The sequence below is a fragment of the Methylobacterium sp. Leaf85 genome, assembly GCF_001422125.1.
Taxonomy (GTDB): Bacteria; Pseudomonadota; Alphaproteobacteria; order Rhizobiales; family Beijerinckiaceae; genus Methylobacterium; species Methylobacterium bullatum.
Genome location: NZ_LMME01000001.1, coordinates 170,305 through 225,637, shown reverse-complemented (window position 1 = coordinate 225,637; position 55,333 = coordinate 170,305). Strand labels below are relative to the sequence as shown.

The window sequence follows — 55,333 nt, the reverse complement described above, 5'->3', positions numbered from 1 at the left end:
ATGTATTCGGACACGCCCTGGGTCCAGTTCTGCATGGCCTGGACGATCTCGTCGAGCACCTGCGGCTGGGTCTCGACGTAGCGCTTGCCCGCTGCCGAATGGAAGAAGGCGACGATCTCGGTGAGCTCGGCCTCGGACAGGCGGCTCGCGTAGATCTTGGCGGCCGTCTCGATCATCATCTGCTTCTGCAGTTCCATCTCCGGCGCCAGAGAGGTGAGAACCTCATCGAGGTCCTTGGTCAAGTCCGGACGGGTGATGGCCGCCTGCTTGATCTGCTGGCCGAAGGCCGGAAGAATCGAATCGAACGATCGGGCGATACCGGAGCTGAGGGTGACCTCACGCGCCAGCGCCAGATGGTTCGGCGTGTAGGTCGGCTGCTGGGCGGCGGGCGTCGACGGCGCGGCGGGCTTGGCGCCGGGCTTGGCCGGCGCGGTAGGCTTCTGCGCCTGGGCGTGCACGATCGTCGGAACCGAGGCGGCGAGCAGTGCGGCGAGAATGGAGCCGGTCAGGACGGAAGAGAGGCGGCGGGACATGGCGAACGCTCCGGAAAGGCGTGTCGATCAGGATATCGAAGGAGGGTGGAGGCGCGTCAGACCGCGCCGAGACAGGTGACGTGCGCCTGCCCGTCACGGGCCTCCGCCAGGACAGCGCCGGTGGCGAGGCCGAGGAACAGACCGTGCTCGACCACGCCGGGCACCGCCCAGAGCGCGGCGGACAGGCGTTCGGGATCGGCGATGGCCTTCAGATGGGCGTCGAGGATGAGATGGCCGCCATCGGTCACGAAGGGCGTGCCGCCGGGGCCGGCACGCAGGACGAGGTCGCCCGCGCAACCGGCGCTCTCGATGGCCTGGGCCACGGCGATGCGGGTGGCGCCGAGCCCGAACGGATTGACCTCCACCGGCAGCGGAAACGCGCCGAGGGTCGTCACCGATTTCGCCGCGTCGGCGATCACCACCATGCGGCGGCTGGCGAAAGCCACGATCTTCTCGCGCAGGAGCGCACCGCCGCCGCCTTTCACCAAGCGCATCCGTGCATCGATCTCGTCGGCACCGTCGATGGTGAGGTCGAGTTCGGGCAGGTCTTCGAGCGTGGCCAGGGGGATGCCGACGCGCTCGGCGGCGATGCGCGTCGCCTCCGAAGTCGGGACGCCCGTGACCCTGAGCCCGTCACGCACCCGCGCGCCGAGCAACTCCACGAACACGTTGGCGGTGCTGCCGGTCCCGATGCCGAGCCGCATTCCGTCCTCGACGAGATCGAGGGCGCGGTCGGCGGCGGCGCGACGCAGGTCGGGACCGCTCACGAGGAAGCCCCGTTGATCGGGAGGGAGGGGGCGAGATGCATGGGCGGGCTCTCGGGCTACGGGCTGGGCCGCTGAAAGTCCGGTGGCCCTAGCACGGCTGGCAACGCCGTCCAACGCGGCTGTCGCCGAACATGCGCGCCGATCGCCGTCAGGGGCGGGTGTTCTGGGGCGGCGTGGCACTCGGCCCGGCGCGGCCGGGCGCCTGTCCCGTGGCCACGGCTTCCTCGGGACCGCTGGCGGCCGGGTTCGCCTGGGCCGTACACACCACCGCCTCCTTCTGAAGCTGGACGTAGCAGATGCTCATCTCGCCGGTGCGGTAGTTCACGCGGAACACCCCGGCCTCGCGGGTGTGGCGGGAGGCAACGAGGCCGTATTCGGACGGGGCCTGGGCGCTGGCGCCCTCGCCGGAGCCGTAGCAGACGGTGAGGCCGACACTGCCTACAGCGCCTTCGCGCAGCCCGTACTGGCAGGACGTGACCTCGCCCGTGACCTTGTCGACGCGGTAGACCCGGTTGAGGTCGATCTGCGGCGCGGGGACGAATTCGAAGGAGGCGGCGCGGGCACCCGCGGCCGTAGAGGCGAGAAGGGCCAGCGCGATCCCTGCCCGGCATCCCATGGCTCGCCACGAATGGGTGGAGGCGGCTGGAACGGCGGATATGAACGCACGGTCGGTCGGCAGTGTCGAACGCATGGTCGCCTTCATGTCCTGATGCAGACAGATGAATCTTGCAGGGAAATCTCGCGGCCGCCTCCCTACAGCGGCCTTGCGGCGCAACCGTGACCCGCTCGCGGCGGCCTTGATCGCATCATGGCCGGATTCTACAGCATCGTGGCACGGAAAGCAGCCCGACCTGTGCGTTAAGCCTTTGCGTGTGCATCGGATTTTTCTCGGCCTGCGGCGTCCGTGCGCCCGCCCACCGTCACGCCATCATCCAGCCCGAGATCACCCGTCGCCACTCCACCAACCTTGAGAGTCCCCATGCCAAGCCTGCCGCCCATCGTCGTGTTCGACCTCGACGGAACCCTCGCCGAGACCGCGGGCGATCTCGTCGGGACCCTCAACGCGATCCTCGCCCGCGACGGACTGCCGACTCTCCCCCTCGACCGGGCCCGCGACATGATCGGCGCCGGGGCGAAAGCACTGATCCAGCGCGGCTTCGAGGCCGCAGGCGAACCCATCGACGACGCCCGCCTGCAGACGCTCTTCGTCGATTTCCTCGACCATTACGGCCGGCATCTCAGCGAGCATTCCTACCTGTTCCCCGGTGTCGAGGCGGCGCTCGATACGCTGAGCGCACGTGGCTTCCTGCTGGCGGTCTGCACCAACAAGGTCGAGGCCCATGCCAAGCAGCTTCTGCAGGAGCTCGGCGTCGCCGGACGCTTCGCCGCCATCTGCGGCCGCGACACCTTCCCGGTCTACAAGCCGAACCCGGCCCATATCACTCTGACCGTCGAGCAGGCCAAGGGCGACGTCTCGCGCGCCGTCATGGTGGGAGATTCACGCGCGGATATCGACGCGGCCAAGGCGGCGGGGATTCCGGTCATCGCCGTGCCGTTCGGCTATACCGACCTGCCGGTGGAGCAACTCGGCCCCACGCGGGTGATCCAGCATTTCGATGAGTTGGTGGGGGCGGTGGATGCCCTTGTGCCGGCTATCGCTGCGGCTTGAGGGAATGGTGGGCGCGACAGGGATCGAACCTGTGACCCTTCGCGTGTGAAGCGAATGCTCTCCCGCTGAGCTACGCACCCGGACCGAGGGCCTTCTAGGGCGAGGCCCACGCGCCCGTCAAGGGCCTCTGTCGCCTTCTCGCTAAGCCGGCATCAGAGGGGGGGGGTCGGCAGCTCGCCACCGGAGACGGTCCTCGCCCCCCTCCGACGGGATGCGGTCCGGGACGTTATCCGCCCCTCGGGGCGTTGTCCGCCGAGCCCAGGCGCATGAGCAACGCCACCGGGATCAGGCCGACGACCACGATGAGCAGGGCGGCGACCGCGCCGTCCTCGTAGGTGCCCCGCACCGCCTCCCCGTAGAGGTGTGTCGCCAGGGTCTCCACGTTGAGCGGGCGCAGGAGCAAGGTCGCCGGCAGTTCCTTGACGCAGTCGACGAAGACGAGGAGCGCGCCGCTGAGCACGGCCGGCCATGTCATCGGCAGGTGCACGCGCATCAGCGTGCCGACGGGGCCCCGGCCGAGCATGCGCCCGGCTTCCCCGAGGGAGCTCGGCACCTTCGCCAGGCCTGCTTCGCAGGCTCCGACACCGACCGCGAGGAAGCGCACAAGATAGGCGATGACGAGAGCGCCACCCGCACCGACGCCGATGAGCGCCGGAGCGACGCCGAACAGCGCCGTCGTGATGCGGGACAGGGAGGCATCGGCGAGCGCCAGCGGGCCGAGCAGCCCGATCGCCAGGATCGCCCCGGGGAGCGCGTAGCCGAGGGCGGCGATGCGGATCAGCCCCTGCCCGAAGCGCCGCGCGACGAGGCGGGGGCCGGCGGCGGCGAGGAACCCGCAGGCTGCCGCGAGCAGAGTAGCGAGGCCGGCATAGAGCAGAGTGTTTCCCGCCTCGGCGATGACGCCTCGGGGAAATCCGAGCCGGGTGACGCGGGCGATGGCGGAATGGACGAGATAGGCCGCCGGGATCAGGAAGCCGATGGCGATGGGGAAGAGGCCGAGGCACAAGGCGGCCGCGGCGGAAGCACCGGACAGGCGATGGCGGGCCATGCCGCGCTGGCGCTGGGCCGTGCCGGCATAGCCGCGCCCGCGCCGGCCCCAGCGCTCGGCCGCCAGCAACAGGAGCACCATCGCCAGCATGACCAGGGCGATCTGCGCCGCGCCGGGCAGGTCGGACCGGTTGATCCAGGTGGCGTAGACCTGCACCGTCAGTGTCCGCACGCCCAGGAATTCGGCGGCGCCGATATCGTTGAGCGTCTCCATCAGGGCGAGACTGGTGCCGAGGGCGATGGCGGGGCGCGCCAACGGCAGGGCGACGTGGACGAAGACCGCCGTCGGCGAACGCCCGAGGATGCGCGCCGCCTCGATGAGAGTGCCCGCCTGCATCACGAAAAGCGCCCGCGTCGGCAGATAGACGTAAGGGTAGAGCACGAAGCCGAGGAGCAGGATGCAGCCCGGCAGGGACCGGACCTCCGGCAGCAGCAGATCCTTCGGCCGTGCCACGCCGAGAAGCTCGCGCAGGGTGCTCTGGACCGGGCCGATGGGATGGAGCAGGTCGAGATAGGCGAAGGCGACGATGTAGGTCGGCACCGCCAGGGGCAGCAGCAGCCCGATTTCCAGGAAGCGGCGGCCTCGGAACTCATAGGCCGAGACGAGCCAGGCCGAGCCGACCCCGAGCATGACGACGAGGAGCCCGACGCCGCCCAGGAGCAGTGCCGTGGTGATCGTCGCCTGAGGCAGGACATGCGCCAGGAGATGCGGCCAGACCTCGCTCGACCCTCCCGCCGCGGTGAGCGCCAGGGACGCCACCGGGCTGAGGATCAGGGCGGCGAGCGCGAGGGCTCCCGCCGCCCAGGCCATGGGGGCGATGCGCAAGCGCGGCGCCGCACTCGGAGCGGCCTCGGAGCCGATCGCGGGCTGCGATCGGGCCAGTTCGACGGCGGCCGACATCGGCCGGGGCTTCAGTTGTCGAAGCCCACCGTATCCACCAGCAGGCTCGCCGCCTTGCGGTTACGGGCGATCTCGGCGAGCGGCACGGTATCGATGGTCAATGGGCCGAGCGCCGTGAGCTGGGGGTCGATCGGCGCACCCGCCTTCACCGGATACTCGAAATTGGCCTTCGCATAGAGGCCCTGGCCTTCGTCGGAGACGAGGTATTCGAGAAGCTTGACCGCCTCGTCGCGGTTCGGCGCGCTCTTGGCGACAACCGCACCGGAGACATTCACATGAGTGCCGCCGCTGGTGAAGACCGGCAGCACGACCTTAATCCCGTCGCCCCATTTCTGCTGGTCCGGGCCACCCTTGCCCGAGCGCATCAGCCCGACATAGTAGGAGTTGCCGAGACCGACGGCGCAGGTTCCGGCCAGGATGTCGCGGGCTACGTCACGGTCGCCGCCGGCCGGCTTGCGCGCGAGGTTGGCCTTCACGCCGGTCAGCCATTCCTTCGCCTTATCCGGCCCGTGCTTGACGATGTAATGGGCGATGAGCGCGGTGTTGTAGGGGTGCTGGCCCGAACGCAGGCAGAGCTTGCCCTTCCATTTCGGGTCGGCGAGATCCTCGTAGGTCAGGGCCTTCTCCGCGAGGTCCTTGTCGGCATAGGCGACGCGGGCGCGCATGGAGAGGGCGTACCAGAGGCCGCCGGCATCGCGCAGGGGCGCCGGAACGGCGGCTTCCAGGGTCTCCGTGCGAACCGGCTGGGCGAGGCCGCGATCCACGAGCTCGATGAGATTGCCGATATCGACGGTCATCAGCACGTCGGCCTTGGACCGCTCGCCCTCTGAGGCCACACGCTCGGCAAGGCCCTTCTCGACGAAGACGGTGTTGACGGTGACGCCGCTCTTGGCGGTGTAGGCATCGAGCAGAGGCTTGATCAGGCCAGGCTCACGGGTGGTGTAGATGTTGACCTCGGCGGCGGTCGCTCCGGCGATCCAGGCGAAGGCGGTCGCACCGCCGATCAGACATTTCGAGACCCAACCGACCATGACGTCCATCCCTCTTCTCTCAATGACCGGTTCTGGGCCGCATCTTCGAGAGAAAAGCAAGACTTATGTCCTCAGTTTATCATCGTTAAAAACTATACTTCTGGATATTACCGGGCACGAACAGCAAGGCTCGGTTAATCCAGTCCGGCGGCAAAAACCAGCCCCGCTCCCTTCGCAACGGTCAGGCCCACACGATCGCCCTCCCCCGCCGATGTCTCTTGGGAGACCGTGAGTCGGAACGGTTCGGGAAATCCATCCGCCGCCAGGGTCAACTCCACGACGGGCCCGAGGAAACGCCGCCGGATCACCCGCGCCGGATGACCGGATTCTGCGTGCCCCAGCCCGATCGCCTCGGGCCTGACGCAGGCGGTGACCGGCGCACCGTCCTCGATCCCCGGCGCCGGAAACGCGCCGAAAGGCGTCACCGCAGCGCCGTCGATGCAGCGCGTGGGGAAAGCGATGAGATCGCCGAAGAAATTCGCGGCGAACCACGAGACGGGGCGGCGATAGAGATCCGCGCCGGTGCCGATCTGGACGATGCGCCCGCCCCGCATCAGGACGATGCGGTCGCTCACTAGCAAGGCCTCCTCCGGATCGTGTGTCACCAGGAGCGCGGTGGCGCCGGTGACGCGCAGGACCGAGAGCGTATCGGCCCGCACCCTGTCGCGGTTGCGCCGGTCGAGATTCGAAAATGGCTCGTCGAGAAGCAGCACGCGCGGCCCCGGCGCCAGGGCACGGGCGAGTGCCACGCGCTGGCTCTCCCCGCCCGAGAGCGAGCCGGGATAGCTCGCGGCCCGGTCGGCGAGGCCGACCAGCTCAAGCCGCGCCTTCGCGACGGCATCGGCTTCATCGGCGCGCAGCCGGTGAAGACCGAAGCGGACGTTCTGCAGGACGGTGAGATGGGGGAACAGGGCGTAATCCTGGAACATCAGGCCGACGCCGCGCTCCTCCGGCGGCACCCGAGCGCTCATCGCTTGACCATCGAGCAGGACCAGCCCGCCGCTCGGCTGTTCGAGGCCCGCCACCGCTCGCAACAGGGTGCTCTTGCCGCAACCGGAATCACCGAGAAGCGCGATGACTTCTCCAGCCCGGACCGCGAGGGACACGTCGTCGAGGGCGTGTTTGCGGCCGAACTCGACGCTGAGCCCGCGCGTCTCGAGGCGCGGCGGCACCTCGCCTGGGCGGCGTCCCTCGGTCGGATCGGTCGCGGCCATGACCTGCCTCTCGCTACTCGGCTCGTGCTGAAATACGCGCTTCTCGCCCGATCCCGCCGCAGGTCAAGGGGAAGCTTGGCCAGCGGGCGGCGCGGCCGGGGGTGGACGAGGGATTACGCCTTCGCCGTCACGGAGGAGCCGCGTCCCGGCCGGCTCTTTCGCAGTGCGCGCGGGACGCCCCCGACGGTTTGCCGGTGGAAAGTCCCCCCCTCCTTCCGGGTGCTCTTGCATCCGTGTCGAGGCGTCCTGTACGGTTCCGGTCGTCGTCGTAAGGGTGCCCTGCGCGACCACCATCCGTATGGCAACGGACGGAGTGGCCATGCGAGGTGTCGCAGGGATCGTCCCGTGTCGGTCGGGGGAATCGAGCGGATGTCGGAGGGGGCGATGACGGATACCGGTGCTGGCTGGACGGATGAGCGTGTCGAGGTACTGCGGCGCCTCTGGGACGAGGGACTGAGCGCGAGCCAGATCGCCGCGCAGCTCGGTGGCGTCACCCGCAACGCCGTCATCGGCAAGGTCCACCGGCTGGGTCTGTCGGGCCGCGTGAAAGCGGCGGATTCGCCCGGCAACGGCCGTAAGAAGCCGGCAATCCGCGAAGCCGAAGCCGACAACGTCGTGGAACTCGCGGCCGAGCCCGTCGCCGCGCCGAGCCTGCTGTTTCCCGAGACGAATGCGGTGGTCGCCGCCCAGAGCATGCCGCTCGCCGTGTCCAAGCGTGTGACCATCATGGATCTGCGCGAGTCCATGTGCCGCTGGCCGCTAGGCGATCCGACATCGCCGGAATTCCACTATTGCGGCGACCGCTCGATCACCGGCCTGCCCTATTGCACCCACCACGCCGAGATCGCGTATCAGCCCGCCGCCGAGCGCAAGCGCGACCGCAGGGTCGGCGGCTTCCGCTGAGGCCATAGGGGGTCTCGGCTTCCTTGTCGCCGCCGCCTCGGGGCGGTTACGTCTCCGGCCCTGTCGCAGGCCGGGAGAGCCCCCTTCACCACCCGATCCCACGAACGTTCAGACCGTCCGCCAATATGGGGTGGAGGGTCACGGCCTGTCATATCTGCGACGAATGAGCGGGATGGGGCGGCCCCGGTGAATTCCCCGCCTTAGGCAGATGCTTCGATGCGCGTCCCGGGCAGCTCCCCCCGCCCGGGCGCGGTGCGGAGGGATGCGCCGCAAGTGGCGGCCTGCGTCAGGCCGCCTTCTCGGTCTCGAGTCCGGCGAGGAGGATGCAGAGGGCGATTCCCTCCGCCGCCGCCTTAACGTCCGAGAGCGTGGGGAAGGTCGGCGCAAGACGCAGGGTGCGGTCATGCGGGTCGCGTCCGTAAGGAGAGGTCGCGCCGGCGGGCGTCAGAGCGATGCCGGCCTCCTTGGCCAAAGCCACGGTCCGCTGCGCCGCACCGTCCACCGTATCGACGGTGATGAAGTAGCCACCTTCGGGCGTCGTCCAGGTCGCCGCGCCGGTTCCGCCGAGGCGGGCCTCCAGAGCATCGAGGACGGCCTGGAATTTCGGCGCGATGAGCGCGCGCTGCTTCTCCATATGCGCCTCGATGCCGGCCATGTCCTTCAGGAAGCGGACGTGGCGCAGCTGGTTGAGCTTGTCCGGCCCGATGGTGCGGAAGAAAGAGCGGCCGAGGAACCAGCGTACGTTCTCCGGGGAGGAAGCGAACATGGCGATGCCCGCTCCCGCCAGGGTCACCTTGGAGGTCGAGGCGAAGATGAAGGGCCGGTCGGGATGGCCAGCCTCTTCGCAGAGGGCGAGGATGTCGGCGAGGGGGTGGCGCGTCGCGGTGAGGTGGTGGACGGTGTAGGCGTTGTCCCAGAACAGGCGGAAGTCGGGGGCGCCGGTCTCCATGGAAGCGAGGCGCCGGACAGTCTCGTCGGAATAGGTCTCGCCGCTCGGATTGGCGTATTTCGGCACGCACCACATGCCCTTCACGGCCGGATCGGCGGCCAGTTTCTCGACGACGTCCATGTCCGGCCCCTGGCCGGTCATGGGGACGGGCAGCATGCGGATGCCCAGGGCCTCGCAGATGGCGAAGTGGCGGTCGTAGCCGGGAACGGGACAGAGGAAGACCGGCTCCTCCTCCTTCGACCAGGGCTTCACCGAGCCGGGCACGCCCTTCAGCAGGGCCCAGGCGATACAATCGTGCATGAGCGCGAGGCTCGAATTGTCGCCGATGACGATCTGGGCCGGCGGCGCCTGCACCATTGGCGCGAAGAGGGCACGCGCCTCGGGCAGACCCTGGAGGCCGCCATAATTGCGCGCATCGTCACCCGCCTCGGCGAAATGATCGCCGTTGCCGGGCAACGACATCATCGCGCTGGACAGGTCGAGCTGCTCCGGCGCCGGCTTGCCACGGGTCATGTCGAGCTTGAGGCCGCGACTCTTGAAAGCCTCGTAGGCCTCGCGGGTCTTCGCGTGAAGCGCGTCGCGGGCGGCGGGATCGAGGGAAGCCAGACTCGTCATGGGAATACGCTCACGTCGTTGTGTGATTGTCCCCGTCCATACCGGCTGCGGGGCGCGATGGGGAGAGGCTCAGGCGGGGATGCCCCATAACCAGGCTGCACCCCGCACACCGGATGCGTCGCCGTGGTGGCTCACCCGGATCGGTGTTCTGCACTCATCCGAGAAGACGTGCGGAAGAAGAAGCGCGTCGAGATCGGCGGTCAGTTCCGGCACCGTCGACAAGCCTCCGCCGAGGACCACCATGTCGGGGTCGAGGATGTTGATGACGCCGGCGATGCTGCGGGCGAGACGCTCCCGATAGCGGGTGATGCTCCCGGATGCGATGGCATCACCGGCGCGCGCAGCGGCGATCACCGCCTCACCGGTCACCGCCGGAGCACCGACACGGCGGGCATGATCGGCGGCGAGGCCGGGGCCAGAAAGCCAGGTCTCGATACAGCCTTGCCGCCCGCAATAGCAGGACGGGCCGGGCCGTTCGTCGTCGCGCGGCGCGGGAAGCGGGTTGTGGCCCCATTCACCGGCAATGCGGTTGGCACCCGATAGGGCCACCCCGTCGATGGCGATGCCGGAGCCGACGCCGGTCCCGAGGATGATCGCCCAGACGACCCGTGCCCCGGCGCCCGCGCCATCCACCGCCTCGGAGACCGCAAGGCAATTGGCATCGTTCTCCGCCCGGACCGGTCGGCCGAGCCGTGCCTCGATATCGATGACGAAGGGCCTGCCGTTCAGCCAGACCGAGTTGGCGTTCTTCACGAGGCCGCTACCGGGGGTGATGGCCCCCGGCATGCCGATACCGACGCTGCCGACGCCTCCGGCGTCCCGCTCCAGGCGCCGGACCAGCGCCACGATCGCGTCGAGGGTAGCGTCGTAATCGTTTCGCGGGGTCGGGATCCTCGCCTCGGCGCGCACGGCTCCGCCGGCATCGAGGGCGATGCCGGCGATCTTGGTGCCGCCGAGGTCTATCCCAATGCGCAGGCGCGCAGGATCCACGATGCGGAGCTACTGTGCGGCGACGGCCGGACGGGGAGCGGACTCCTGGTCCATGTTGGGCGCATGATCCGAGATGTCGGTGCCGATGGAGAAGGGATGCGCCATGACCTGGTTCAGCTTCTCCTGGTCGAGTTCACCCTCCCAGCGGCTGACCACCACCGTGGCGACGCCGTTGCCGATGAGGTTGGTGATGGCCCGGCACTCCGACATGAACTTATCGACACCCAGGATCAGGGTCATGGCGGCCACCGGCACCGGATTGTTGGGGATGGCGCTGAGCGTGGCCGCGAGGGTGATGAAGCCGGCCCCCGTGACGCCGGAGGCCCCTTTCGAGGTCAGCATCGCGACCAGGATGATGGTGGCGTACTGGGCGAAGGACAGGTCAGCGCCCACGGCCTGGGCCAGGAACAGCGTCGCCAGGGTCATGTAGATGTTGGTGCCGTCGAGGTTGAACGAGTAGCCCGTGGGGATCACCAGGCCCACGACGGAATCCGAGGCGCCGAGGCGGCGCATCTTCGTCATCATGTGCGGCAGCACCGTCTCGGAGGACGAGGTGCCGAGCACGATGAGGAGTTCGTCCTTGATGTAGGCCAGGAACTTGAAGATCGAGAAGCCGGCCACCCGGGCGATGCCGCCCAGGACCAGGACCACGAACAGGAAGGCCGTGACGTAGAAGGTGCCAACCAGCCAGGCGAGATCGATCACCTTGCCGATGCCGTACTGACCGATGGTGAAGGCCATGGCGCCGAAGGCACCGATGGGGGCGAGCTTCACCACGAGGCCGATGATGCGGAAGAAGACTTGGCCCGCCGTGTCGATGGCGTGCGTGATGGCCTCGCCGCGCTTGCCCATGCCGGTCACCACGACGCCGGTGAGGATTGAGATCAGCAGGACCTGAAGCAGGTCGCCTGTGGCGAAAGCGTCGAAGAAGCTTTTCGGGATCAGAGCCATGATGTGGCCGGTAACGGAATCGTCGGCGGCGATCTTGGCGTATTTCTCGACTGATTTACCGTCGAGCTTAGTCACATCGGCATTGAAACCGGCTCCCGGCTTCACCACTTCACCGACGAGGATACCGATGAGAAGCGCAATGGTGGAGACAACCTCGAAATAGACCAGCGCCTTCAAGCCAACGCGGCCGACCTTTTTCAAGTCGCCGATGGAGGCGATGCCGTGAACGATGGTACAGAAGATGATCGGCGCGATCATCATCTTGATCAGGGCGATGAAGGCGTCGCCCAACCACTTGACGGACTTGCCCCATTCGGGGTGCAGATATCCGAGCAGGATGCCGAGTGCGATGGCGATCAGCACCTGGATGTAGAGGACCTTGTACCAAGGTTCGTGAGGTGTCGGTGCTGCCGGCGCGCTGCCTCCGGCATGGACGGTGGTCTGAACCATGTTCCCTCACAGGCGCCTCGTTGGGCGCACGCTCGTCTGTCTTGCCGAGACGCTAGCGAGTTTAATCCCTCGCCTCAACGCGGCTATGAGAGATTATCTTTGTTTCCCGCCGAAACCGTGAGGATGGGCTGCTTCTGTAACGCGACGGGCTTCTGCCGCGCTATTGCATACAATCGTTGGTGATCGACTTGTCCGAATATGCCCGGTGCCGCCGGGTCCTCGCGAAGAGCCCGGAGATGGGCATGCCCCACCTCCGGTCCCAAGGGTTCAGGTCTGCGGAGTACGGCGGGGACGTACGGTCCAGCGCTCGAATTCGGCGGCCGGATCGTCGTCGCGTGCAGGAGCGCGGGACGGCTGAGAGGCACCCAGAGCCTGAGACAGGCTCTCGATAACGTCGTCGATGCGGGCATCGGTGCGGATCGGAGTGTCCGTGGCGGTCTCCTCCGCGGCGGCGGGCTCTTCCCGACGCTGCTCGCTCCGTTCCTCAAGGACGGGTTGGGGCGCGGGCTCTTCCACCGGGAGGGCCGCGGGAGCAGCGGCCTTGGCAGCCAGAGCGGCTGCACGGCGGTTCGCCCGAAGGGTCGCCTCGTCCTCGCCGGCCTTCGGCGGTGGGGCATTGAAGCGGCCGAAACCGAAGCGCGGCTCGAGCAAATCGAGGATCGCTTCGAGGGCGGCGTTGTTCAGGGGAACCTCGCCGGTCTGAGGCACACCCTGGATCGCCACGGTATGGCGGTCATAGGCGGAATTTTCGGAGACGTCCTCGCCGAACCAGGCTGGGGGTACGAAAGCGGCGGCCTGGGCGGTGTCGTCGAACACGACGCTGAGCAAGTCGAGGGCTCCCGGTGTCGCGTAGCGGTCGACGAGCGCCTCGCGGCCATTGCCGAGCGCGAGCACGGCGCGGTCGTAGATCGCCTTGCCTGAGCAGACATCCAGAAGGGCATCGCCATGGGCGCGGGGAACGTCGGTCCGCTCCTCGCTCGACGTTCCATCCGGCGCCGTCGTGACGAGAACGAGATGGCAGTTCTGGCCATCGACGCGGACATAGGACGTGCGACCGGCCTGGGGAGCGAAATAGCCCTCGGTGATCTTCGAACCGCCGCGCTCCTTGCGGATCAGGCGGACGAGCGAAGGTGCGACCAGAAACCGACGAACGACACTCATGTATTCTCTCCCCCCGGATCGGCTCATCATGGCAGGCCCTCCTCCGGAGCGCCGCGCCATGGGCGCAACGTCGGCGCCGTTCGAAGCCATACCCTGTTTCGGCAGCGACGGAATGCCCGGCCTGTGGAAACCGGCCGGCACGAACCGTCCGAATTCGATCGTTTTCCCGCCTCGCACCGCCGACGGCACACAAATGGGAAGACCTCTTCCCTTCGACTAAGAAAAAATGGGACTAAATCAAGGCCGGCCTCGTAAGCCCGGCCCCGATTTTTATCCTTTTATACCAATGAGCTCACGCATTCGGCTCGAAACGCAGTGAAATGCCGTTCATGCAATAGCGCAGCCCCGTCGGCGCCGGGCCATCATCGAAGACGTGGCCGAGATGACCTTTGCAGTGGGCGCAGTGCACTTCGGTCCTCACCATCCAGTGGCTCCGGTCGGTCGTCGTCTCCACCGCGCCGTCGATGGGATCGAAGAAGCTCGGCCAACCGGTGCCGGATTCGAATTTCGTGGTGTTCTCGAATAACGGGGCATCGCAGCCGGCGCAGTGGAACGTGCCGGGGCGCTTCTCGGCATTGAGGCAGCTCGTGCCCGCCCGCTCCGTGCCGTGCTCGCGCAGGACACGGTACTGGTCCGGCGTCAGGATCTCGCGCCACTCGTCCTCGCTGCGCTGGACGGTGCCTGCCTGGGTCTCGCTCATGATGGCCTCCGGTTCATCGGGATATGCTGGAGAAATAGGACTCCCGAGGCCGTCCCGCACCCTGTCACGCGGCCGCGCCGATCGTGTCCGCCATCCGTGCCTCGCGGTCGCCCATGGGCTTCTCCGGCCCCGTCGTCGTGTCCCGAGCCGTCTGATGCTCCATCTCGGCATTGATCTCGGCACCGAGGAGCACGATCGTCGTCGAGATCCAGATCCAGGTCATGAAGCCGATGGCGGCGCCGAGCGAACCGTAGGTCTCGTTGTAATTGCCAAAGCTGCCGACATACCACGAGAACAGGATCGAGGCGGCGAGCCAGAGGATGCCCGCCACAGCGCCGCCGGTGCCGACCCAGCGCCAGCGCGGCCGCTCGCGGCTCGGGCCATAGCGGTAGAGCAGCGAGAGGCCGCCGAGCAGGACGACAAGGAGGAAGGGCCAGCGCAGCAGGGCGATGAGCCTCGCCCCCTGCCCGAACCCGAAGAAGTTGAAGATCACCGGCAGTACGACGATGCTGGTGAGCGCGAGGATGGTGAAGAGGAGCGCCCCGACGGTGAAGGTCAGGGAGCGCAGGTTCAACATCACGAAGGAGCGCTTCTCGTCTTCCTCGTAGACCACGTTCAGAGCATCGAACATCGCCTTCATGGCGGCGTTCGCACTCCAGAGCGACAGGACGAGGCTGGAGAAGAACGTCAGGCCCAGCGTGCCGTTGTCCTTGGCGGCGATCCGCTTCACCTGCTCGCCGATGATGTCGATGGCGCTGGAGGGCAGCACGCCCTGCATGCTGGAGAGGTGCTCGTTGATGGCGCCGACATCGGCAACGAGGCCGTAGCAGGAGACCAAGGCGGCGATGGCGGGAAACAGCGACAGCAGGGTGAAGAACGTCACCCCGGCGGCCACCGCGAGCACGCGGTCCTTGTTGAATTCCAGGTAGACGCGGACGGCGATGTCCTTCCAGCCGGCGCGAGTGATCTCGGTCGGGCTGTCTGCGGCACGGCCGCGATGGACCTGTGTCGCCGCGACCCATTCGGCGCTGCGTCCACTATGCGAGCGGGCGCCTTCGTCGCGTCGCGGCTGAGGCGGTTCAGCCTGACGTCTGGCGCGGCGCGACCGCGGCCCAAGCGACAGGGCTACGAGCGCCGCCCCCATCGCCAGAGTCCAGACCACGGAATGGGTGGAGCCCGGCCCCGTGGGCTCGGGACAGTGAGGCTGAGACGAGGGCATGACGGCAACCGGTACGGAGACGGCGCGAGCTTGGCCGTTCGATGACGAGAACCGCCGGCCCGCCAAAGCGTTCCGCCGTCTTGCCCCTCAGCGGCGATAGAGATCCGCATGCGCCTCGCGCAGCAGGTTCTTCTGCACTTTGCCCATGGCATTGCGCGGCAATTCGTCGGCGAAGAGGACGCGCTTGGGGCATTTGAACCGCGCGAGGCGCCCTTCGAGGATGCGGAGGATCTCCTGCTCCCCCGGCGAGTCTGGACGCGCGACGACGATGGCCGTGACGCCCTCGCCGAAATCCGCATGGGCGAGGCCGATCACGGCGGATTCGACGACGCCCGGAAGCGCGTCGATCTCGTTCTCGACCTCCTTCGGATAGACGTTGTAGCCGCCGGTGATGATGAGGTCCTTGCCGCGTCCGACGATGTGGACGTAGCCGCGCTCGTCGACCTTGCCGAGATCGCCGGTGATGAAGAACCCGTCCGCCTTGAACTCGGAGGCCGTCTTCTCGGGCATGCGCCAATAGCCCTGGAACACGTTCGGCCCCTTCACCTCGATCATCCCCACCGTGTCGGCGGGCAAGGCCCGTCCCGTCTCGGGATCGACCACCCTGAGCGAGACGCCCGGCAGGGGCAGGCCCACCGTGCCGGCGATGCGCTCACCGTCATAGGGGTTCGAGGTGTTCATGTTGGTCTCGGTCATGCCGTAGCGTTCGAGGATGGCGTGGCCGGTGCGGGCCTGCCAGTCCCGGTGCGTCTCGGCGAGGAGCGGGGCCGAGCCGGAGACGAACAGGCGGATCGTCGCCGCCGCTTCGGGGGTCAGGCCCGGCTCCTTGAGGAGGCGCGTGTAGAAAGTCGGAACGCCCATCATCGAGGTCGCCCGGCCCATCAGGGCGAGCACCTGCTTCGGGTCGAATTTCGGCAGGAAGATCGCCGTGGCCCCGGCGAGCAGCACGATGTTGGTGGCCACGAACAGGCCGTGGGTGTGGAACACCGGCAGGGCATGGATCAGCACGTCGTCGGCGGTGAAGCCCCAGGCCTTCACCAAGGTCACGGCGTTGGAGGCGAGATTGTCGTGGCTGAGCATGGCGCCCTTGGAGCGCCCGGTGGTGCCCGAGGTGTAGAGGATCGCCGCGAGATCGTCCGGGCCGCGCTCGACATCCGCGAAAGCGGTGCCGGCCGCGTCAGCCGCCTCGGCCATGCTACCGCGCCCCGCCCCGTCGAGGGTACGCAGGGCAGGCACCTTCGCCTCGGCGGCGACCGGTTCGAGAGCGGCGAGCCGGGCGGGGTCGCAGACGAACAGGGCCGGCTCGGCATCCGAGAGGAAATACGCGATCTCGGGGGCCGTATAGGCGGTGTTGAGCGGCAGGAAGACGGCGCCGGCGCGAACGGCGCCGAGATAGAGTAACACCACCTCGGCGCTCTTCTCGACCTGGACGGCGACGCGGTCACCCGTCTTCACCCCGAGCGCCTTGAGGGCGGAGGCATAGGCGGCCGAGCGGTCGAGCATGTCCGCATAGGTGATCCGTGCGCCGTCGCCGGTCTCGATGAAAATCCGCGAGGCGGGATCGGCGGGCAGGCTCGCCCGGATGAGATCGAAGAGATGGTTACGCATGACGTCGTCCAGCCGTTATCGAACGGACAGCCGTGGCCGGACGACGCCTCGAAATCAAGCCTCGGCCAACGCCACGGCGCGAATCGGCGGCAGGTTGGTCCTGAGTTCGCGGCTCACGCTGCTCGATGCCGCCACGGTGCCGAGATTGGCATAGGTCTCGTGGTTCTTCTCGATGGCCGAGAGATCGTAGAGGTAATTGACCATCAGCCCGCGCGACTGGCCGAGCCCCTTGGGCGAGACATCACCGAGGAAGTTGAGCCGCTCCAGGCGGGCTCCGTTGCCGAGATGGAACCGCGCCACGGGGTCGAGGGGCTTGCCTCGCTCGTTCTTGGCCCGCAAGAAATAGGCGGCGGCGGCGGGGATCATCACCTTCTTCACCGCATCGGACTTGGCCTTGTCGGCGTGCCAGCCCGGCTCGTCGATGGCCCGCAGAGCCTCGACGTCGTCACGGGTCAGGCCCTGCGGCGAATCGGAGCGGCGCTCACGGTCGAGCCAGGCGGAGAAGCCGGGCACCGGCGACAGGGTCACGAAGGTCTTGAGGCTCGGGATCTCGCGGGCGAGATCCTCCACCACCTGCTTGATGAGGAAATTGCCGAAGGTGACGCCGGCAAGCCCCTTCTGGCAGTTCGAGATCGAGTAGAAGATCGCGGTGGTGGCGGCCCGGGTGGGCAGGGGCTCGCGCCCATGCGCGAGGATCGGCGCGATGGCCGGCGCGATGCCGTCCGTGAGCGCCACTTCCACGAAGATCAGCGGCTCGTCCTGCAAGGCGGGATGGAAGAAGGCGAAGCAGCGCCGGTCAGTGGGTTCGATGCGTCGGCGCAGCTCGTCCCAGCCCGCGATCTCATGCACCGCCTCGTAGCGGATGATCTTCTCGAGGATATGGGCGGGGGTGGTCCAGTCGATGTGGCGCAGCACCAGGAACCCCCGGTTGAACCACGACGCGAACAGGTGCTCGAAATCGCTGTCGAGGCTGTCGACGGCATCGACGAGGTCGGGATCGGCCTCGCTCCCGCGCAGGTCCTTTCGCAGGACGAACAGGTCCTCCCGCATCCGCACCAGGGCGAGGGTGCCGTTGCGGGCGAGGTTGAGCCGGCGGATGAGTTCCTGGCTGCGCGGCTCGGCCGCCTCGTGGAGCACGCCGAGGGCGGCGCGCGTCGGGTCTCGACGATAGGCGGCGATGGCATCGTCCACCGCCTCGTGATCGGCGCCGAAGACGGTGGCGATACCCTGCAGGAAGACGAGCCGTTCGGCACGCGCGAGGCTGGCGTAGCGTTCGAGGATCAGGCGGGCGAGCGCAACGCCCGACGCCTCGCCGCGCCGGGAGATCAGATCCTCGCAGAGCTTGATGAGCTCATGCGCATTGGCCTTTGAGGCGAGGTCGCCGCGGCCGATCCCGATGAGATCGCGACCACGGTCGCTGATGGTCTGAAGCAGGTCGCCGAAAAACGAGATCGCCGCCATGGCTCGCCGCCTGCTCCTTGCCCCTGTCGCAAGTTCCGCGAGATGCCGAACCCGCCGAACACACGTGCAAGCTCCAGTCTATGTCGCAGACCGACCGAGGGCCAGGGCTTTGACCGCGGAACCATGCCGCAGCCGCTGCGAGTTGGGGAAACGAAGCGACGACCCAATAACCGTCTTCCCGAAGTCCTGTACTCACTTTCGGGTCGGATCACCTGTCGTGTCAGGCTTGAGCGGCCTCAATGGCAACACGATCGGCCCGCTCGCGCCAATCCTCGACGCCATGTTGGCGCGCGAAACGAAGTTCCGCCGCGCGTTGAGCCCGGCGAGGATCACGCGCCCGTGAAATCTCGACACATCCGATCGTGAACGGCACGCCGAGAATTTGCTTGGCGAAGCTGACTCGGTAATTCGGCATTCCAAACTCCGTTGTCGATACGCGGTGTTGCCCCCTGGACTTGAAGACCGACTCGTCTCGACGGTCGGGAGTGTGACAGAACGACTTGGCTCCTGCCAAGCGGGACTTCGCCACAGAGACGCGCCACGTCTTTATCCGGTAACGATTCGTATATGGGGATCGACGCATCCGATGGAAGGTGTGGCCCGTCGCGGCCCGCTCTCTGACGTGGGACCATTTCGCGCGCCCACGGGTTGCCCCCGCGCGCTGGCGCCCCTAACCGGAGGCACACGCATCCCGTCGCTCACGGACCCGCCCCACCGGATGACGAACAATTCATCGCTTTTCCATCGGCTTGGCACGGCGGACGGCGCCGCTCCGGTGCGAGCCTGAGCATGCAGCCCGGCACCGGTTCCGGCCACGGCTTCACCGCCAGGGCGCGCTTCGGCCTGACCCTGATCGCCGGGGGCGCCGTCGCCAACATCTACTACAACCAGCCCCTCCTCGCGGTTCTGGTGAGCGAGTTCGGTGAGCGTGCCGCCCTCCTCGTTCCCACCGCGTGCCTCGTGGGCTACGGGCTCGGCATTCTCGGCCTCGTGCCCCTCGGGGATGCCTGGCCGAGGCGGACGCTCATCGTGGCGCAATTGCTGGGCCTGAGCGTGGCGCTTCTGGGTGCCGCCCTCGCGCCGACCCTCGCCTTCCTGACGGTCGCCTGTCTCCTCATCGGGTTTTTGTCCTCGGCCGCTCAGCAGGCGGTCCCCTTCGCGGCCGAGCTCGCGCCGGACGAGAGCCGCGGCCGGATGGTGGGCCAAGTGATGACGGGCCTGCTCACCGGCATCCTCCTCGCCCGGACGGTGAGCGGCTTCGTGGGCGCGCATTTCGGTTGGCGCGCGGTGTTCTTCGCCGCCGCTGTCGTGGCCCTGGTCATCGCCGCCGTGGCGGCCGCGACTCTACCGAAGACGAAGCAGACCAAACCGCTGCGCTACCGCGCGCTGATGCTGTCGATCCTGCATCTCGTGAAGACGCAGCCCATCCTGCGCAATGCCAGCCTCTCGCAGGGCCTTCTTTTCGCGAGCTTCAATGCGTTCTGGGCGACCCTGGCCCTCCTGGTCGAGGCTCCGCCCTTCGATCTCACCGCCGCCGGCGCCGGCCTGTTCGGCGTGATCGGGGTCTGCGGCGCCTTCGTCGCCCCGCTCTCCGGACGCTATACCGACCGGAAGGGCGCCCGACCGGTGGTCGTCACCGGCGCCGCTCTCGTCCTCGCGTCGTTCCTCGTCCTTTGGCTCGGGGGGGAGGTCTCGCTGGTGGCGGTGGCCGTCGGCGTTCTGCTCATCGATATCGGCCTCAACGGCGCGCTCATCGCCAATCAGACCCGAGCCTACGCCCTCGTTCCCGGAGCGAGGGGCCGGGTCAACACTGTGCTGTTCACGGTGATGTTCGTATTCGGGGCGCTGGGGGCCTTCGCCGGCTCGCAGGCGTTCCTGATGGCCGGGTGGCCCGGCGTCTGCGCGGTCGGCGCCCTGCTCTCGGGCGGGGGTCTCCTCGTGGCGATCTTCGACCGGTCGCGGACGAAGCCCGCCTGATCAGGCGGGCTTGAGGACGCGGGACAGGCGGCACCATTCGCCCTTGTCGGCCGGCAGGCCGAAGCGCAGCCAGTGCGGGTTCGCCTCGAACCGGCGGACATAGATCCCGGCCTCGCCGAGGCGCCGGAAAAGACTTGGCGCGTCGTCGAACGCAGCCGTGCGGAACAGGCAGGTGCCGCCGACGATGCGCCCTCCCCGGCAGGCGAGCAGCCGGTCGAGGCGCAGCGCGTCGGCGTGGCGATCGATGGCCGCCTCCCGCAGCCAGGCCTCATCGGACAACGCTGCCCGGCCGATGGCGAGCGCCGGCCCCGGCACCGCCCAGGGGCCGAGTGCCGCGCCGATCCGCAGGGCGAGCGCCGGCTCGGCAAGGGCGAAGCCGAGACGGATGCCGGCAAGGCCATAGGTCTTGCCGAAGGAGCGTAGCACCACCAGGCCGGAGCTCGCTCGCGGTGCGAGGGACTCCACCGCTTCGAGGTCGATGAAGGCCTCGTCCACGACGAGCCAGCCTCCGCGCCGGGCGAGCCGTCCCGCGAGGTCGAGAAGCGTGGAGGCCTCCCAGCTCCGGCCATCGGGATTGTTCGGGTTGACGACGACGACGACGTCCGCCCCCTCGGCCTGGGCCGGATCGGGCACCAACGTCACGGCATGTCCGCCCCGGAGCCACGCCGCCTCGTGCTCGCCATAGGTGGGACCGATGACGGCCACGCGCGAATGCGGCCTCAGGCGCGGCAGCGTCTCGATGAGAATCTGCGTGCCGGGCGCCGCCGCGACTCGGGCCGGATCGGCGACGCCATAGGCATGGGCGGCGGCGGCGCACAGGGCGTTCAGGTCGGCGCGGGAGGGAAGTCGCCGGAACGCGCTGGCCTCCAGCGGCGGACAGGGATACGGGACCGGATTGATCCCGGTGGAGAGGTCGATCCAGGGCAGCTCGCCGTGCGGGAACAGCGCCTGGGCGGCATCGAGATCGCCCCCATGGGCGATGGGCCCGCCACGCCCGCTCGCCTCCTCCGTCCCGCTCATTGCTCTTCCATCACCCTGCCGCACCGAACCCCATTCCCGAACAGATGACCTGGACCGCCCTCGCCCATCCGCCGGACACGCTCGTGGTGCTGGGTCTCGCCCTCGCCATCGAGGCGGCGGCGGGCTATCCGGACCGGCTCTACAAGGCGCTGGGCCATCCTGTCACCTGGATCGGCCGCCTGATCGGCTGGCTCGACCGGACGCTCAATACGGGCAGCGGGAGACGGCGGCGCGCGGCGGGGATCCTCGGTCTCCTCATCCTCCTGGGAACGGTCGCGGCGGTGTCCATCGCCGGAACGGCGCTCGCCGCCGCTGCGGGTCAAATCCCGGCCATGCTGCTCCTCGGCCTCGCCTGCGCGAGTCTGCCGGCACAACGCAGCCTCCACGACCATGTGGCCCGCGTCGCCATGGGCCTACGCACCGAAGGGCTGGCGGGCGGGCGGCGCGAGGTCTCGATGATCGTCGGGCGCAACCCGGAGAGCCTCGACGAAGCCGGCATCTGCCGCGCCGCCATCGAGAGCCTGTCGGAGAACTTCTCCGACGGCATCGTGGCCCCGGCATTCTGGATCGGGATAGGCGGCCTACCGGGAGGGGCGCTCTACAAGGCGATCAACACCGCCGACAGCATGATCGGCCACCGCACGCCCCGACACGATGCCTATGGCTGGGCCTCGGCCCGCCTCGACGATCTCGTGAACCTCCCGGCCTCGCGGCTCTCGGCGGGGTTGATCGTAGCGGCGTGCCTCCTCCATCCCGGGACTTCGGCGGCGGGGGCGTTCCACGCCGTCCGGCGCGATGCGGGCCGTCACCGCTCGCCCAATGCCGGCTGGCCCGAGGCGGCGATGGCGGGCGCGCTCGGTCTGAGGCTGGCGGGGCCGCGCATGTACGGCGCCGATATCGTCGACGATGCCTGGATGGGCAATGGCCGGGCGGAGGCGGGTCCGCGCGATGTGGAACGGGCGCTGGCCTTGTACCGCATCGCCTGCGCGATACTTTTCGGATGTATCGTCCTCGGCGCATCTATACTCAAGGTTGTTTTGATATAATTGAGATCACTCACATTCCTATGGGCGGGCGGGCAATGATACGGACTGGTCTTCTGGCGATCCTGCTTTTTCACGGAGCCGCCGCGCCGGCTCTCGCGGCGGGAGGCGTCATGCGCGACCTCGTTCCGGTGGACCCGCCCTACACGATGACGTCCGGTCTGAACGGCAAAAACGGCAAACCCGCCAAAGACATCAGCGGCATCGCCTGCATGCCGCAGAAGGACGGCAAGCGCCGCTGCCTCGTGGTCAACGACGAGAATACCGGCGCGCAGTTCATCACCATCGAGGGGCATACGATCACGCCAGGCGCCGATATCGACCTCGTCGGCGGGGGACCGAGCCCGAACACGCTGGGAACCCCACCCTCGAAGAACGGATGCTCCGGCGGAGAGGGCAAGTTCGACGATCTCGACGGCGAAGGCGTGGCCTATGCGGCTCCCTACTTCTACGTGGTCGGCTCGCACGGTTGCTCGCGCGGCAAGGCGAAGTTCAAGCTCTCCACCTTCGTGCTGGCGCGCATCCGGGTCGACGCGAGCGGCGAACCGGCGGGACCGGATGCGGTGGAGACCACCTACCGCCTGGGTGATGCGCTCGGACTGGCGGAGACGGTCAGCGCCTACTACACGCAGGATCTCCAGACCGATGACGGCGACGCGACGCCCAACGGCCTCAATATCGAGGGGGTCGCCGTTGACGGGACGCGGCTGTTCGCCGGGCTGCGCGCGCCGTCCCATGACGGCAAGACCTTCGTCGTCGAGGCGGATGTGGGCGCTCTGTTCGCGCAGGGGCACGAGCCGCTCAAGGCGGCCCCGCAGGTGATCCCGCTCTCCGTCGGCCGCGGGGCCGGGATCCGCGATCTCGCCATACTGCCCGACGGGCGGCTCCTCGTCCTCACCGGGCCGGCTCAAGGACAAACCGACGTGCCCTACAGCCTGTTCGCGGCCGGCGCGTCCGTCAACGCCAAGCTCGAGCCGATCGGACGTCTCACCGGGGCGGAAAAGGGCGCCAAGGCGGAAGGTGTCGCCGTGCTGGGCGACAAGCGCATCCTCGTCATGTTCGACAGCATCAAGGATGGCGGGCCGCTCGAATACACGCTGCCCTGACGGATCAGGCCGGGCGCGGCGCGGTTACATCGCCTCGGCGCAGGGCGGACAGCACCGCGAACATCAGGCTCGCCCCTCGAACGGGGCCTTATGGGACGAGCCTACGCCGCGAAACCGCTAACGCGCCAGCGCCAGCAGGCGGTCGCAATCGACATGAGCCTCGATGTGTCGCGCCAATTCGTCGAGGACGCGCTCGACCCCGCTTTCGTAAGAATGGCCGTCAGACGCCGCCCCCAGGCGCGCGAGCCAGGCGGCCCGCTGCCGGTCGTCGGAGAAGAGGCCGTGGACATAGGTGCCGCTGACCCGCCCGTCGGCAGAGACGGCGCCCTCCGCCCGCCCGTCGGCGAAGCGCAGCAGCGGCGTCACCGTGTCCGGACCGGCCGTGTCGCCCACATGCATCTCGTAGCCGTTGAACGGCAGATCGTCGGCCAGCGTCCGGCCGCTCACCGCTTCGAGCCGCTTCAGCGGCGTCATCACCGTCTCGACGTCGAGCAGGCCGAGCCCGGCAACGCTGCGCGGCTCGCCCTCGATCCCGTGCGGGTCGCTCAACGTCCGGCCCAGCATCTGGTAGCCGCCGCAGAGCCCGAGCACATGACCACCGCGCCGGATATGGGCGCGGATATCCACGTCCCAGCCCTCGCGGCGCAGGGCGTCGAGATCGTCGATCGTGGTCTTCGAGCCCGGCAGCAGGACGAGGGCGACGTCGCCCGGAATCGCCTCGCCGGGCCTGACCAGCACCACCTCCACCTCCGGCTCCGCCCGCAGCGGGTCGAGGTCGTCGAAATTGGCGATGCGCGGCAGGACCGGCACCGCGACGCGGATCCGCGTGCGGGCGGTGGCCGCGGAACCCGCGAGACCGAGCATGTCCTCGGCTGGCAAACGGGCGGCAAGGGGGAAATGCGGCACGAGGCCGAGGGCGGGCCAGCCGGTCGCCGTGGCGACGATGTCCATGCCGTCGGCGAACAGGCTCGGGTCGCCGCGAAAGCGGTTGACGAGAAAACCGGCGATCATGGCCGCATCCGCCGCGTCGATCACAGCCTTGGTGCCGACGAGACTGGCGATGACGCCGCCCCGGTCGATATCGCCGAGCAGGATCACCGGCGTGTCGGCGGCCCGCGCGAAACCCATATTGGCGATGTCGCCGCGCCGCAGATTCACCTCGGAGGCCGAACCGGCGCCCTCCACGATCACGAGATCGGCCTGAGCCTTCAAGTGTGAAAAACTCTCCAGCACGGAAGCCAGCAGGCGCGGCTTCCAGGCCTGATAGTCTCGGGCCTTCGCGGTGCCGACCATCCGTCCCTGCACCACCACCTGGGAGCCGGTCTCGCTCTGGGGCTTCAGCAGGACCGGATTCATGTGGATGGAGGGCGCCACCCCGCAGGCCCGCGCCTGCAGCGCCTGGGCCCGGCCGATCTCGCCGCCATCGGCGGTGACGGCCGCGTTGTTCGACATGTTCTGCGGCTTGAACGGCCGCACCCTGAGCCCGCGCCGCGTGAAGGCGCGGCACAGGCCGGCCACGATCAGCGACTTGCCGACATCCGAGCCGGTGCCCTGGATCATGAAGGCGCGGGCGGTCATGCGATCGGGTCTCGTCCGGTGTGCCGAGGGGCGTCGGCGAGCCCTAGCACGGCCGCGTCAGGGCCGCGACGGCGGGCCGGCGCCGCAGGCGGGATCGGCAGGCCGCGCGGCCCGGCGGAAATCGAGGATGGCGGAGGCGTAGGTCTCGACCACCTCCGAGAACGGCACCCGCTCGGCCGTGAACAGCACGGCGCGATGGCTGAACAGCCGGTCCGGAATCGCGAGCGGCGCGCAGGCGGGATCCGGCGGGACCGCTTGATCCCACCCGGGCGGCAAGGGCTGCCAGAGACGGTCCGCCCCAATGGTCTGGCGGGTGGTTCCCAGGGCTTGCACCGCCCTGCCGAACGGCGTGTCCGTGGTCTCGAGCAGGCGGTTCATCTCCGGCGTCAGCCGCTCGGGCACGTACCAATTGTCGGCCTCCGACAGGACGTGGTCGCCGCAGGCGAGCCGGACGCGGCGGTATTTCAGGACGGTGTCGGGTCCGGCGGCGAGGCGGCGGCGCGTCTCTTCCGAGGCGGGCTTGTCCACATCGCGCAGGAGGGTCGCCGTGAGCCGCGGGTCCGTCGCCATGCCGTGCTCGGAGCACCAGCCTTCGAGCGTCGCGGTGGCGCTGCGGCCCGCCAGGAGCCGCGCATTCAGCCCCTCCATCACCGCCAGCGCCTCGACCCGGCCGAGATAGGTGTCCGGCCAGGACGTGACGGATTGGGCGGATGCCGCACCGGCACCGGACAGAAAAATCGTGAGAGGAACGAGGCAGCGCCGGAAGCAGCGACGAGACACAACCCAAGGGCGATTTAGAATCATACTATACACGTTGACGAAGCCGTGCATAAGTTGCGGGACCGAAGCCCGCGACGCCAGGTGATCTCTCGTGGAGCTCATCTTTCCCATCGAGTTCCTCGTCAGCGGCACACCGGTCTCGTTCCAATCGGCCCGACCGAGTTCCAAATCGCAGTGGAAGCAGAAGGTCCGGGCGGCAAGCGACGGCTCTTTGCCCGAGAACCACTTCGCCTGCGAGGGCAAACTCGCCGTGACGCTGTTCTACTTCCCGGTCGGCCCCGTGCAGGGCGACGTGGACAATATCGTCAAACTGGTTCTCGATGCCCTCAACCAGCATATCTACATGGATGATTCCCAGATCGAACGGGTAGTCATCCAGAAGTTCGAACCGCAGCGGGTGTTTTCTTTCACGCAGCCGAGCCCAGTCCTGGCGGCGGCTCTGTCGGCACAGAAGCCGATCCTATACGTAAGGCTTTCGGACGATCCCTTCGAGGAACTGGCATGAGCGGCATGGAATCAGAACGGCCGGTCCTCGACCTCATCATCCCGGCACTTACGGATGCCGGCTACGAGGTCTATACTCACCCTTCACGCCAGCTTCTGCCCTCCTTCATGGGCGACTACGTTCCAGACGCCATCGCGCTTGGCAAACCAAAGAATCTGGCGATCGAAATCGTACGGGATGGCACGCGATCCGGAAGCCGGGAAAGGGTCGCTGACCGGTTCCTCGGTGTCACCGATTGGGAGCTTCGGATCTACTACGCCCGCTCCGGCGGCGGCGTGCCCGCCATCGACGGCGTGACGCCAGACATCATCGACCGCACGATCACGAAGGTCGAGGCCCTCATCGCGGCCGGCCAGATGGAAGCGGCTCTGCTGCTAGGCTGGTCGACCTTCGAAGCCATCGGGCGGGCCTTGATTCCGAACCGCCTGTCACACTCTCAATCGCCCGCACGGCTGATCGAGCAGCTCGCGGGCGAAGGCATCGTGACGCCGGACGAGGCGGATCGTCTTCGTCCCATCGCGAACCTGCGCAACGCCGTCGCCCACGGGGCCTTGCAGCGCGACCTCGATCGCACCGCCCTGGAGGATTTCGTCGCCACGCTGAAGCTCGTCCTCCATGAGAACCAGCCGGTCGGCGCTGGGGCCTGACCGCGCCCAGTAGTCAGAACTCGATCCCCTCCTGTGCCTTCACCCCGGCGGCGAAATGGTGCTTCACGCTGCCCATCTCGGTGACGAGGTCGGCGGCCTCGATGAGGGCCGGCTTGGCGTTGCGCCCGGTGACGATGACGTGGAGATCGGGCCGGCGCGCCCGGAAGGCCGCCACTACGGCGTCGATAGGCAGGTAATCGTAGCGCAAGGCGATGTTGAGCTCGTCGAGGAGGACGAGGCGGATGGTCGGGTCGGCCATCAATTCCTCGGCCTTGGCCCAGGCATGCTCGGCCGCCGCGATGTCGCGGGCTTTGTCCTGGGTCTCCCAGGTGAAGCCCTCGCCGAGCGTATGCCATTCGATCTGGTCGCCGAAAGCCTTCAGCGCGTGCTTCTCGCCGGTGTCCCAGGCGCCCTTGATGAACTGGATCACGCCGACCCGCCAGCCATGGCCCAAGGCGCGCAGGAGGAGGCCGAGCCCGGCCGTGGTCTTGCCCTTGCCGGGGCCGGTATTGACGATGAGGAGGCCCTTCTCGATCGTCTTGGCCGCGACCTCGGCGTCCTGGACGGCCTTGCGCTTCTCCATCTTCTCGCGATGCCGTTCGGCCTCCGGATCGTTCGTGTCTGACTCGCTCATGCGGCTGCTCCGGGTTGGGGTTTCACGATCATCGGCAATCCCGCCACCATGAACACCACATGGTCGGCCCGCGCGGCGAGGCGCTGGTGCAGGCGCCCGGCCGCGTCGCGGAAGCGGCGGGCCAGCGCGTTGTCCGGCACGATACCGAGCCCGACCTCGTTGCCCACCAGCACCACCGGGCCAGGCGCACTGCCGCAGGCCTCGATCAGCTCGGCGCTCGCCGCCTCGGTATCGGCCTCGGACAGGATCAGGTTAGTGAGCCACAGGGTCAGACAATCGACCAGCACCGGCCCGGTCGCCGCGGCGACGGCCTCGGCCAGGTCGATCGGCACGTCCCGGGTGATCCAATCGGCCGAGCGGCGCGACCGGTGAAGGGCGACGCGCTCGCGCATCTCGTCGTCCCAGGCCTGCGCGGTGGCGAGGTAGAGCCAGGGCGCCGGATGGGCTTCGACGAGGCGCTCCGCGTGCAGGCTCTTGCCCGAGCGAGCGCCGCCGAGGACCAGTGTCATTCTTGGGGAAGGCTGCCGCATGGCTTCCTTTAGCGCGAAACCGCCCTGCCCCGTCAAAGGCGGTAAAACGCTTTGGCGGCGCGTTGTCAGCGGTCGCGTGAGCGCGTAGAAGCGAGCTTCGGACGGTGCCCCGGTGACGGGGTGAAAAGGGAATGCGGTGAGGGCTCGCGCCTGAAACCGCAGCTGCCCCCGCAACTGTGAGCGGAGACGGGCCTGCCATCGGCCACCGGAGCGATCCGGGAAGGCGGCAGGACCGGATGACCCGCGAGCCAGGAGACCTGCCATCCGAAGGGGACCACATCGTCCTCCCGCTCGATCCTCGAACGCCGCCGGCGGGGCGGCCGGAGACCTGACACGATGACCACCAACACCCTCGTCCTTACCGGCACCCGCAGCAACGAGCGTCTCGGCGCGGTGCTCATGGCCGCGTTCCTCGGCCTCGGGCTCGTCTTCATGGCCGGTTTCGCCCCGGCGATGGCGCTGCACAACGCGGCCCACGATTTCCGGCACGCCCAGAATTTCCCCTGCCACTGACCGCCACGCGCTCAGTCAGGACCTGATTCCATGATGATCCGACTCGTGTCGGCGGCCCTGGTCGCCGGCTTCCTGGCGGCTGTCGTCGCCACGGGCTTGCAGTTCGCCCTCACCTCGCCGCTGATCATCGCGGCCGAGCGTTACGAGAGCGGCGAAGCCACGGCGCCGGCCGCGCAATGGATGCCGCGCGGCGCCTCGCCGGCCTCCCTCATCGTCCCCGTCCATTCGGGCCACGACCATGGCGGCAAGACGGACGGTGTCGAAGGCGGCGAGGTCGCACCGGCCTGGCAGCCCGGGCCCGGCCTGCCCCGTATGGTCTTCACCGCCCTCGCGACCCTGGTCGGCGGCGTCGGCTATGCCCTTTTGCTGGGCGCGGCTCTCATCGCCTGCGGGCGCGAGCCGAGCCCGGAAACCGGCCTGCGCTTCGCCATCGCGGGGTTCCTCGCCGTGGCGCTCGCCCCGGCCCTCGGCCTGCCGCCGGAATTGCCCGGCATGGAGGCGGCTCCGCTCGCCGAACGCCAGTTCTGGTGGATCATGACTGCGGCCGCCACCGCCATGGGGCTCTACCTCATCGCGATCCGCCGCTCCCCCATCGCCATCGCCGGAGGGATCGTGCTCCTCGTCGCACCGCATCTGGCAGGCGCTCCGGAGACGAGCCACGCCGCCTCCGCCCTGCCCCCGGGCTACGCGGCCCAGTTCGCCGCTCGGTCGCTGGGCATCGCCTTCGTGTTCTGGGCGGTGATCGGCCTCGCCTTCGGCTGGGCCTGGAACAGCGTCGGGCGCAAGAACCCGGCGACGTCGCATGCCTGACGAGGACATCCCGGCCGGCAACGCGGTCGTAATCTACGTCTGCGCCACCTGTCGCACGGCCGGCGACACGTCCGAGCCCCGCGCCGGGGCCCGCCTCGTCTCGGCGTTGCGCGAAGCGGTGACGGAAGCCGCGATCGAGGGCATCGCCGTCGAGAGCGTGGATTGCCTCTCGGTCTGCAAGCGACCCTGCACGGTCGCCGTGGCGTCCGAAGGCCGCTGGACCTACGTCTACGGCGATCTCGACCCGGTCGAATCGGCCAGAACCATCCTCGCGGGCATCGGCCTGTACGCGGAGACGCCCGACGGCATCGTGCCCTGGAAGGCACGGCCGGAAGCGTTCCGCAAAGGCGTCGTCGCCCGCATTCCCCCGTTTCCTCCGCCGCGCGCGGACAGAATTCCGGACGCCGCCGAATGAGCATCGTCGAGAAGATCCCCTGCACGATCGTCACCGGCTTCCTCGGAGCCGGCAAGACGACCCTCGTGCGTCACCTCGTGGAGAATGCCAGCGGTCGTCGGCTCGCCATCATCGTCAACGAGTTCGGCGATATCGGCTTCGACGGATCGTTCCTGGCCGCCTGCGGCATCGAGGGCTGCCAGGACGAGGACATCGTGGAACTGGCCAATGGCTGCATCTGCTGCACCGTGGCGGACGATTTCGTGCCGGCCCTGAACAAGCTGCTCGACCGGGCCGACCCGCCCGAGCACATCCTCATCGAGACGTCCGGCCTCGCTCTGCCGAAGCCCCTGGTCCAAGCCTTCCACTGGCCGGCGATCCGCTCGCGGGTGACCGTGGACGGGGTGATCGCGGTCATCGACGGCCCCGCCGTCGCTGCCGGCTTCTTCGCCGACGATCCGGCGGCCCTCGCCGCCCAGCGGGCCGACGATGCCAGCGTTGATCACGACAACCCGCTGGAGGAGGTGTTCGAGGACCAGCTCCTCTGCGCCGACCTCGTGGTGATGAACAAGGCTGACCTCCTCGACGAAGCCGGCAAGGCCAAGGTCCGCGCCGAGGTGGAGCGCCAGCTGCCGCGCGCGGTGAAGATGGTCGAGGCCGAGCATGGCCGCCTCGATCCGCGCGTGATCCTCGGTCTCGGCGCCGCCGCCGAGGACGATCTCGACGCCCGCCCCTCGCATCACGGCGAGGGCGAGGATCACGATCACGACGATTTCGACTCCGTGGCCATTGCCGTGCCTGCCACGGCGAGCGCCGAGGATCTGGCCGCCCGCGTCGCCCGCGCCGCCGAGACCAGCGGCGTCCTGCGGATCAAGGGCTTCGCCGAGGTCACCGGCAAGCCGATGCGCCTCGTGGTCCAGGGCGTCGGCGCCCGCATCGCCCATCATTACGACCGCCCCTGGCGGGCGAGCGAGAACCGCGACGGCCGGCTCGTGGTCATCGGGCTGAAGGGTTTCGACCAAGGGGCGGTGGCAGCCGCCCTGGCGGGGTGAGCGCGTTGACCGCCCGACGGATCCCGGCGCGCGGGTGCCGCGGCCTCGTGGTCGCGTCCGGCCTGGCGGCTCTCGCGGCGATCGGTGGGTGCTCGGATTCACGTCCGCCCAAACCGGAGTTTCAGGCCTCGGACAGCCGGGCGATGGCACGCCTCTCTCCGGTGGCTCGCCCTCTCGCCCAGACGGGCGATGCGAAGCTCGCCTATACCCACGACCTGACCATCGGATTGCCGCCCCAGCGGGTGAACGCGCATTTCGAGGCGGCCCGCGACCGCTGCCTGAACGAGGCGGCCCTGAAATGCATCCTCGTCGCTGCGTCCATCGACGATGGCCGGAGGCCTGCGGGCCGTCCGCAGGCCCAGGTCCAGGTCCGACTGCCGCATGAATCCGTTGCTCCCTTCATGGCCTTCGTCACGTCGCCCCTGCCCGGCGAGGCGACGGGCGACGTCGTGCTCCGGAGCCAGTCGACGCGTGCCGACGACCTGACGGATGCCATCGAGGATGGCGGCCGGCGCTTGGCCCAGCTCACCGCCTATCGCGCCCGGCTCGATGCGATCGCCGCACGGCCCGACCCGCGCGTGGAGGATCTGATCCGCATCGCGCAGGAATTGGCGCAGGTTCAGTCGCAGATCGAGGAAGCCGATGCCAAACAGCGCGGCCTGAGCCAGCGCGTCGACACGGAGCTCGTCTCCGTCGCCCTGCGCTCCGACGAGGCGCGCGCCGGGCCCCTCGCCCCCGTGGAGGAAGCCTGGGCCCAGGCGGGCCAGACCTTCGGCGCGAGCGCAGGATCGGCCTTGCGCTTCGTCGTCGCCGGCCTGCCATGGTTACCGCTGGTGCTGATCGGCGTGCTTCTCCTTCGCGCGCTGTGGCGCCGGCGCGGCCGCCGAAGCGCCATGACCGAGCGGACGTCCTCCAGGGCACAGCCATGACGGCGCGCCGCCCATGCATCTGATCCGAATCGACACGGTCTCCCTCGACGAAGGCGAAGCCGCCATCGATCTGGGCCAGGCGCCCGGCGACATCGTGTTCCTGTCCTTCACCGATTCCGACCTCTCCGGCATGGCCGGCGCGCATGCGGCCGAGCGGGAGGCGGCGGCACGGGACTCGTCGGCGGTCGATGTCCCGACACTTCGGCTCGCCAAGCTGGCGCGGCTGCGCCATCCGATGTCCGTCGATCTCTACGTGGACAACGTCATCGCGCGGTCGAAAGTCGTGGTCATCCGCTGCCTCGGTGGCCTCGATTACTGGCGCTACGGAGTCGAGCGCGCCGCCGCCGCGGCTCGCGCGAACGGCGTGAAGCTCGCCGTCATTCCGGGCTGCGACAAGCCCGATCCCCGCCTCACCGCCTTCTCGACGGTGGCTCCCGAACTGGTGGAGACACTCGAGGGCTATTGCCGCGCGGGCGGGTCCGACAACCTGCGCCGGATGATCCGGCGCCTCTCCCTGGAGATCGGGAACGCGGTCGACGCGCTGCCGCCTGTCGCCCTGCCACGCGGCTTCGCCTGGTGCCCGGGCTGCGGACCGGTCGCACACGAGACCGCCCTGGCCGCCGCAGGTCGGGATCGCCCCCTCGCCCTCATCCTGGTCTATCGGTCGGCGGTGCTCGGCGGCGACACCCGGCCCGTGGCCGACCTCATCGCAGCCCTCGGTGAGCGCGGCATCGGTGCCGCCACCCTCGCGGTCGCAAGCCTCAAGGACGCGCTCGCCCTCGATGCCGTGCGGGAAGCTCTGGCCGCGCGAAGCCCGGACATTGTCATCGCGGCAACGGCCTTCTCGGCGCGGGAGGATGGCGGCTTCGTCCTTGATGGCGCCGAAGCGCCCATCCTTCAAGCCTACACGATCGGGGCCTCACGGGAGGCCTGGGAGGCCTCGGCGCGGGGCATGAACGCCGCCGACCTCGCCATGCAGGTGGCGCTTCCCGAATTCGACGGCCGGCTCTCCGGTTTCCCGATCTCGTTCAAGGAGGACGGGCCGGAACTCGACGGGTTCAGCGAGCGCCGCGCTGTTCCCTTCCCGGCCGGTATCGCGGCCCTGGCCGACCGCGCCTCGGCCTGGGTGGCGCTGAAACACCGGCCGCGCGCAACGCGTCGCCTCGCCCTGGTCCTGTCCGACTACCCTGCCCGTGGCGGCCGGGCGGGCTTCGCCGTGGGGCTGGACACGCCGGCGAGCGCGGGAATCATTACGGAGACGCTGCGGCGGGCCGGCTATGCGGTGGGCCACCTGCCGGAGCCGGACGCTCTGATGCACGCGCTGACGAAGGAGGCTCCGACCTTCGCGGTGCCGCTCGCGGCCTATCGCGACTGGCTCTTCACACTGTCACCGGACGAGCGGGACACGCTCGATCGACGGTGGGGCGAGCCGGAGGCCGACCCGGTCTGTGTCGATGGGGCGTTCCGCTTCCCGATGGTCGTGGCCACTATTGCTCCCCCCCCACGACCTCATCCTGAGGTGCCGGAGCGCAGCGCCGGCCTCGAAGGAGGCTTCCAGCTGCCTCAGAGAGATCTGGAAGCCTCCTTCGAGGCCGCTGATGCGGCACCTCAGGATGAGGTCATTGATTGGATGAGAGGACGTCTCGCCGTCTTTCTTCAGCCCGATCGTGGCCGGGCGGCCGACCGCAAGGCGGGCTATCACGACCCCGACGAGCCGCCGACCCACGCTTATCTCGCCTTCCATCTCGGATTGCGGGAGGGGTTCGACGCCCTGATCCATCTCGGCACCCACGGCACCACCGAATGGTTGCCCGGCAAGGCGGTGGCCCTGTCGCCGGCCTGCTGGCCGGCGCGGGCGATCGGGCACCTGCCCGTGATCTACCCCTTCATCGTCGACGATCCCGGCGAGGCGGCCCCGGTGAAACGCCGGCTCGGCGGCATCGCCCTGGGCCACCTCACGCCCCAGACCGAATGCGCCGGCCTGACCCCGGAGGCCGCGCGGCTGCGCGAACTCGTGGAGGAATATTCCTCGGCCAGCGTCCTCGACCCGCGCCGGGCCGACATCATCGCCCGCGCGATCCTCGACGATGCGGCCGATGCCGGCCTTCTGTCAGGCGCCGGGATCGACGCCGACACCCCCATGGCCGACGCGCTCACCGCCCTCGACGCGCATCTGTGCGATCTCGGCGAGGTCACCACCCGCGACGGGCTCCATGTGTTCGGATCGGCACCCGACGACGCGGCGGACCAAGTAAAGGCCTGCGCGGCGGCCGAGCGCGAGGGGCTGCTCGCCGCCCTCGATGGACGCTTCGTTCCGCCCGGCCCCGCCGGTTCGCCCTCACGCGGGCGGACGGACGTGATGCCCACGGGGCGCAACCTCACGACCCTCGATCCGCGCAGCCTGCCGACGCGGGCCGCCACCCTGCTCGGCTCGAAAGCCGCCGATGCGGTGGTCCGGCGCTACCTGCAGGACGAGGGCGATTACCCGGCCCGCATCGTCATGGATCTCTGGGCCTCGCCGACCCTCCGCACCGGCGGCGAGGACGTGGCGCATGCCCTGGCACTCATGGGCGTGCGCCCGACCTGGGACCACGCCTCGACCCGCGTCACCGGTTTCGAGGTGATGCCGCTCGCCCTTCTCGATCGGCCGCGCATCGACGTGACCCTGCGTGTCTCGGGCGCGTTCCGCGACACCTTTCCCGAGACCCTCTCTCTCCTCGCCCGCGCGGCATCTGCCGTCGCCGAGCGCGACGAGGAAGACGACGAGAACCCGCTCGCCGCCGCGCGCCGCCGGGGCGAGGCCCCCGCCCGTGTCTACGGCGCAGCACCAGGCCGCTACGGCGCCGGTGCCGGCGAACTCGCCCTCGACGGACAATGGCAGAGCCGCGACGATCTCGGCCGAGCCTATCTCGACGCCACCTCGCACGCCTATGGCGGGACCGAGGACATGGCCGATGCTGGCTTCGCTGCCCGCGTCGCGCAGGCCGACGCCTATGTCCACGCCTTCGACGTGGCCGAACGCGACCTCTTCGACGGCGACGCCGCGGCCGATGCCATGGGCGGGTTCTCCGCCGCCGCCGCGCTCGGCGGGCGCGCTCCCACGCTCTACAGCCTCGACGTGGCCGACCCGGAAAAGCCCAAGGCGCGCACCGCCCGCGAGGATGCGGCGCGCCTCATCCGCGCCAAGCTCGCGAACCCGCGCTGGATCGCGGCGCAGCTGCGCCACGGCTATCGCGGTGCCCAGGAACTGGCACAGGGGGTCGATGCGGTCTTCGTCCTCGCCGCCGCCACGGACGCCATCTCCGACGCCGATCTCGACCGGCTCTACGGCGCGATGATCGCCGATCTCGATACGTTCGATGCCCTGCGCGCTGCCAATCCCGATGCCGCCCGCGCTATCCTCGAACGGTTCGACGAAGCGCGTCGGCGCGGCCTCTGGACCACCCGCCGCAACGCCATGGCCGCCGACGAGCTGATGCCGGAGGCGGCCGAATGAGCGCGCCGCGCCGCGTCTCGCCGGAGCCCGCACGCCGAGGCTGGTGCCCGAGCCTCGCCCGGCCGATGCCGACGGGGGACGGGCTGCTTGCCCGTGTTCACCCACCGCTGGGCATCCTCACGCCGGCGCAGGCGCGCGCGGTGGCGGAAGGTGCGCGCCGCTTCGGCAACGGCCACATCGACGTGACGGCGCGGGCGAACCTACAAGTCCGGGGCGTCACCGAGGAGACCCGCTGCGACCTCGCGGAGGCCCTCGGCGCGGCCGCGCTCGACGACGTACGTAGCGATGGCGGGCCGCAGCGGCTCACCTTGACCGCGCCGCTCGCCGGCCTCGAAGCAACGCCCATCGACATCCCGGCCCTGGCCGGGGCGATCGAGGCGATCGGGCTGGCGATCACGGGCCTGCCCCCCAAGGCACTGGTCGCCGTCGAGGCGGCAGAGCGCGGCACCTGCCTCGGCGCCGCTCAGCCCGATTGCCATCTCGTCGCCACGGCGGAGGGCTTGGCGTTGCAACTCGCAGGCGACGCTGGCTGGTGGGATGTCCCGGCCGACGGCGTGCATTCTGTCCTCGACGCCGCCTTGCGCCGTCTCGCGGAGAGCGGGCAACGCCGGATGCGGGATCTATCCTCCACAGACAGAGGCGGCCTGGCGCTCGGTCTCGGCCTTCGCCCTGCAACGCCTCCTCCCGGCGCATCGCTGCCGCGTGCTGGCCACTTTCCCCTGAACTCACATCTTCCGACCGCTCGCGGGCAGCACGAATCCCCCCCAAGCGAAGCTACGCCCATCGCCATCCTGGTCGACGCACCCTTCGGCCGCTGCACGGCGGACGCTCTAGAAACCCTCGCCGATACGGCAGAATCCCTCGGTGGGGAGCCTCTGCGGCTCTCGCCGACGAGGGGGTTTCTGCTTGTTGCCCCCAACGCGGCGGCGGCGGAGGCGGTGCGACCCATCCTCGCGGCGGCAGGCTTCTTGACGGAGCCGGACGATCCGAGGCGGGCGGTTGCCGCCTGTCCGGGAGCGCCGGCCTGCGCTTCCGGCTCGACGACGACGCTTGTCGATGCGGCGCGACTGGCCGACGCCTTCGAGGCCTTTTCGGCGCGAGGGCTGTCGGCCCATGTGTCGGGCTGCGCCAAGGGCTGCGCCCATCCCGCCGCCGCCTCGCTCACCCTGGTCGGAGAAGACGGCCTCTACGGCATCGTCCTCGACGGCCGGCCCGATGCGTTGCCGGAGGCCCTCCTCACTTTCGACGCGGCGCTGGAGCGCGTAAGGAGGGCCGATCCGGCCTATCCCGAACCCCTCGCCCACGCTTTCAGGACATCCCCATGAGTTCGCGCCTCGACTATCTGCGCGACGGACAGGCGATCTACGCCCGCTCCTTCGCCATGATCCGCGCCGAGGCCGACCTCGCCCGCTTCTCCGGCACCGCCGAACGCGTCGTCGTGCGGATGATCCATGCCTGCGGCATGACCGACCTGCCCAAGGACGTGGAAGCCTCCGAGGATTTCGCCGCCAACGGCGAGGCCGCGCTCAAGGCCGGGGCACCGATCCTGTGCGATGTGCGCATGGTCGCCGACGGTGTCACCCGCTCGCGTCTTCCCGCCGACAACCGGGTGATCTGCACCCTCACCGACCCGCGCGTGCCCGGCCTCGCCGCCGAGATGAACACGACCCGCACGGCCGCCGCCATGGAACTCTGGCGCGAGCATCTTCCCGGCAGCATCGTCGCCGTCGGAAACGCCCCGACCGCCCTGTTCCGGCTGCTCGAACTGCTTGATGAAGGCGTCGCCCCACCGGCGGCGGTCATCGGAATCCCCGTCGGCTTCGTGGGGGCCGCCGAGTCCAAGGAAGCCCTCGCCCGCGACGGGCGGGTGCCCTTCATCGTCGTTCATGGAAGGCGCGGCGGCAGCGCCATGACCGCCTCCGCGATCAACGCCCTCGCCAACGAGATCGAGTGATGGATTCGAGCGAGCGGCTTCCCCCCGCAGAGCCGGCGGACATCACCGAGATCCCGCGACAGGTCACCACCGGTACGCTCTACGGCGTCGGGATGGGACCGGGCGACCCGGATTATCTCACCGTCCGCGCCATGAAGCTTCTCGCCGAGGCGCCGGTGCTGGTGCATTTCTGCAAGAAGGGCCGGCGCGGCAATTCCCGCACCATCGCCGACGCGGTGATGCGCGACCCGGCCCGCGAGATGCCCCTGGTCTATCCCTACACCACCGAGCTTCCCCCCGAGCATGGCGAGTACGTCTCCGCCCTCGCGTCCTTCTACGACGATGCGGCGACGCGGATCGCCGACCATCTCGGGGCCGGGCGGGACGTGGCGATCCTGTCGGAGGGCGATCCGTTCTTCTACGGCTCGTTCATGCATCTGTGGCGCCGCCTGAAGGACCGTTTCCCGGTAGAGGTGGTGCCCGGCGTCACCGGCATGTCGGGCTGCTGGACCAGGGCCGGAACCCCGATCACCTGGGGCGACGACGTGCTGACGATCCTGCCGGCGACGCTGGGCCATGACGCCCTGGTGGAGCGCCTCCGCATCACCGACGCCGCCGTCATCATGAAGCTCGGCCGCCACCTGCCGAAGGTGCGCCGCGCCCTGGCCGAGACCGGCCTCCTCGACCGCGCGGTCTATGTGGAACGCGGCACCATGGCCGGCGAGAAGGTGATCGCGCTGGCCGAGAAGCCGGACGACGACGCCCCCTACTTCTCGATGGTCCTGGTCCCCGGCGAGGGGCGCCGCCCGTGACCGGCTCCGTCACGGTCGTCGGCCTCGGGCCGGGCGATCCGCGTCTCCTCACCCAGGCGGCGAGCGAGGCCCTGGCCCAGGCGCAGGACCTCATCGGCTACCTTCCCTACGTCGCCCGCGTGCCCGATCGTCCGGGGCTGACGAAACACGCCACCGACAACCGCGTCGAGATCGACCGCGCCGGCCATGCGCTCCGGCTCGCCGCTTCCGGCCGCCGGGTCGCGGTGGTGTCCGGCGGCGATCCGGGGGTCTTCGCCATGGCGGCGGCGATCTTCGAGGCCGTGGAGACCGGCGATCCGGAATGGCGTCACCTCTCCATCACGGTCGAGCCCGGCATCACGGCGATGCTGGCCGCCGCCGCCCGCCTCGGCGCGCCGCTGGGAGGCGATTTCTGCGCGATGTCGCTGTCCGACAACCTCAAGCCCTGGGAGGTCATCACCGCCCGGCTCGAGGCGGTGCTGCGGGCCGATTTCGTGATCTCGCTCTACAACCCGATTTCGTCGTCCCGGCCCTGGCAGCTCGGGGCCGCGCTCAGTCTGGCGGCCGAGCACCGCCCACCGGAAACGCCGGTGGTCTTCGCCCGCGCGGTCTCCCGCCCGGACGAGGCGATCCGGATCCTCACCCTGGCGCAGGCGCGTGAGACCAAGGCGGACATGGCCACGATGGTCATCATCGGTGCATCCGCCACCCGGCTGATCCCGCGCGGTGACGCGACACCCTTCGTCTACACCCCGCGCAGCGTGCCGGCGTGAGGGTGGACGGTCGGATCGTTTCGAACCCTCCCCCCCCTGCGGGGGAGGGTGCCTGCGGAGCAGGCGGGAGAGGGGGCGACCTCTCCGGAGATGGCGCTCCCCTCTCCCGACCCGCTTCGCGGGCCACCCTCCCCCGCAAAGGGGGGAGGGGAATGCGCGCGCATCCCGGTTTAGCCCTCACGTGCGCGCAGCCACGCCAACGCGCCCTCGGCATCAGGCACGCTTTCCACGGCGGGCTTCTGCGGCGGGCGCACGATCACCACCGGCAGACCGAGCGCGCGGGTTGCGGCGATCTTGCCGTAGGTGGCGGGGCCGCCGGAATTCTTGGTGACCAGAATGTCGATCCGCCGCTCGGCGAGGAACGTCATCTCGGCGGCCTCACCGAAGGGACCGCGTGCGGCGATCTCGGTGAGGCGTGGCACCGGCAGGGCGTCGCCGATCGGCTCGATGGCGCGGACGATGTAATCGTGCTGCGGGGCAGTCGCGAAGGCGCCGACTTCGAGGCGGCCAATCGTCAGGAACACCCGCCGGGGCGTCTCGCCGAGGGCGAGGACGGCCTCCGACATGGTCTCGACCTCGGTCCAGCGATCTCCCTGCCTCCGCTCCCAGGCCGGGCGGCGGATGGCGAGGAGCGCCACACCGGTCCGCTCGCAGGCAAGCGCCGCGTTGCGGCCGATCCGCGCCGCGAACGGGTGCGTGGCGTCGATCACCGCGTCGATCCGATTCTCGGCGATCCAGGCGGCGAGGCCCTCAGCTCCGCCGAAGCCACCGATGCGGGTGCGTACCGGCTCGCGCTTCGGTGCGCTGGTGCGGCCGGCCAGCGACAAGGTGGCGTCGATCCGCGGATCGAGCCCCTTCACAAGAGCGCTCGCCTCGGTGGTGCCGCCGAGGATCAGAACTCGCATCGTCGCCCTCTCCCTATCCGGCAACCTTGTCCATGAGCGCCGCCCCCGTGTCGAGCACCGCCCCCTGGCTCACCATCGTTGGGATCGGAGAGGACGGGCGCGCGGGCCTGAGCCCCGCCGCCACAGCCGCCCTCGACGGGGCGGAGGTGGTCTATGGCGGAGCCCGCCATTTCGTCCTCGGGGGACCGTTGAAGGTCGAGACGCGGGTCTGGCCGCGCCCGATCTCCGACGCTTATCCCGGCCTCCTCGCCCGGCGCGGACGCCCGACCTGCATCCTCGCCACCGGCGACCCGTTCCATTACGGCATCGGCGCCGAGATCGCGCGGCTGCTGCCGGCGGCCGAGATGTGCGTGTTCCCCCACCTCTCGGCATTCAGCCTAGCGGCGGCACGGCTCGGCTGGCCGCTCGCCGAGACCACCTGCCTCACCCTGCACGGGCGGGCGCTGGAGCGGATCGTACCCCACCTCCAGCCCGGCGCCCGGCTCCTCACCCTGACCTGGGACGAGACCACGCCGGAGGCCGTCGCCGCCCTGCTCACGGAACGCGGTTTCGGTGCCTCTCGCCTCGTCGTCCTCGAGGCCATGGGTGGCCCGCGCGAGCGCCGGCTCGAAACAAGGGCCGATGCGTTCTCCCTCACCGGGATCGATCCGCTCAACACCCTGGCGGTGGAGGTCGTCGCCGATGCCGATGCTCGCGTCGTCAGCCTGAGCCCTGGCCTCGACGATACCTGGTTCGAGAATGACGGCCAGCTCACCAAGGCCGATATTCGCGCCGTGACCCTCGCCGCCCTGCGCCCCCGCGCCGGCCAGCGCCTCTGGGACATCGGCGCCGGAGCCGGCTCGATCTCCATCGAATGGATGCTGCGCCATCCCAGCCTGCGCTCGCTGGCCATCGAGGCGAACCCCGCCCGTGCGGCGCGGATCGCCCGCAACGCCGCCCGCCTCGGTGTACCGGATCTGCGCGTCGTGGAGGGCGAGGCGCCCGCCGCCCTGGAAGGCCTCGAGCGTCCGGACGCCATCTTCATCGGCGGCGGAGTTGCGCGGCCTGGCGTGCTCGACCGCGCCCTCGACGCCCTCAAGCCGGGGGGCCGGCTGGTCGCCAACGTCGTCACCCTGGAGGGCGAGGCGGTTCTGCTTGGCGCCTTCGCCCGTCTCGGCGGGCAGCTGAAGCGGCTGTCGGTGGCCCATGCCGATCCGGTCGGCCATCTCCACGGCTGGCGCGCCGCAATGCCGGTGACGCAATGGGTCTGGACGAAGCGGTGACGGGCGGCTGGGCGATGCCCGACGCGCTTCCCCTCCCCCTTGTGGGGAGGGGTCAGGGGTGGCTCCGAACAGGGCGCACCTTATCCGACACCACCCCCACCTCCGGCTCCTCCCCACAAGGGGGAGGAGGGGCCTGCGACTTGTCTGACGATGATCTGGCCCCTCGAGATACGTGGATAACCCGTCTCATCGTCGCCGGCATCGGCTTCCGGCATGGGGCCATGGCCGACGAGATCGTCGCTTTGATCCACCGTGCGCTTGCCGAAAGCGATCATAGGCCGAACCGGCTCGGCGCGATCGCCACCGCCGAGGACCGCGCGAATGAGCCGTCGATCGTCGAGGCCGCCGCTGCGTTCGGCCTCGTGCCCGTCGGAATTCCCCCCGCCGAGATGATCGCCGTCGACGCGCGCGTAACGACCCGCTCGGGCCGGATCGAAGCGAGCCGGGGGGTCGGATCGGTGGCGGAAGCCGCCGCGCTGGCCATGGCCGGCGATGGCGGAACCCTCATTCTGCCGCGCATCGCGTCACCAGCGGTGACATGCGCCCTTGCGCTTCCCGCGTATTTCGCCACTCAAGCGGGATGACCGTACATTTTATCGGCGCCGGCCCCGGTGCGGCCGACCTCATCACGATCCGCGGGCGCGATCTCATCGCGCGCTGCCCCGTCTGCCTCTACGCCGGCTCGCTGGTGGCGCCGGAGATCCTGTCCTGGTGCCCGTCCGACGCCCGCATCGTCGACACCGCTCCCCTCGACCTCGACGCCATCGTGGCCGAGATCGTCGCCGCGCACGAGGCCGGGCAGGACGTGGCGCGGCTGCATTCGGGCGACCTCTCGATCTGGAGCGCGCTGGCCGAACAGACCCGCCGCCTCGACCGGCTCGGCATTCCCTACACGGTGACCCCGGGCGTGCCCTCCTTCGCCGCCGCCGCCGCCCTGCTTCGGCGCGAACTCACCGTGCCGGGTCTAGCCCAATCCGTGGTCCTCACCCGGACCTCGGGCCGGGCCAGTGCCATGCCGGAACGCGAGACGCTCCAAGCCTTCGCCGCCACCGGCGCGACCCTGGCCCTGCACCTCTCCATCCACGTGATCGAGACCGTGGTGACCGAGCTTGTGCCTTTCTATGGAGCGGATTGCGCCGCCGCCGTGGTGTTCCGCGCCACCTGGCCGGACGAGCGCGTCATCTCAGGCACCCTCGCCACCATCGCGGAGGATGTGCGCGCCGCCGGTCTCGAGCGGACGGCGCTGATCCTCGTCGGCCCGGCCCTCGCCGCCAGCGAGTTCCGCGAGAGCGCGCTCTACTCCACCGATTACGACCGCCGCTTCCGCCCCACGGGGCAGCCGGCCCCCGGAGTCGAGTCATGACGATAATGGACCGATCGCATCCGCCCGGCCTTCTCGTCGCCGCTCCACGGTCGAGCTCCGGCAAGACCACCGTGACGCTGGCGCTGATGCGGGCGCTCGCCCGGCGCGGCCTTGCCGTGCGTGGTGCCAAATGCGGGCCGGACTATATCGACCCGGCCTTCCACCAGGCCGCCACGGGCTATCCCAGCGTCAATCTCGACAGCTTCGCCATGCCGGATGCCATGCTCGATTCGGTGGCGGCGATGGCGGGCCATGGCGCTGATATCGTCATCGCCGAGGGCTCCATGGGCCTGTTCGACGGCATCGTCGCCAGCGAGGGCCGGACCGGCGCCAATGCCGACATCGCCGCCCGCTACGGCTGGCCCGTGCTTCTCGTCGTGGACGTCTCGGGTGCCGCCCAATCGGCCGCCGCCGTGGCACTCGGCTGCGCCCGCTACGATCCTCGTATCCGCATCGCCGGGGTGATCCTGAACAAGGTCGCCAGCGCCCGCCATCGGCGTCTGGTCGAAGCCGGTCTCGCGCGGGTCGGCATCCCGGTTCTCGGAGTGCTCATGCGCGACGCGACCCTCTCCCTGCCCGAGCGTCATCTCGGTCTGGTCCAGGCTCGCGAGACGGGCGATCTCACCGCGCGGCTCGACCGCCTCGCCGATCTGGCGGAGGCCGGTCTCGACCTCGACGCCATCCTCGCGGCCGCATCGGGACGCCTGCCGGACGTGTCGGATACCGCCCTGCCCCCTCCCCCGGGGCAGCGCATCGCCATCGCTTCGGATGAGGCCTTCTCGTTCCTCTATCCACATATGGAAGCGGGCTGGCGCGCGGCGGGCGCCGAACTGGTCACCTTCTCACCGCTCGCCGACGAGGCGCCCCCGGAGGGCTGCGACGCCTGCTGGCTACCTGGCGGATATCCCGAGCTTCATGCCGGGAAACTCGCAGCGGCGGGCCGGTTCCTGAACGGCCTCCGGAGCTTTGCCGAACACAATCCCGTCCATGGCGAGTGCGGCGGCTACATGGCTCTCGGTCTCGGGCTGGAAGACGCGGTGGGCGTCACGCATGCGATGGCGGGCCTGCTCCCGGTTGCGACCTCCTACAAGGTGCGCCGCCTGCATCTCGGCTACCGCGTCGCGACGCTCATCGGCGATGGCCCCCTCGGGCAGGGCGGATCGCGCCTCGTCGGCCACGAGTTCCATTATGCCAGCGAACTGACGCCGCCTCCCGCCGAGGATGTCGCCCTCGCGGTGGTGACCGACGCGGAAGGAGTTCCGTTAGGCATGGCAGGCCACCGATGCGGCCGTGTGTCAGGCAGTTTCTTCCATCTCATCGGATGACTGAAAATCGATCAAACGGCCGCAGGGGTCTCTGAGCGCTTTCCCATCTTTGCCGCAGTTCGCACGATCGCCAAAACGTCCCGCCGGAGTTGGTCGTCCTCGATCAGGGCGTAGGCCTGGAGCAGTTCGATCGCGCCGTGTGCGCTCAAGAATCCGAACACCTCAGATTGTGTTCCTCCCGCGTCGTCCTCTTCGAAGAACGCAGAGACAGGCACTTCCAAGAGACGGGAAATCTCTCGGAGCCGGCCAGCACCAACGCGATTCTGCCCCTTCTCGTATTTCTGGACCTGCTGGAAGGTCACACCGACGGCGGTCCCGAGGGCAGTCTGACTAAGGCCACGAGCCTTGCGCAGGGCCGTGATCCGCAACCCAACCAGGCGGTCGACATCGGTAGTTTGCTTGGGCATCATCACTCGTTTCAGTGCTTAATACGGTCTCGGCCGGTTTTGCTGGTCTCCGCAACCGATGCGGCAACTTTAATACGCCGCATTCGGTACGGTCGGAAGTTAAAAGAAAGTGAACCCGTAGTCTCCACGGCCCTCCACCGGAGGGAGAAGGAATTTCCAGAAACCACCAAGGAATCAGGAGCGATCCCCTGGGTCCGAGGAACGCGAAACCAGCTTGACCACAAACCGGGCAAGGATGGCAAGAGTCACCACGAACTTGCCGTCGCAAACCGAGGAAGGCCGGACACCGGCTCCACAACGACGTGAGGGAAACATTCTTGTATCCAGAAACCTTGTGACAGAAATAGCGCTATTTTAATACGGGATTGTGCGGCTTTTCCCATCATTTTCCAATCGGGATATTGCGGTTTAGAATGCGGCGCGGATCGCCGGCCGCCCCTGCTCCCGGCCTTTTGTACGAAGGTGCTTCATGTTCATTGCCATGAATCGATTCAAGGTTGTTCCGGATGCAACGACAGAATTCGAGCAAGTCTGGCTCGGGCGGGACAGCCAACTCGACGAGATGGAAGGATTCGTCGAGTTTCAGTTGCTTCGGGGCCCGACCTACGAAGATCATGTGCTGTATGCCTCGCACACTGTCTGGGCCTCCAAATCGGCTTTCGAGGCCTGGACCCAGTCGGAGCAATTCCGCAAGGCGCATAGCCGCACACCGACGACGAAACCTCTCTACCTCGGCCATCCGCAGTTCGAGGGATTCGAGCCGATTCAAACCTTGAGCAAGACACAGGAAGTCTCGTCGGCGGAGCTGTATTCCGAAGCGATGGCCTGATCGACCTTGCCATCCGGCGGCATCCTCGCCCCGCACCGTTCGATGGGGATGCCACCACGCTTCGAGGCCGGCGGCCGACTGTCCTCTGCCTCGCTCAGTCTCGAACGGCCATGATGACGTCGCCGCGCCGCACCGCGAGCGCAGCGACCACCCGCCGACCGAACGCCGTGTCTGGGAGGCCGTCTCTGAGCCCGAGATACAGGTCGTTCCACCCAAAGCGGCAGTCGATATCCGGGATCTTCGCGAACCGGTCGAGTTCACCCAGCATCGCCTCAGCGAAATCCTCGGGACTCATCATCGGTTCGACGGCGTCGAGGAGGCCGTACTCTTCGAGGAAACCGCCGTTCAGGTTGATGAGACCGTCCCGGTGCCGAATCAGCGCGAAGTAAATGCCGAAGCCGATCATGGCTCGGTCGCGCCAGCCGGTTTCGGCGATGTATGTCTTCATCATCACGTCGGTAGTGTAGGTCTCGTGCTCGCCGTCACGCCTGGCGAGATAGCCGCGAAACACGTCGTGCGCGTCCGGGTCGAGGCGCAGCAGGGCCTGCATGGCAGCGGCGAGCGCGCCGTGGCTCTCCTTCGGTCCCCAGATCTGACGATACAAGCCCTTGGCTTCGACGGCGCTCGGATGCACTTCCAGATAGGTCGTCAGGAGTTCCCTTAGCATCGGAGCGACCGCGATACGGTCGCGTGACACGCGTGCGAAGAAGGCCGATTCCGTCATCGTCCGGCCGCCGACCACGAAGGACAGTTCCAGGACATCGGTCTGCAGCAGGTCGGCCAGTCGCTCGCGGATGTCGTGGGTGAGACGACGCAGGCCCTCGGCGACGGCCGCCTGTGACAACGCCTCGACGATCACCACATGGCGGCGGCTCGACCGGGCCAGGAAGCGCCGGACCGCCGCCTCTTTCGGGCCCGACCAGACCGAAGCCCGGAAACCGTCTTCGTCCTGCGAGATCGACCGGACCGGAAGGTCGCTCGCGCACCAAGCGCGCTGGATGCGAACGGCATCCGGCAAGGCCTGGATCTCCACATGCTCGGCATGCGTCACGTCGGCGATATCGGCCAGGACCTTGGTTCCGTGAAAGCGTTCGAAATGGAAAACGGGCGAGAGCGAGCCGTCCAGGCCGATGCGCTGAAACTCCGTTCGCTTGTCCCAGAAATGGCCGTACTGGACCCAGAACGCCGTCTCGGCCGGCTCCCACACCACGTTTCGGATCGCCAAGGGGGGCTCGGGCGTCATGCGCGCCACGATGGTCCGTGCCAGGCCGAGAGGCGTGGTCGTCCAGAGTTCGAGGGCCTGGCTCACTCGGCGCCTTCCATCCGCGACCGCATCCCGATGCGGCGGTGACGCGGCGGAGCCGTCATGGACCGCCGGCAAAGCGGACGAGGGCGTCACGGCGTAGCGACCGCTCGGGCTGAACCACCACGGTTTCGCCGCATCCGGCAGCGGTTCGCAGCGCACCGTTCCCGTGGAGGGATCCAGTCGGTACAGCCCATACCGCGATCCCGGCGCACCGCATTCGAAGCCGACGAACGCCAGCTGGCCGCCCGGATCCCGAAACACGTCATCCTGGATCGTGAGGGCGGTCGGCTCGCCAGGGTCGGGGACAAATTCACCGCCGCCGGCCAATAGGCCTACGGTTTGGCCGGCCGTCCATTGCAGACCGTTTCCGTCCGCGACGACAGCGAGGTCCGTCGCGCGCCGAACCTGAAGGGAATGGAGGTAGCGCTCCTCGTCGAGGGGCCGCTTGCCGTCGTACAGGACGATCCATCCGGAATCGGCGGGCACGAAGATGTGGCGGGGGCGATCCGTCCCGGCTGGTTGCCGAGCGATCTCCCTGTCGAGCCGCCAGTCGATGAGGCAGATCTCCCCATCGGCGGACAGGCAGACGAGGCGGTCCGGGCCGACGAACGCCGCGTCACGGATCGATCCGTCCGGAAATGGCAGGAACATCCGCCATGTGCCGCCATCTTCCACCGCCGCGACGGCGTTGTACCGGTGATGTGTTCCTGAAAGCGTCACGCGCGGCATGAAAGCTCCCCCAGCAGACCACGGAACGGCCCCAGGCCTTTCGCCATAACGGCCAGCCAAGCTTTCGGACAGCATGAAGGAGAGATTTGGGCGGCACCGGCGGGTCCGAGGTTTGCGCCCCGGGCAGACATGACGATGGCCGGATGGGATAATGTCCCATTATGGCACAAACCAAGTCTCACCCCGGCACACAGCGTCCCAGATGTTCCAGCAACGTCTTCCCGAAATCTACCAGACCCTGCCCGCCGCGCGCGACACGCGACGCGACGCGTGGGCGGCCGTCCTTCCGCGGCGGTGGCGCGGTGCGATCCGCTTCGGGCTGTCCACGGCTCTGGCCGTCTCCGACCTCGTCGCGATTCTCGTCACGGCCTACCTCGTAGAGGCGATCTATTACGAGTTCGCCTTCGACCAGCAGATCGCCACGGGCATGACCGGGAGTTTCCAGCTGGCGGGCCTCGTGGCCGTCTTCGTGCTTCTGACCAACCTCGCGCGGGACGAGTACAGCATCGAAACGCAGCTGACCCGCGGCCTTCACCGCCGCCGCATGGCGAGTCTTTGGCTCGCCACCTGGGGAATCGTGCTCGTCGTCGGCTTCGCCACCAAGACCACGACCGACTTCTCGCGCGCAGTGGCGATCGGCTTCTTCCTCACGGGCTTGCCGGCCCTGTACCTGTCCCGTCTCGTCATCGTGGGCCTCGTCCGGCAGACGATGACCTCCGGCTCGCCATCGATCAGTCGTATTCACCTCGTCGGCTTCGAGGAGGACATTGCCAGCTTTCACGCCAACAACGATGCGCAGGCCCTGAATCTTCGGGTCATCGGGACCAGCTACCTGCGTCGTGTGGATTCGCGGGAGGATGCGTCGGTGCGACAGGCACAGATGTCGGAAGACCTCGACCTCGCGGTCTCGGTGGTGCGGTTCCTGCGCCCAGACGACGTCTTCATCCTGGTCCCCTGGACGGATGCGGCGGATATAGAGCGCTGCGTCGACGCGTTCCTGCGCGTCCCTGCCGCCCTTCACCTCCGTCCCGGCTCGGTCATGGACCGGTTCCCCGATCTCAAGCTCGCGCGGGTGGGACGGCTGTCGGGCATCAATATCGGCCGCCGGCCGCTCACCTTCAGCGAGATCGCCCTGAAGCGCGGCCTCGATGTCGTCCTGTCCGCCATCGCGCTGGTGCTGCTCGCGCCGCTCCTGGCGTCCATCGCCCTGCTGATCAAGCTCGACAGCCCCGGGCCGGTCTTCTTCCGCCAGCGCCGGTACGGCTTCAACCAGCAGGCCTTCGGCGTGTTCAAGTTCCGCAGCATGAAGACCGAGCAGAACGCCGTCTTCCGACAGGCGACCCGCAACGATTCACGGATCACCCGGATCGGCGCCATTCTGCGCCGGACGAATCTCGACGAGTTGCCCCAGCTCATCAATGTCCTGATGGGGGAGATGTCCCTGGTCGGTCCGCGCCCCCATGCCCTTGCTCACGACCGCAGCTTCGAACGGCGGATCGCACTCTATGCCCGCCGCCACAACGTGATGCCCGGCATCACCGGCTGGGCACAGGTGAACGGCCTACGCGGCGAGACCCTGACCGATCTCGACATGGAGCGGCGTGTGAACCACGACCTGCACTACATCGACAATTGGTCGGTCTGGCTCGACATCCAGATCATGATCCAGACCATCGCCTCACGGCGGGCCTATCGCAACGCGCGCTGAACCTCGCGCACCGTGTCGCTCAGGGGTTCGGTTCGTGGCCGAGGCAGGCGCCGCATTCGCCCTCCACTTCGAGGATCCGGCTCGACGGCTTGAACCCGGCTTTCGCCAAGGCCCTGTCGAGCTGGTCGTCCACCTCCGGTGAGGTCGTCTCGTCGATGCTGCCGCATGTCCGGCAGATCAGGAAGACGAGGCCGGCCCCGTCGCCGTGCTGGTGTCCGCAGGAGACGAAGGCGTTGCGGCTGGCGATGCGATGGACGAGACCGTTCTCGGTAAGAAAGTCGAGGGCGCGATAGACCGAGACGGCGGCGACCCGGCGACCTTGACCGCTCAGCCGCTCCGCGATGTCGTAGGCGCCGAGCGGCTTCGCCTCGGACGCCACCGCTTCGAGGACGTCCCGCCGCAGCCGCGTGAACTGCAGGTCACGCTCGGCGCAGAGACGCTCCGCTCGCGCCAGCGCATCCGTGGCATTGCCACAGCAGGCGCCGTGATCGTGGACGGCACTATGGTCGTGCACGCCATCCTCCCCTGATCGCCGGTCGATGTGGTCCGGCACGTTGAACTGATGCGATGTTACAGTGTATCAGTACCAGAGATAGTTCGCCGCTCCCGTTCGGACAATTCCGCCCCTTCCTGGTACCCGAACCGCTGTGACGCGTCCTCCCCAGATCAAACCGCCCCCCCGTCGCTCCCTGTTCCAGGCCGGCGCCGCCTCGCGGCTGATCATCGCCGCGATCCTGTCCGGGTTGGTCTGGGGGGCGATCCTCTGGGCCATGGGATAACGATGACACACGCCCTCATGGGGGACGCCCCCGTTCAGCCCGGCGCCATCGCCTTGCGCGGATTGACGCTCGGCTACGATCGCCATCCCGCCGTGCACCATCTCGACGGTACCATCCCCGCCGGAGCCCTGATGGCCCTGGTCGGCCCCAACGGCGCCGGCAAATCGACTCTGCTCAAGGGGATCATCGGTGAGATCCGCTGCCTTGACGGCCGGATCGACCGACCCGGCGGAACCGATTCCATCGCCTACCTGCCCCAGGCCGGCGAGATCGACCGCAGCTTTCCCCTGAGCGTCCTCGACCTCGTGGCGATGGGACGCTGGCGCCGCCTCGGCTTCTGGCGCAGCGCCCTCCCCGACCGCCGGACGCTGGTCAGCGCCCTCTCCGCCGTAGGCCTCCTCGGCTTCGAGGATCGGCTGATCGGCACCCTGTCCGGGGGGCAGTTCCAGCGCGCCCTGTTCGCGCGGCTGATCGTCCAGGACGCCCGCATCATCCTCCTCGACGAACCGTTCACCGGGATCGACGGACGCACCACCGCCGATCTGATCGGCCTGATCCGCGGATGGCATGCGGAGGGCCGCACCATCGTCGCCGCGCTTCACGACCTGCATCAGGTCAAGGCGCATTTTCCGACCACGCTCCTGCTGGCCCGTGAGCCGGTGGCCTGGGGCGCCACGGAGACGGTGCTGACCCGGGAGAATCTCGCGCGCGCCCAGGCCTTGTCCGAAGCCTGGGACGAGGATGCCGCCATCTGCGGGCGGGGCGAGGGCCATCATCATGCACCGCCCCCTGCCGATGGCGGGGACCTGCATCACCACGATCACGACCATCCCCATGGTCACGCGCACGATCATCGTCACGACCACGGACACGCCGCGTGATCGATCTCCTGTTCGGCCCCTTCATCGAGTTCGGCTTCATGCGCCGGGCGCTGGCCGGCTGTTTCGCCCTCTCGCTCTCGGCCCCGCCGGTGGGGGTCTTCCTCATGCTGCGGCGCATGAGCCTGATGAGCGACGCCATGAGCCATGCGATCCTGCCCGGCGCCGCGGTCGGTTTCCTCGTCGCCGGCCTATCGCTGCCGGCGATGACCATCGGCGGGCTCGCCGCCGGCCTGTTCGTGGCGCTGCTCGCCGGCATCGTCACCCGCACGACCTCGATCAAGGAGGATGCGAGTCTCGCCGCCTTCTACCTGATCTCTCTCGCCGCTGGCGTGCTGCTCGTCTCCTTGCGCGGCTCGCAGATCGATCTCCTGCACATCCTGTTCGGCACGGTTCTGGCCCTCGACGATCCGGCGCTCATGCTCCTCGGCGGGATCGCCACGGTGACGCTGTTCGCCCTTGCCGCGCTCTACCGCCCCCTCGTCATGGAATGTGTCGACCCGCTGTTCCTGCGCACGGTCAGCCGTGCCGGCGGGCCGGTGCATTACGCCTTCCTCGGCCTCGTGGTGATGAACCTCGTGGGAGGCTTCCAGGCCCTCGGGACGCTGCTCGCGGTGGGGCTGATGCTGCTGCCGGCGATCACCGCGCGGTTCTGGGCCGCAGACCTGTCGGGCCTGATCCCCATGGCGATGGTGGTGGCGATGGTATCGAGCTTTGCCGGACTGACCGCCTCGTACCGCGCCGACCTGCCCACGGGGCCTGCGATCGTGCTGGCGGCGGGAAGCCTCTACCTCGTCTCGCTCCTGTTCGGACTGAGGGGCGGCCTCGTCTGGCGTTTGTTCAAGCCGCGCCACCTCGAAGGCTGAAACTACACGCTGAAGAGGCTCATGAGGCCCGAGACGATGGCGTAGACGAAGCCGGCGTTCAGGAGCACGCCGACGGCACCGACGCCGAGCCCCATGACGACGAGCAGCCCATCCCGCTCGACGAGGCCGAGGCCGACGAGGCAGATCGCCAGACCGAGGGGGATCTGTCCGACCAGGGGCGCTGCGACCACGAGGGCGAGCGACAGGGTGAGGAGGATTAGCCCCACCGTCCGCATGCCGAGGCCGGTCTCGAACAGGCTCATGCGCGGACGCGACCAGCGCTCCAGCCGCCGGAGCAGCGGCACCGCGCGCTTGGCGGCACGCTCCACGTCGCTCCGGGCAATGGAGCGACTCAGGAGAACGCGGGGCAGCCAAGGCGCCGTCATTCCCGCCGTGATCTGAACGGCCACGAGCAACAGCAGCAGGCCGCAGACCAGGGGGATCGGCGGCGGCATCGGCAGGCAATTCGGCAGGCCGAGGATGACGATGAGCAGGGCGAAGGCACGGTCCTTCAGCACCGCGACGATGTCGCCGATGGTCAAGCGATCCGTCTCCTGTGCCGCGAGCACCGTGAGAACTTCGGACGTTCGAGCAGCTGGTGACAAGAAAACTCGGCCTTTGGCGACGGTCCTGTCGCGGGCTCTATCCTAGTCCCCGCCCGACGCCAACCGAATCAGCTTTCATCACCATGCGGCATCGCGGGGCCTCCCTTCTCGACACGGTCCGAACACACCGGCAGATCGACCACTGCCACCGCACAACTTCAGATCAGATAAATACATCCTGAAGTTTTATAAAATAGAACAAAAGCAAAACAGTGTCTGCTCAAGAATCGGCTTGGGCGGTCTATGCGCACCACCCACAGTCCATTGTTCACGAACCAGTACAACTTATCATAGGATGTCGTAGACTTGCCCTGCGGTGAGACGGAGCGAGAAGGGACGTGGGACGATCGGCCAGATCGACGAAACGGTCACTGACTTCGGCTCGGCCGATATTCATGTGCTGTGCCACACTCTGCTGTGGCCTCGTCTCGAACCCGGCTCAATCGGAAGGAGGCTCGATTTCGGCATTGATCTTCGGCAGCCTCGATGCCGGAGCATCTTCCTTCATCACGGCGGGCACGAAGATCACGTTCGACGGGCGCGATCGGGACGGTTTCGTCATTCTCGCAAGCGGGGGAGCGGGCGCGAGGATCGAGCGTGGTCCCTCGATACGGGGCATCGCCACGAGTCAGACGCGCCTGACGGCGCTCGGAGCAGTGCTCGCCGGATACCAATGGTTCCACGATTGGGGCGTCGTCGCTGCTTTCGCAGGGCCTGAGGGAAGCATCGAGGTGGAGCAGAGTATCCTCGGCACAATGGTGCTGCCCGACCGCTACGGCATCAGACTGCACGGGGAAGTCTGGGCGCGGCCGACAGCGAAATCCCTCCTCACCGCCACCGCGATCCTCGGCTCGACGCGCCAGAGCGCCTGGGGCCGCCTTGCCTGGGGTTACGACGTGCTCGGTGCCTATCTCGGCCCGGAGGCTGCGCTCTACGCGGACGGGACCGGCTATTCCAAGCTCGGGATCGGTGTCCACGCCACCGACTTTCGCATCGGCGACGTGAGCTTCCGCGCCTCGCTCGGCTACCAGACCGAAACCGGTGGCGGGGGAAGCCCCTACGTCACCCTCAGCGTCTGGCAGCCCTGGTGAGATTCAGGACGGGGCGGAACGCATCTCCGCGCCGGCCAGGAAGCGGGCCGCGTCCGTCGTGATCTCCTCCCGTCGCCGCTCGCCCAATCCGTCGAGGGTACGATAGGGCATGGCCATCCTCGGGTTCCCCGCCAGACGATCCGCATTCTCGATGAGGAAGTTCCAGTAAAGGTAGTTGAACGGGCAGGCACTCTCGCCGGACTTGGCAGCGACGTCGTAGGTGCAGCCCCGGCAATAATCCGACATGCGGTTGATGTATGCGCCCGAGGCCGCATACGGTTTCGAGCCCATGACGCCGCCATCCGCCCACAGGACCATGCCGTGGACGTTGGGCAACTCCACCCATTCGTAGGCGTCGGCATAGACGACGAGATACCATTCCTCCACCTGCGCCGGTTCGAGCCCGGCCAGCAGGGCGAAATTGCCCGTCACCATCAGCCGCTGGATGTGATGGGCATAGGCATGGGCCCGCGTATCGGCGACGCATTGCGCGAGGCAGTTCATGCGCGTCTCGCCCGACCAGTAGAACCACGGCAGGTCGCGCTTGGCGGCGAGAGCGTTGGTCTCGGCATAGGCCGGCATCCTGGCCCAGTAGAGTCCCCGGACGTATTCGCGCCATCCGAGGATCTGGCGGATGAAGCCCTCGACGCAGTTGAGCGGCGCCGCCCCTTCGTCATAGGCGCGGGCAGCCGCCCGGCAGACCTCCTCCGCCGTGAGCAGGCCCGCATTGAGCGCCGGTGAGAGAAGAGCATGGTAGAGGAAGGGGGCGCCCGTCTTCATCGCATCCTGGTAATCGCCGAAATGCGGCAGGCACTCGTCCAGGAAATGCTTCAGGGCGGTGAGGGCGTCGGCGCGGGTCACCGGCCAGCGGAATGCGTCGAGATCGCCGAAATGGTCGGCGAAACGGTCCGATACCAGAGCGATGACTTCCGACGTGATCGCGTCGGGCACGAAGTCGGGGCGTTCCGGGGAGCGGTGCCCGCGCGGCAGCTTCTTGCGGTTGTCGTGATCGAAGTTCCACTGGCCGCCCACCGGCTCGCCGTCCTTCATCAGCAGGCCGGTACGCTTCCTCATGCCGCGATAGAACGTCTCCATCCGCAAGGCGTGCCGCCCCTCGGCCCAGCGCGCGAAATCCGCGCGCGGGCAGAGGAAGCGGTTGTCGTCGCGTATGTCCACGGGCACCGGCAGGTCATCGCGCCACCCCTGCATCATCTCCCAGACGCGCCACTCGCCGGGCTCGGTGACGACAATCTTGTCGGGCTCGTGCTGCTCGACCGCTCGCCGGAGTTCGCCGGTGAACGAGCCGGTATTGCCCGGCGCGTCGAGGCGCACGTAGTCGACGGTCACGCCTTCGGCCTCCAGATCGGCCGCGAAATGGCGCATGGCGGCGAACAGGTAGGCGATCTTCTGCTTGTGGTGGCGGACATAGGTGGCCTCCTCCCGCACCTCGACCATGAGCACGACGTCGGATTGCGGGTCGAGATCGGTGAGGGAGGAGACGCGTCGGTGAAGCTGGTCGCCGAGGACGAAGCGGAGGGTGCGCAGCGACGTCACCCCTTCGTCCGCAGCGTCGAGCGGCCGCCATCCGCGCCGATGACCTGCCCGGTGATCCAGCCGGCTTCCGCCGAGACGAGGAAGGCGGCCAGCGCGCCGATATCCTCGGGTGTGCCGAGCCGCTGGAGTGCGTGCATGGACGCGATTCCCGATGCCAGCGTCTCGTTGCCGGTGATGGCAGCGGCGAGCGGCGTGCGCGTCAGCGAGGGCGCGACCACGTTGATCCGGATATGAGGGCTGAGCTCGGCGGCGAGGGACAGTGCGAGTCCTTCCACGGCGCCCTTTGCCATGGCGACGGAGGCGTGGGCCGCAAATCCCTGCGCCACCGCCACGGTGGAGAACAGGACGACGCCCGCCCCCGCCTCGCCCGCCCCCGCCTTGAGCGCCGGCGCCGCGGCCTGGAGGGCCAGGAGAGCGCCAAGCGCGTTGAGCTTGAAATCCATCACCGCGTCGTCGGCGGTCAGCTTCGCCAGCGGCTTCAGGTTGATGGTGCCGACCGCGTAGACGAGCCCGGCCAAGGTGTCGCCCGCCTCCTGCGTGACGATCGCGAAATGGGCGGGGTCCGTGACGTCGCCTGCGGTGAAGGTGGTCTCACCGAGGTCGGCGGCGACTTCCTCGAGCCGCCCGGCATCGCGCGCCGCGAGATGCAGCGGGATCCCGCGCTTGCGCAGGGCCCGCGCCGTGGCCATGCCGATACCGCCGGTTCCGCCGTAGATCACAACCCGATTCATGACCGCTCCCATTCCGTGCCGGATCGGTTAGGTAAGGCGGACGGCGCGACCGTGGAGCCCGCAGGGCACCATCCGTAGAGTCGCACGCCGCGCATCCGCTCCCGGGGTTCTTCATGAAGTTTGCCTTCGCCGGCATCGATTTCCTCGGCGGCGTGTTCGAAGCGCTGGTGGATGCCGGATGGACGCCGATCAAGCTGTTCACCCGGCCCTGCGATGGGCTCTACGACCACAACGAGGCGGTCGTGGCCCAGAGCCGCCGTCACCGCATCCCGATGCAACTCTCGCGGATCAAGCTCGCGGATCTCGACGCCCTGG

Annotated in this window: 55 protein-coding genes, 1 tRNA gene and 1 riboswitch (2 of these 57 running past the window's edge); of the genes, 28 read left to right on the top strand and 28 right to left on the bottom strand. The window is 68.6% G+C overall.

Going from position 1 to position 55,333, the window contains the following annotated elements; all coding sequences use genetic code 11:
- The 3 genes from ASF08_RS01025 to ASF08_RS01015 form a co-directional block, all read right to left on the bottom strand.
- Positions 1 to 533: the 5' portion of a DUF2059 domain-containing protein gene (locus ASF08_RS01025; protein ID WP_056140161.1), read on the bottom strand. 52 nt of this gene lie to the left of the window's left edge; 533 of the gene's 585 nt are visible here — the first part of the coding sequence; it begins with the start codon at positions 531 to 533; its stop codon lies off the left edge, out of view.
- A 56-nt stretch (positions 534 to 589) separates the two neighbouring features.
- Positions 590 to 1,300 carry a ribose-5-phosphate isomerase RpiA gene (rpiA, locus tag ASF08_RS01020; RefSeq protein ID WP_056140158.1) on the bottom strand — a complete coding sequence of 237 codons (711 nt, stop codon included), beginning with the start codon at positions 1,298 to 1,300 and terminating at the stop codon, positions 590 to 592.
- 148 nt (positions 1,301 to 1,448) lie between these two features.
- Positions 1,449 to 1,916: a hypothetical protein gene (locus tag ASF08_RS01015; protein WP_056140801.1), complete on the bottom strand. Its 468-nt coding sequence runs from the start codon at positions 1,914 to 1,916 to the stop codon at positions 1,449 to 1,451.
- 363 nt (positions 1,917 to 2,279) lie between these two features.
- On the opposite strand from ASF08_RS01015, the gene gph reads away from it, so the two are divergent.
- Entirely contained in the window at positions 2,280 to 2,969 is a 690-nt protein-coding gene (gene gph / locus ASF08_RS01010; protein WP_056140151.1) for a phosphoglycolate phosphatase, read from the top strand.
- 5 nt (positions 2,970 to 2,974) lie between these two features.
- Here the strand turns inward: gph and ASF08_RS01005 are convergent.
- The 4 genes from ASF08_RS01005 to ASF08_RS00990 all read right to left on the bottom strand — a co-directional run bounded on the left by ASF08_RS01005 (position 2,975) and on the right by ASF08_RS00990 (position 7,162).
- Positions 2,975 to 3,049 (bottom strand) — tRNA-Val (locus tag ASF08_RS01005).
- A gap of 146 nt (positions 3,050 to 3,195) precedes the next feature.
- Complete coding sequence (locus ASF08_RS01000) at positions 3,196 to 4,917, bottom strand: ABC transporter permease (RefSeq protein ID WP_443136795.1); 1,722 nt, start codon at positions 4,915 to 4,917, stop codon at positions 3,196 to 3,198.
- Between the two features lie 11 nt (positions 4,918 to 4,928).
- On the bottom strand, positions 4,929 to 5,957 hold the full coding sequence (locus ASF08_RS00995; protein ID WP_056140148.1) for an extracellular solute-binding protein: 1,029 nt from the start codon (positions 5,955 to 5,957) through the stop codon (positions 4,929 to 4,931).
- A 125-nt stretch (positions 5,958 to 6,082) separates the two neighbouring features.
- On the bottom strand, positions 6,083 to 7,162 hold the full coding sequence (locus ASF08_RS00990; RefSeq protein ID WP_200931809.1) for an ABC transporter ATP-binding protein: 1,080 nt from the start codon (positions 7,160 to 7,162) through the stop codon (positions 6,083 to 6,085).
- 384 nt (positions 7,163 to 7,546) lie between these two features.
- Between ASF08_RS00990 and ASF08_RS00985 the strand changes: the two genes are divergently transcribed.
- On the top strand, positions 7,547 to 8,065 hold the full coding sequence (locus ASF08_RS00985; RefSeq protein ID WP_056140793.1) for a GcrA family cell cycle regulator: 519 nt from the start codon (positions 7,547 to 7,549) through the stop codon (positions 8,063 to 8,065).
- Between the two features lie 286 nt (positions 8,066 to 8,351).
- On the opposite strand, the gene ASF08_RS00980 is transcribed toward ASF08_RS00985, so the two are convergent.
- The 9 genes from ASF08_RS00980 to ASF08_RS23600 form a co-directional block, all read right to left on the bottom strand.
- Positions 8,352 to 9,629 (bottom strand): aminotransferase, encoded by a 1,278-nt coding sequence (locus ASF08_RS00980; protein ID WP_056140145.1) that lies wholly within the window; start codon positions 9,627 to 9,629, stop codon positions 8,352 to 8,354.
- Positions 9,630 to 9,698: 69 nt separating this feature from the next.
- Positions 9,699 to 10,619, bottom strand: coding sequence for an ROK family protein (locus ASF08_RS00975; RefSeq protein WP_056140142.1), 921 nt, complete (start codon positions 10,617 to 10,619; stop codon positions 9,699 to 9,701).
- A gap of 9 nt (positions 10,620 to 10,628) precedes the next feature.
- Entirely contained in the window at positions 10,629 to 12,020 is a 1,392-nt protein-coding gene (locus tag ASF08_RS00970) for a dicarboxylate/amino acid:cation symporter (RefSeq protein WP_018045243.1), read from the bottom strand.
- Positions 12,021 to 12,287: 267 nt separating this feature from the next.
- Positions 12,288 to 13,181, bottom strand: a complete 894-nt coding sequence (locus tag ASF08_RS00965) for a hypothetical protein (RefSeq protein ID WP_056140140.1) — start codon at positions 13,179 to 13,181, stop codon at positions 12,288 to 12,290.
- 292 nt (positions 13,182 to 13,473) lie between these two features.
- Complete coding sequence (msrB, locus tag ASF08_RS00960; RefSeq protein ID WP_018045245.1) at positions 13,474 to 13,881, bottom strand: peptide-methionine (R)-S-oxide reductase MsrB; 408 nt, start codon at positions 13,879 to 13,881, stop codon at positions 13,474 to 13,476.
- A gap of 64 nt (positions 13,882 to 13,945) precedes the next feature.
- Positions 13,946 to 15,025 carry a YihY/virulence factor BrkB family protein gene (locus ASF08_RS00955; RefSeq protein WP_018045246.1) on the bottom strand — a complete coding sequence of 360 codons (1,080 nt, stop codon included), beginning with the start codon at positions 15,023 to 15,025 and terminating at the stop codon, positions 13,946 to 13,948.
- Positions 15,026 to 15,187: 162 nt separating this feature from the next.
- Positions 15,188 to 16,708: a malonate--CoA ligase gene (locus ASF08_RS00950; RefSeq protein WP_056140137.1), complete on the bottom strand. Its 1,521-nt coding sequence runs from the start codon at positions 16,706 to 16,708 to the stop codon at positions 15,188 to 15,190.
- Between the two features lie 54 nt (positions 16,709 to 16,762).
- Positions 16,763 to 18,169: a malonyl-CoA decarboxylase gene (locus ASF08_RS00945; RefSeq protein WP_056140133.1), complete on the bottom strand. Its 1,407-nt coding sequence runs from the start codon at positions 18,167 to 18,169 to the stop codon at positions 16,763 to 16,765.
- Between the two features lie 220 nt (positions 18,170 to 18,389).
- Positions 18,390 to 18,584, bottom strand: a complete 195-nt coding sequence (locus tag ASF08_RS23600) for a hypothetical protein (RefSeq protein ID WP_082472996.1) — start codon at positions 18,582 to 18,584, stop codon at positions 18,390 to 18,392.
- A gap of 374 nt (positions 18,585 to 18,958) precedes the next feature.
- Between ASF08_RS23600 and ASF08_RS00940 the strand changes: the two genes are divergently transcribed.
- On the top strand, positions 18,959 to 20,146 hold the full coding sequence (locus tag ASF08_RS00940) for an MFS transporter (RefSeq protein WP_056140130.1): 1,188 nt from the start codon (positions 18,959 to 18,961) through the stop codon (positions 20,144 to 20,146).
- Here the strand turns inward: ASF08_RS00940 and cobD are convergent, their stop codons facing one another.
- Complete coding sequence (gene cobD / locus ASF08_RS00935; RefSeq protein ID WP_056140127.1) at positions 20,147 to 21,166, bottom strand: threonine-phosphate decarboxylase CobD; 1,020 nt, start codon at positions 21,164 to 21,166, stop codon at positions 20,147 to 20,149.
- A 44-nt stretch (positions 21,167 to 21,210) separates the two neighbouring features.
- Between cobD and cbiB the strand changes: the two genes are divergently transcribed.
- Positions 21,211 to 22,212 carry an adenosylcobinamide-phosphate synthase CbiB gene (gene cbiB / locus ASF08_RS00930; RefSeq protein WP_056140125.1) on the top strand — a complete coding sequence of 334 codons (1,002 nt, stop codon included), beginning with the start codon at positions 21,211 to 21,213 and terminating at the stop codon, positions 22,210 to 22,212.
- 110 nt (positions 22,213 to 22,322) lie between these two features.
- Positions 22,323 to 23,315: a DUF3616 domain-containing protein gene (locus ASF08_RS00925; RefSeq protein ID WP_056140788.1), complete on the top strand. Its 993-nt coding sequence runs from the start codon at positions 22,323 to 22,325 to the stop codon at positions 23,313 to 23,315.
- Between the two features lie 117 nt (positions 23,316 to 23,432).
- On the opposite strand, the gene ASF08_RS00920 is transcribed toward ASF08_RS00925, so the two are convergent.
- Together ASF08_RS00920 and ASF08_RS00915 are read right to left on the bottom strand one after the other, a co-directional pair.
- Positions 23,433 to 24,893: a cobyric acid synthase gene (locus ASF08_RS00920; RefSeq protein WP_200931808.1), complete on the bottom strand. Its 1,461-nt coding sequence runs from the start codon at positions 24,891 to 24,893 to the stop codon at positions 23,433 to 23,435.
- Positions 24,894 to 24,950: 57 nt separating this feature from the next.
- Positions 24,951 to 25,673 (bottom strand): hypothetical protein, encoded by a 723-nt coding sequence (locus ASF08_RS00915; RefSeq protein WP_422395314.1) that lies wholly within the window; start codon positions 25,671 to 25,673, stop codon positions 24,951 to 24,953.
- Positions 25,674 to 25,764: 91 nt separating this feature from the next.
- On the opposite strand from ASF08_RS00915, the gene ASF08_RS00910 reads away from it, so the two are divergent.
- Positions 25,765 to 26,178: a RusA family crossover junction endodeoxyribonuclease gene (locus tag ASF08_RS00910; protein ID WP_018045257.1), complete on the top strand. Its 414-nt coding sequence runs from the start codon at positions 25,765 to 25,767 to the stop codon at positions 26,176 to 26,178.
- Between the two features lie 5 nt (positions 26,179 to 26,183).
- On the top strand, positions 26,184 to 26,825 hold the full coding sequence (locus ASF08_RS00905; RefSeq protein ID WP_156629418.1) for a hypothetical protein: 642 nt from the start codon (positions 26,184 to 26,186) through the stop codon (positions 26,823 to 26,825).
- A 13-nt stretch (positions 26,826 to 26,838) separates the two neighbouring features.
- Here the strand turns inward: ASF08_RS00905 and cobO are convergent, their stop codons facing one another.
- Together cobO and cobU are read right to left on the bottom strand one after the other, a co-directional pair.
- The gene (gene cobO / locus ASF08_RS00900; protein WP_056140119.1) at positions 26,839 to 27,459 is read right to left on the bottom strand and encodes a cob(I)yrinic acid a,c-diamide adenosyltransferase; all 621 of its coding nucleotides are present in this window, start codon (positions 27,457 to 27,459) and stop codon (positions 26,839 to 26,841) included.
- Complete coding sequence (gene cobU, locus ASF08_RS00895) at positions 27,456 to 27,968, bottom strand: bifunctional adenosylcobinamide kinase/adenosylcobinamide-phosphate guanylyltransferase (RefSeq protein WP_056140116.1); 513 nt, start codon at positions 27,966 to 27,968, stop codon at positions 27,456 to 27,458. Before cobU ends, cobO begins: the two co-directional genes overlap by 4 nt.
- 106 nt (positions 27,969 to 28,074) lie before the next feature.
- A riboswitch (cobalamin riboswitch) is annotated at positions 28,075 to 28,268 on the top strand.
- Positions 28,269 to 28,325: 57 nt separating this feature from the next.
- Here cobU and ASF08_RS00890 point away from each other — a divergent pair.
- The 10 genes from ASF08_RS00890 (at position 28,326) to cobJ (ending at position 38,680) form a co-directional block, all read left to right on the top strand.
- Positions 28,326 to 28,502 carry a CbtB domain-containing protein gene (locus tag ASF08_RS00890; protein ID WP_018045261.1) on the top strand — a complete coding sequence of 59 codons (177 nt, stop codon included), beginning with the start codon at positions 28,326 to 28,328 and terminating at the stop codon, positions 28,500 to 28,502.
- A 30-nt stretch (positions 28,503 to 28,532) separates the two neighbouring features.
- Entirely contained in the window at positions 28,533 to 29,312 is a 780-nt protein-coding gene (locus ASF08_RS00885; protein WP_056140112.1) for a CbtA family protein, read from the top strand.
- Positions 29,305 to 29,727: a DUF1636 family protein gene (locus ASF08_RS00880; protein ID WP_056140110.1), complete on the top strand. Its 423-nt coding sequence runs from the start codon at positions 29,305 to 29,307 to the stop codon at positions 29,725 to 29,727. The genes ASF08_RS00885 and ASF08_RS00880 overlap by 8 nt, the downstream gene beginning before the upstream one ends.
- A complete protein-coding gene (gene cobW / locus ASF08_RS00875; protein ID WP_056140106.1) occupies positions 29,724 to 30,758 on the top strand; it encodes a cobalamin biosynthesis protein CobW in 1,035 nt (344 codons plus the stop codon). Before ASF08_RS00880 ends, cobW begins: the two co-directional genes overlap by 4 nt.
- Before the next feature lie 143 nt (positions 30,759 to 30,901).
- Complete coding sequence (locus ASF08_RS00870) at positions 30,902 to 31,687, top strand: DUF4349 domain-containing protein (RefSeq protein ID WP_244474414.1); 786 nt, start codon at positions 30,902 to 30,904, stop codon at positions 31,685 to 31,687.
- Positions 31,688 to 31,700: 13 nt separating this feature from the next.
- Positions 31,701 to 35,183 carry a cobaltochelatase subunit CobN gene (gene cobN, locus ASF08_RS00865; RefSeq protein WP_056140104.1) on the top strand — a complete coding sequence of 1,161 codons (3,483 nt, stop codon included), beginning with the start codon at positions 31,701 to 31,703 and terminating at the stop codon, positions 35,181 to 35,183.
- Complete coding sequence (gene cobG, locus ASF08_RS00860; protein ID WP_056140101.1) at positions 35,180 to 36,508, top strand: precorrin-3B synthase; 1,329 nt, start codon at positions 35,180 to 35,182, stop codon at positions 36,506 to 36,508. The genes cobN and cobG overlap by 4 nt, the downstream gene beginning before the upstream one ends.
- A complete protein-coding gene (locus ASF08_RS00855) occupies positions 36,505 to 37,137 on the top strand; it encodes a precorrin-8X methylmutase (protein ID WP_056140098.1) in 633 nt (210 codons plus the stop codon). The genes cobG and ASF08_RS00855 overlap by 4 nt, the downstream gene beginning before the upstream one ends.
- The gene (locus ASF08_RS00850; protein WP_056140095.1) at positions 37,137 to 37,928 is read left to right on the top strand and encodes a precorrin-2 C(20)-methyltransferase; all 792 of its coding nucleotides are present in this window, start codon (positions 37,137 to 37,139) and stop codon (positions 37,926 to 37,928) included. The genes ASF08_RS00855 and ASF08_RS00850 overlap by 1 nt, the downstream gene beginning before the upstream one ends.
- Positions 37,925 to 38,680 (top strand): precorrin-3B C(17)-methyltransferase, encoded by a 756-nt coding sequence (cobJ, locus tag ASF08_RS00845; RefSeq protein WP_056140092.1) that lies wholly within the window; start codon positions 37,925 to 37,927, stop codon positions 38,678 to 38,680. Before ASF08_RS00850 ends, cobJ begins: the two co-directional genes overlap by 4 nt.
- Before the next feature lie 170 nt (positions 38,681 to 38,850).
- Here the strand turns inward: cobJ and ASF08_RS00840 are convergent, their stop codons facing one another.
- Complete coding sequence (locus tag ASF08_RS00840; RefSeq protein ID WP_200931806.1) at positions 38,851 to 39,585, bottom strand: cobalt-precorrin-6A reductase; 735 nt, start codon at positions 39,583 to 39,585, stop codon at positions 38,851 to 38,853.
- A gap of 32 nt (positions 39,586 to 39,617) precedes the next feature.
- On the opposite strand from ASF08_RS00840, the gene ASF08_RS00835 reads away from it, so the two are divergent.
- From ASF08_RS00835 to ASF08_RS00820, 4 genes are all read left to right on the top strand, one after another.
- The gene (locus ASF08_RS00835; RefSeq protein WP_056140777.1) at positions 39,618 to 40,847 is read left to right on the top strand and encodes a bifunctional cobalt-precorrin-7 (C(5))-methyltransferase/cobalt-precorrin-6B (C(15))-methyltransferase; all 1,230 of its coding nucleotides are present in this window, start codon (positions 39,618 to 39,620) and stop codon (positions 40,845 to 40,847) included.
- Positions 40,848 to 41,023: 176 nt separating this feature from the next.
- Complete coding sequence (locus ASF08_RS25585) at positions 41,024 to 41,431, top strand: cobalamin biosynthesis protein (protein WP_056140774.1); 408 nt, start codon at positions 41,024 to 41,026, stop codon at positions 41,429 to 41,431.
- Positions 41,428 to 42,210, top strand: coding sequence for a precorrin-4 C(11)-methyltransferase (gene cobM / locus ASF08_RS00825; RefSeq protein ID WP_056140086.1), 783 nt, complete (start codon positions 41,428 to 41,430; stop codon positions 42,208 to 42,210). Before ASF08_RS25585 ends, cobM begins: the two co-directional genes overlap by 4 nt.
- Positions 42,207 to 43,535, top strand: coding sequence for a cobyrinate a,c-diamide synthase (locus ASF08_RS00820; RefSeq protein ID WP_056140081.1), 1,329 nt, complete (start codon positions 42,207 to 42,209; stop codon positions 43,533 to 43,535). Before cobM ends, ASF08_RS00820 begins: the two co-directional genes overlap by 4 nt.
- Positions 43,536 to 43,546: 11 nt before the next feature.
- On the opposite strand, the gene ASF08_RS00815 is transcribed toward ASF08_RS00820, so the two are convergent.
- Positions 43,547 to 43,945, bottom strand: a complete 399-nt coding sequence (locus ASF08_RS00815) for a helix-turn-helix domain-containing protein (protein ID WP_018045276.1) — start codon at positions 43,943 to 43,945, stop codon at positions 43,547 to 43,549.
- 466 nt (positions 43,946 to 44,411) lie between these two features.
- Between ASF08_RS00815 and ASF08_RS00810 the strand changes: the two genes are divergently transcribed.
- The gene (locus ASF08_RS00810) at positions 44,412 to 44,771 is read left to right on the top strand and encodes an antibiotic biosynthesis monooxygenase family protein (protein ID WP_056140078.1); all 360 of its coding nucleotides are present in this window, start codon (positions 44,412 to 44,414) and stop codon (positions 44,769 to 44,771) included.
- Between the two features lie 94 nt (positions 44,772 to 44,865).
- On the opposite strand, the gene ASF08_RS00805 is transcribed toward ASF08_RS00810, so the two are convergent.
- Complete coding sequence (locus ASF08_RS00805) at positions 44,866 to 46,806, bottom strand: hypothetical protein (protein ID WP_244474413.1); 1,941 nt, start codon at positions 46,804 to 46,806, stop codon at positions 44,866 to 44,868.
- A gap of 202 nt (positions 46,807 to 47,008) precedes the next feature.
- Here ASF08_RS00805 and ASF08_RS00800 point away from each other — a divergent pair, with 202 nt between their 5' ends.
- Entirely contained in the window at positions 47,009 to 48,514 is a 1,506-nt protein-coding gene (locus tag ASF08_RS00800; RefSeq protein ID WP_056140072.1) for an exopolysaccharide biosynthesis polyprenyl glycosylphosphotransferase, read from the top strand.
- Positions 48,515 to 48,533: 19 nt separating this feature from the next.
- Here the strand turns inward: ASF08_RS00800 and ASF08_RS00795 are convergent, their stop codons facing one another.
- Positions 48,534 to 49,028 (bottom strand): Fur family transcriptional regulator, encoded by a 495-nt coding sequence (locus ASF08_RS00795; protein WP_147831916.1) that lies wholly within the window; start codon positions 49,026 to 49,028, stop codon positions 48,534 to 48,536.
- A gap of 133 nt (positions 49,029 to 49,161) precedes the next feature.
- Between ASF08_RS00795 and ASF08_RS25955 the strand changes: the two genes are divergently transcribed.
- Genes ASF08_RS25955 through ASF08_RS00785 form a run of 3 tightly spaced genes read left to right on the top strand, consistent with a single transcriptional unit; the run spans position 49,162 to position 51,037 of the window.
- Positions 49,162 to 49,293: a hypothetical protein gene (locus ASF08_RS25955; RefSeq protein WP_018045281.1), complete on the top strand. Its 132-nt coding sequence runs from the start codon at positions 49,162 to 49,164 to the stop codon at positions 49,291 to 49,293.
- Between the two features lie 2 nt (positions 49,294 to 49,295).
- Positions 49,296 to 50,174, top strand: a complete 879-nt coding sequence (locus ASF08_RS00790; protein ID WP_200931805.1) for a metal ABC transporter ATP-binding protein — start codon at positions 49,296 to 49,298, stop codon at positions 50,172 to 50,174.
- Positions 50,175 to 50,212: 38 nt separating this feature from the next.
- Positions 50,213 to 51,037 carry a metal ABC transporter permease gene (locus ASF08_RS00785; protein WP_200931817.1) on the top strand — a complete coding sequence of 275 codons (825 nt, stop codon included), beginning with the start codon at positions 50,213 to 50,215 and terminating at the stop codon, positions 51,035 to 51,037.
- A gap of 2 nt (positions 51,038 to 51,039) precedes the next feature.
- Here ASF08_RS00785 and ASF08_RS00780 read toward each other — a convergent pair whose 3' ends face one another.
- The gene (locus ASF08_RS00780; RefSeq protein ID WP_210322825.1) at positions 51,040 to 51,642 is read right to left on the bottom strand and encodes an exopolysaccharide biosynthesis protein; all 603 of its coding nucleotides are present in this window, start codon (positions 51,640 to 51,642) and stop codon (positions 51,040 to 51,042) included.
- Between the two features lie 395 nt (positions 51,643 to 52,037).
- On the opposite strand from ASF08_RS00780, the gene bcsS reads away from it, so the two are divergent.
- Positions 52,038 to 52,733, top strand: a complete 696-nt coding sequence (bcsS, locus tag ASF08_RS00775) for a cellulose biosynthesis protein BcsS (protein WP_244474412.1) — start codon at positions 52,038 to 52,040, stop codon at positions 52,731 to 52,733.
- A gap of 3 nt (positions 52,734 to 52,736) precedes the next feature.
- Here bcsS and ASF08_RS00770 read toward each other — a convergent pair whose 3' ends face one another.
- On the bottom strand, positions 52,737 to 54,287 hold the full coding sequence (locus ASF08_RS00770) for a cryptochrome/photolyase family protein (RefSeq protein ID WP_200931804.1): 1,551 nt from the start codon (positions 54,285 to 54,287) through the stop codon (positions 52,737 to 52,739).
- The gene (locus ASF08_RS00765) at positions 54,284 to 55,018 is read right to left on the bottom strand and encodes an SDR family NAD(P)-dependent oxidoreductase (RefSeq protein ID WP_056140761.1); all 735 of its coding nucleotides are present in this window, start codon (positions 55,016 to 55,018) and stop codon (positions 54,284 to 54,286) included. Before ASF08_RS00765 ends, ASF08_RS00770 begins: the two co-directional genes overlap by 4 nt.
- 113 nt (positions 55,019 to 55,131) lie before the next feature.
- Between ASF08_RS00765 and ASF08_RS00760 the strand changes: the two genes are divergently transcribed.
- Positions 55,132 to 55,333 carry the beginning of a formyltransferase family protein gene (locus tag ASF08_RS00760; protein ID WP_056140061.1) on the top strand. It continues 665 nt past the right edge of the window, so 202 of the gene's 867 nt are visible here — the first part of the coding sequence; its start codon is at positions 55,132 to 55,134; its stop codon lies beyond the right edge, outside the window.

Bases quoted from the DNA above. Each gene is read 5' to 3' on its own strand.
- ASF08_RS01015 (WP_056140801.1), bottom strand. From the start codon at position 1,916: ATGGGATGCCGGGCAGGGATCGCGCTGGCCCTTCTCGCCTCTACGGCC.
- gph (WP_056140151.1), top strand. From the start codon at position 2,280: ATGCCAAGCCTGCCGCCCATCGTCGTGTTCGACCTCGACGGAACCCTC.
- ASF08_RS01000 (WP_443136795.1), bottom strand. From the start codon at position 4,917: ATGTCGGCCGCCGTCGAACTGGCCCGATCGCAGCCCGCGATCGGCTCC.
- ASF08_RS00995 (WP_056140148.1), bottom strand. From the start codon at position 5,957: ATGGACGTCATGGTCGGTTGGGTCTCGAAATGTCTGATCGGCGGTGCG.
- ASF08_RS00990 (WP_200931809.1), bottom strand. From the start codon at position 7,162: ATGGCCGCGACCGATCCGACCGAGGGACGCCGCCCAGGCGAGGTGCCG.
- ASF08_RS00985 (WP_056140793.1), top strand. From the start codon at position 7,547: ATGACGGATACCGGTGCTGGCTGGACGGATGAGCGTGTCGAGGTACTG.
- ASF08_RS00980 (WP_056140145.1), bottom strand. From the start codon at position 9,629: ATGACGAGTCTGGCTTCCCTCGATCCCGCCGCCCGCGACGCGCTTCAC.
- ASF08_RS00970 (WP_018045243.1), bottom strand. From the start codon at position 12,020: ATGGTTCAGACCACCGTCCATGCCGGAGGCAGCGCGCCGGCAGCACCG.
- ASF08_RS00965 (WP_056140140.1), bottom strand. From the start codon at position 13,181: ATGAGTGTCGTTCGTCGGTTTCTGGTCGCACCTTCGCTCGTCCGCCTG.
- msrB (WP_018045245.1), bottom strand. From the start codon at position 13,881: ATGAGCGAGACCCAGGCAGGCACCGTCCAGCGCAGCGAGGACGAGTGG.
- ASF08_RS00955 (WP_018045246.1), bottom strand. From the start codon at position 15,025: ATGGGGGCGGCGCTCGTAGCCCTGTCGCTTGGGCCGCGGTCGCGCCGC.
- ASF08_RS00950 (WP_056140137.1), bottom strand. From the start codon at position 16,708: ATGCGTAACCATCTCTTCGATCTCATCCGGGCGAGCCTGCCCGCCGAT.
- ASF08_RS00945 (WP_056140133.1), bottom strand. From the start codon at position 18,169: ATGGCGGCGATCTCGTTTTTCGGCGACCTGCTTCAGACCATCAGCGAC.
- ASF08_RS23600 (WP_082472996.1), bottom strand. From the start codon at position 18,584: ATGCCGAATTACCGAGTCAGCTTCGCCAAGCAAATTCTCGGCGTGCCG.
- ASF08_RS00940 (WP_056140130.1), top strand. From the start codon at position 18,959: ATGCAGCCCGGCACCGGTTCCGGCCACGGCTTCACCGCCAGGGCGCGC.
- cobD (WP_056140127.1), bottom strand. From the start codon at position 21,166: ATGAGCGGGACGGAGGAGGCGAGCGGGCGTGGCGGGCCCATCGCCCAT.
- cbiB (WP_056140125.1), top strand. From the start codon at position 21,211: ATGACCTGGACCGCCCTCGCCCATCCGCCGGACACGCTCGTGGTGCTG.
- ASF08_RS00925 (WP_056140788.1), top strand. From the start codon at position 22,323: ATGCGCGACCTCGTTCCGGTGGACCCGCCCTACACGATGACGTCCGGT.
- ASF08_RS00920 (WP_200931808.1), bottom strand. From the start codon at position 24,893: ATGACCGCCCGCGCCTTCATGATCCAGGGCACCGGCTCGGATGTCGGC.
- ASF08_RS00905 (WP_156629418.1), top strand. From the start codon at position 26,184: ATGGAATCAGAACGGCCGGTCCTCGACCTCATCATCCCGGCACTTACG.
- cobO (WP_056140119.1), bottom strand. From the start codon at position 27,459: ATGAGCGAGTCAGACACGAACGATCCGGAGGCCGAACGGCATCGCGAG.
- cobU (WP_056140116.1), bottom strand. From the start codon at position 27,968: ATGACACTGGTCCTCGGCGGCGCTCGCTCGGGCAAGAGCCTGCACGCG.
- ASF08_RS00890 (WP_018045261.1), top strand. From the start codon at position 28,326: ATGACCACCAACACCCTCGTCCTTACCGGCACCCGCAGCAACGAGCGT.
- ASF08_RS00885 (WP_056140112.1), top strand. From the start codon at position 28,533: ATGATGATCCGACTCGTGTCGGCGGCCCTGGTCGCCGGCTTCCTGGCG.
- ASF08_RS00880 (WP_056140110.1), top strand. From the start codon at position 29,305: ATGCCTGACGAGGACATCCCGGCCGGCAACGCGGTCGTAATCTACGTC.
- cobW (WP_056140106.1), top strand. From the start codon at position 29,724: ATGAGCATCGTCGAGAAGATCCCCTGCACGATCGTCACCGGCTTCCTC.
- ASF08_RS00870 (WP_244474414.1), top strand. From the start codon at position 30,902: ATGGCACGCCTCTCTCCGGTGGCTCGCCCTCTCGCCCAGACGGGCGAT.
- cobN (WP_056140104.1), top strand. From the start codon at position 31,701: ATGCATCTGATCCGAATCGACACGGTCTCCCTCGACGAAGGCGAAGCC.
- cobG (WP_056140101.1), top strand. From the start codon at position 35,180: ATGAGCGCGCCGCGCCGCGTCTCGCCGGAGCCCGCACGCCGAGGCTGG.
- ASF08_RS00855 (WP_056140098.1), top strand. From the start codon at position 36,505: ATGAGTTCGCGCCTCGACTATCTGCGCGACGGACAGGCGATCTACGCC.
- ASF08_RS00850 (WP_056140095.1), top strand. From the start codon at position 37,137: ATGGATTCGAGCGAGCGGCTTCCCCCCGCAGAGCCGGCGGACATCACC.
- ASF08_RS00840 (WP_200931806.1), bottom strand. From the start codon at position 39,585: ATGCGAGTTCTGATCCTCGGCGGCACCACCGAGGCGAGCGCTCTTGTG.
- ASF08_RS00835 (WP_056140777.1), top strand. From the start codon at position 39,618: ATGAGCGCCGCCCCCGTGTCGAGCACCGCCCCCTGGCTCACCATCGTT.
- cobM (WP_056140086.1), top strand. From the start codon at position 41,428: ATGACCGTACATTTTATCGGCGCCGGCCCCGGTGCGGCCGACCTCATC.
- ASF08_RS00820 (WP_056140081.1), top strand. From the start codon at position 42,207: ATGACGATAATGGACCGATCGCATCCGCCCGGCCTTCTCGTCGCCGCT.
- ASF08_RS00815 (WP_018045276.1), bottom strand. From the start codon at position 43,945: ATGATGCCCAAGCAAACTACCGATGTCGACCGCCTGGTTGGGTTGCGG.
- ASF08_RS00810 (WP_056140078.1), top strand. From the start codon at position 44,412: ATGTTCATTGCCATGAATCGATTCAAGGTTGTTCCGGATGCAACGACA.
- ASF08_RS00805 (WP_244474413.1), bottom strand. From the start codon at position 46,806: ATGCCGCGCGTGACGCTTTCAGGAACACATCACCGGTACAACGCCGTC.
- ASF08_RS00800 (WP_056140072.1), top strand. From the start codon at position 47,009: ATGTTCCAGCAACGTCTTCCCGAAATCTACCAGACCCTGCCCGCCGCG.
- ASF08_RS00790 (WP_200931805.1), top strand. From the start codon at position 49,296: ATGACACACGCCCTCATGGGGGACGCCCCCGTTCAGCCCGGCGCCATC.
- ASF08_RS00785 (WP_200931817.1), top strand. From the start codon at position 50,213: ATGCGCCGGGCGCTGGCCGGCTGTTTCGCCCTCTCGCTCTCGGCCCCG.
- bcsS (WP_244474412.1), top strand. From the start codon at position 52,038: ATGTGCTGTGCCACACTCTGCTGTGGCCTCGTCTCGAACCCGGCTCAA.
- ASF08_RS00765 (WP_056140761.1), bottom strand. From the start codon at position 55,018: ATGAATCGGGTTGTGATCTACGGCGGAACCGGCGGTATCGGCATGGCC.